The organism is Paraferrimonas haliotis, from assembly GCF_002282895.1.
GTDB classification, from domain to species: domain Bacteria; phylum Pseudomonadota; class Gammaproteobacteria; order Enterobacterales; family Shewanellaceae; genus Paraferrimonas; species Paraferrimonas haliotis.
In genome coordinates this window covers 230085-287755 of the sequence record NZ_NRRB01000002.1, presented here as the reverse complement: position 1 = coordinate 287755, position 57671 = coordinate 230085, and the positions used below count along the sequence as shown (strand labels likewise).

Genomic DNA, 57671 nt, shown 5'->3' with positions numbered 1-57671 from the left:
TCTATTTGTCCAGCTTCATCGTGTTTATGATTGGCACTTATTCGACCTTAGACTCCATGTTGAGCTTTTGGGTGACCGCCGCCTTTGTGTGTTTTTATTGGCTGCTGGACGCGGACTCGGCTCGGCAACGTTTGCTGCGCTATGCCCTATTTGGGGTCTTTTGTGCAGCCGCCTTTATGACGAAAGGCTTTGTTGCTTTGGCCTTGCCAGTGGTGGCGCTGTTTCCATTTATGGCCATTCAAGGTCGATTATTAGAGCTGATTAAATACGGTGGCGTGGCGGTGTTGTCGGCTGCGGTTGTCAGTTTGCCTTGGGCAATTGCGATCCACATTCAACAACCGGATTATTGGAATTACTTCTTCTGGGAAGAGCACATTCGACGCTTTGCCGCAGATAACGCTCAGCATAAAGAACCGTTTTGGTTTTATATCCCCTGGCTGTTATTGGGCGCTCTGCCGTGGACAGGAGCCGTGGTTGCCGCCATTAAAGGCAAACCTTGGCAACAGCATAAGGGTTTTTGTTGGTATTTATTGCTGTGGGCGCTGATGCCGTTTTTGTTGTTCTCTTATGCTAAGGGCAAACTGCCTACCTACATCTTACCTTGCTTTGCACCATTATCGGTATTGCTGGCCATGGGGCTTAAACGCTACATCGATATGGGGGGTAAAGCGCTGCGCTGGGCTGGATGGTTGAACATGACGTTTGCGGGTCTTCTACTACTGGCGTTGCTGTTAGCCATGGTTGGGCTGCTGGGCAAAGAGCCTTTATACGGCTTATCTGAGATCCCTAAAATGGTGCTGGGCGTGTTGGTTTTTGGTAGCTGGGCGGTGTTGGGCTTTAGCCTGGCTAGGCAGCCCGAATCTAAGCCTCTAACGAAATTAGGCCTGATGCCGGTGATGTTCATGCTATTGGTGCCGTTTCTTGGACCACAATCGGTATTTGATCGCAAAGCACCGGGACATTTTATAGAGGCGGTGAAGCCCTACCTAAACGACGATACCTCAATCATTTCGCAAGAGGTTGGGTTAGCAGGTTCGCTGGCTTGGCATCTTAATAAAGGCGATATTACCCTCTGGGGTAAAACCGGTGAAGTGAAGTACGGCTTAAAGCAGTTAGACTCGCAACACCGACTGATTGGCCACGATGATATTGCGGCAACCATAGCCGAGCGACGTCAGAGTGCCGATGTGGCAGTCTTCATGCGCCGCAAGCAAATGCCAGAGTTGGATGAGCTGCCAGCACCGGATGAAATGCGCGTTCAAGGACGCTACATTTTTTACTTATACCGTAAGGTGAACGGCTGATGGTAAGCCTGTGGCTGGTGTTGTCCATTGCCTGTACCTGTTTGGGCCAAGTGGCTCAAAAGTTAGCGGTACAGCGTATTCAACAGTTAGCGCCGGACGCCCGTTGGGGGCAAAAATTGTTACAGCCGTGGCTGGTGGCCGCCATTGCTTTGTTAGGCCTGGGCGCTGTGTTTTGGTTGTTGGTGCTGCAAAGCTGGCCGGTGGGCATAGCCTATCCATTTTTAGCCCTTAATTTTATCGTTATGCTGGTTATCGCTAAGTGTTTTTTTAAAGAAGATGTGACGTCGAGACGCTGGCTAGGCGCTCTATTGATTACAGCCGGCGTTGCCTGCATGGGGTTAAGTTTATGAGCCTCGCCACAGCTTCCATGATTCGTGGTTACCTGTATGCAGCCATGAGTATTGCATTAGTTACCTTGGCCCAGTTGAGCATGAAATATGGCATGAGCCAATTGCCGATGGACTGGCAATGGCTGGCCCAATTAGGCCACTATCGTGATCATTTAAACGCGATGCTTTGGGTGGTTTTGGGCCTGAGTGCCTATGTTGGTTCCATGGCTGCCTGGCTGGGTGTATTGGCCAATATGAGCCTGTCGCGCGCCTATCCGTTATTAGCACTGAGTTATGTGAGCGTATTTGTCATCAGTTGCTGGATGGAGGTGTTCGATAACCATTTCGATTGGCTGCCTATGCTCGGTATTGGGCTCATTGTTGTTGGGGTTTACTTGACCAACAGTCAGCAAAAAGGGAGCTAGGCTCCCTTTTTTTGTTGAGCTATTTTCGATTAAGTCTAACAAGCGCCAGTAACATCAGCAGCCAATAAAAAGCTCCGCCGTCATCATTGCCAAGGTTTTGGCTGGGCTCAGTTGTACTGCTCGAAACGGTGACCTCGGTTTGCGCCTGTTGGCTGTTGCCGAGCCCATCGGTTACCGTCAGCGTTACCGTGAAGCTGCCGTCGCTTTGATAAGAGTGCTGGCCACTGGCTTGAACGGCATTAAAGCCATCGCCAAAATCCCACACATAACTGTATTGGCCATCGCCACCACTCACTTGCGCTGAAAAGCTTAAAGTGCGCTCGTTAACCGAAGTTTCAATAGATACCGCCAGCGGCATTATTGGCTGAACCTGTCGGGTCAGTTGTAGCTGATTGCCGTCTGCATCGGTAATGGTGGCGGTCACTTGATAATTGGCTGCTGCGGCGTAGGTATGGCTGACTTGTAAGCCGCTGCCACTGTTGCCGTCGCCAAAGTCCCAAATCACCTGATACGGCGCTTGCCCGCCATTAACATCGACACTGGCAGTTAGCATCATGCCATCAAGCACAGCGGATAGTTGTCCCGCTAGTTGATCGCCCGTCGACGTCGCTGAGCGGGTAATATTGACACTGGCGCGCTCGCTGGTGTTCACCTGCGAGGTCAACTCAATTTGCAGTCCAAGCTTGGGCAGCTGCAAGCCGGATTGCGGCTGACTAGGGAAACTGTAATCTAAGCTGTCATCAAAACGAGGGATGGCGGCTAGGTTGGTATCGAGCACATAGGGCAGTTGCGGATACAAACTAAATGCAGCGTCTTGTATTTGAACCGACGAGCCTAAATTACGGCCGTTTCGACGAATTGGGGTTTGATCCGCATCCACCACACCCAGAAAACCAAAACCAGGGTGCTCGTCAACGTTATTGTTGGAATAGGCTTCGTTTCGATACCAAATAAGCAAGCCGGGAGAGTAATTACGCCCTCCTAATTGCTCGTCGTTTCCTAAATGGCTTCTCAGTTCCACTAAGTAACGATGCGCTTCGCCGGGTTTGTCACTGTTACTGCGATAAAAGCCAGAAAGCGCGGTTTGAGTTACGATTTCAGCGCCATCTTCAAAGACGATGGTGCCATTATTAGTGATGCGAATGTCATCGATGACCATGCCGTCTTCATAAACAAAGCTGTCGGTTTGATAGCGCCACTGCAGTTGTACCGTTTGCCCGGCATACTCGTTTAAATCCGCCGATACTTCTACCCAGCCAAGGTCGCCTTGAGCCCCCGCAATTTGTGCTGAGTTGCCTGAAAAGTACGGGCCAAGTTGTGCATAGTAAGGGTTGTTGGTGCGAGATGCCGATGTGCTTATTGGGCGTCCGTTTACCAACAATTGCACAACGTCATAGTCTTCTTCAATTTTCCACCAAGCCATGAAGGTGAGGCGGCTATTGCCGAGTGCCGGTATGGCCACCTGCGGTAAGGTTAACCGATTGTCTATTTGGTCTCCTGTGGTGGAGTAGTATTGGTAATCACCAGTAAATGGTGCGCTAAACGGTATGGGCTCTTTTGGCAACTCAATGGTTAACAAATCAACATTACCGCTCTTGTCATTGGCATGGTTGATGTCTAGCGCGGTGGCTTGGCTGCCTAACTGGTCAAAATCAACCCTTTGTTCGGTTACCCAGCGTCCTCCCATTTGTTGTTGTAAAAATCGACGCGCATAGGGGCTCATGCTAGCGGGTTTACTTTGTGACGGGTTGCCGACGTAGGAACCAGCAGACATGAGTGACCAAAACCCAACCGGTTCGCCCTGTGCCGAGCCTGCCAAGTCGTATTCATCCGGAAGTCCCATGTCGTGGCCAAATTCGTGGGCACACACACCGATTCCGGCATCGATTGGCTGGATCGTGTAATACAAAATGGAGTAGCCCGAGTCGCCAATGGCCACCGGTCGGTTATTGCCATCGAGCACCGCGAATCGGTGTGACCAAATGGCGTTGCTGCCCAACACGCCACCGCCGGTTTCTTCGCCGATGCTGGAATGGAAAATCATTAAGTGGTCAATGATCTTATCGCCGTCTCTATCAAATTCGCTGAGATCAGACTGGCCGCTTTCATAAAGCTTGGTTACGGCTTCGATGGCCAATTCTCCAGCCGCTTTGTCATCGTCATTATTGTCGGGATCGTTCTCACCGTAATACTGAGCATTATTCTGCGCGGTAAACCAGCCAAAAGCGGTGCCGTTAAAGTTCATGCGATTGCCCGACTCTTGCTGATAATACTGATGAACACTTTCGAGGGTTTGACCGTTAGGACCTCTAAAACCGTTGGGGTTAAACAGCAGGTTCTGGTAGTGAACGACGGGGTAGCTGGCATAAAACATGTCGCTATCTTGAGCCGATAGGCGGTTGGCATCGTGGGGTAAATCGGGGAAGTCGATCATAATAGCCAACACGTTTTTGTTGGTGACGCTATCGGCATTCATCAGTGTTGCTTGAGCCGGTGCTCGGTTAGCACTGGAGAGGTTGCGGTTGTGCGGTTGTGCTAGCGCCGCCAACATCTCTTTGTGAGGGTTTGCAAACTGCGCTTTGGCAGCAAACTTATCGACGGCAGCACTGACTTCACTGGGTTGACTGTCACTACTGAGCTCACCATTTTTTCGCAGCCAATATTCGATGCGCTCCTTGTTCAACAAGCCAGGATCCGCTTTTGATAAAGGTATTGGGCTGGCCCAAGCGGAACCACCAAAGGTTAGGCTTGCAAGTGTAAGAGTTAGGAGAAGAAAGCGCATCATTCAAACCTCATTACCAAAACGGCGTTTGGTTTCTTATCGACATGCTAATAAGAACGGATATTTTAGAGTTTTTGTTCACTCTATAGTTAAAGGCCCAACAAACTAGAAAGTTATCTAAGTGTATAAGGCATGTTTAATAAAGCCAGTAATAATATAAAATGGGCGCTCGTTCTAATACCTTAGTCGCAACTTTGATGAGGCACAAAAAAAGCTGCTCAATGGCAGCTTATTTTTTGAAGGAGAGTGCCCTAACGGCAATCCGTTAGTCGTCGAAGCTTTCCACATCGATTCCCAGCTTTTCCATAATGGCTTTGGCGTCTTCTGGCACCGTATCGGGCTTTTCTTTGCTAAGATCATTATCGTTTGGCAAGGGTTGTCCAGTGTACGCGTGCAGAAAGGCTTCACACAAAAGCTCACTGTTCGTGGCGTGGCGTAAATTAGCAATCTGTCGACGAGTGCGTTCGTCGGTTAGAATTTTGAGTACCTTAATTGGAATCGATACTGTGATTTTTTTTACTTGCTCGCTTTTTTTACCGTGTTCGGCGTATGGGCTAATGTAATTACCATCCCACTCTGTCATGTTACCACCCGCAAATTAGCTTCAGTTTTGAATGTGTGCGCGGATGCAAGGTTGCGATGGCACAAACACTCTTATCAATACTTGGTTAGTTAGACGTCTAAGCATCTTGACGCCTATTATGTCATAGGTTACTTTAGCCGTCTAGACATCTCAGATAATCATCTGACTGGAATTTTGGAGTAGCAATGACAAAGTATCATCCGGGGACTATAGCAGTTCGAGAGGGCATTGAAGACGACACTCATCACGGAGCGGTTGTACCACCCATTTACTTGTCCACGAATTATACCTTCGAGGATTACCATACTCCGAGAGATTTCGATTACAGTCGCAGTGGAAACCCAACCCGAAACATACTCGCCAATGCATTAACCAAACTCGAACAAGGGGCTGGTGGTGTGGTCACGTCAACCGGAATGGCGGCCATTAATGTGGTGTTGCAACTGCTGTCACCCGGTGACCGGTTAGTAGTTCCCCATGATTGCTACGGTGGTTCGTTTCGGCTGTTTACCAATTTGGCTCGAAAAGGGTACTTTGAGCTGGACGTGGTGGATCAAACTGACGCCCAAGCATTAGCACAGTGTTTCGCCCGCAAGCCAACCATGGTGTGGCTGGAAACGCCTTCAAACCCGTTACTTCGAGTCGTGGACATCGCAGCGGTGGCGCAACAATGTCAGGCGAGCAACTCGTTATTGGTGGTGGACAATACGTTTCTATCGCCGGTGCTGCAAAAACCACTAACCCTAGGTGCAGATATTGTCATTCACTCCACAACCAAATTTATCAACGGCCACAGTGATGTGGTTGGGGGGGCTGTGGTTGCCAAAACCGACGAGCTGGCAGAGCAACTCGATTGGTGGGCTAATACCATTGGCGCTACCGGCTCAGCATTTGATAGCTATTTAACCCTGCGAGGCCTGCGCACCTTAGAAGCGCGGGTTAACCAGCATCAAGCCAATGCGCTCAAAGTCGCGGCACTACTAGACGCTCACCCGGCAGTGGATAAAACCTATTTCCCTGGATTTGAGTACCATTCGGAGCATCACATAGCCAAGCGCCAGCAACAAGGCTTTGGCTCTATGATAAGCTTTGAGTTAAAAGGCGATGACCAGCATGTTGGTAAGTTATTAAGCGCCCTTACGCTGTTCTCTGTGGCGGAAAGCTTAGGCGGCGTTGAAAGCTTGGTTGCGGTGCCCGCGACCATGACCCACAGAGCCATGGAGCCTGAAGCGCGCGCCGAGGCCGGCCTTAAAGACACCTTAATTCGATTGTCTGTGGGCATTGAAAATGGCGATGATTTGGTTGCTGACTTACAGCAAGCTTTAGATGCGTTAGTGTAAGAGAGGTAGTGTAGTGAGCATTCGTCATCTTCATAAATTTGGTGGCTCCAGTTTAGCTGACGCCGATTGTTACAAACGGGTGGCCCACATTCTGTTGACCCATGGACAGAGTGACGATTTGATTGTGGTGTCGGCGGCGGGCAAAACCACCAACCGCTTATATGAGTTACTCGATGGTCTCGATAATCACTTTGGTTGGCAACAGCAACTGGAATTATTGCATCAATACCAGCAACGTCTGATTGAACAATCGCTGCAAGATGAGTTGCAAAAGCAGTTGTTAATTCAGTTGCGTGAAGACATTAGGGTGCTGCACCGCCTGCTGAGTCTTGAAGACTTAAATGACTACCAACAGAGCCAGATCATTGCCTTTGGTGAGTTGTGGTCATCCCGCTTATTAGCCGCTCTTTTGGCGCAATCGGGTGTTGCTGCTACCGCTTTAGATGCTCGCCAAGTGCTGCTTGCCGATGAAGAAGCCACCCCACAGGTTCGTGAAACAGAGTCATCCAAGGCGTTACAGCAATTTATTGGTGAGCACCCTCAGCATCGGATAGTGATTACCGGATTTATTTGCGCCAATGAGCGAGGCCAAACCTTGCTGTTCGGTCGAAATGGTTCCGATTACAGTGCCACCTTAATTACGCGCTTAGCGAATGCTGATAGAGTCACTATTTGGACCGACGTTGAAGGGGTGTTTAACGCCGATCCTAACCGCATCAGTGACGCAAAATTATTGCGTTCTATGAGTTTACTGGAAGCCAATCGCCTTGCTGGTTTAGGCAGTCCAGTGTTGCACTCTCGCTGTTTACAGCCATTGCAAGGAACCAATATTTCCTTGGCGGTGCGCTCAAGCTACGCCCCACATACCGACTTCACGTTAATTTCTCCTAACTCGCAGTCCGCCAGTCAGCCAGTCGTAACGGCATTGGCTAAAGTTGAACGCATTGTGTGTCGTTGCGACAGTGATTTCTTATCGTTGCTCAGTCAACTGGACGCGCAAGACCTACCGCCATTAGCCCATTGGCGCGACTACAATGGTGTGATAGAGCTGGCTTACACAACCGAGCAGGCGCCGGCGGCGGTGGGTTTGCTTAAGCGCTTAGCTCCTGATTGTGGCTTAACTCAAATAACCCGCAAGCAAGGGTTTGGGTTGGTGGCGCTAGTAAGCAGCGCTGTGCAAGATTACCGGCAAGGGTTCGCACGGTTGCTTAATCGCGCTGCTAAGCCCTTGTATCAAGACGCGCACAGCTTGGTTACTTTGGTGCGCGAAGATCAAGTGTCAGCCCTGGCAGCGCAGGTTCATCGGCGTTGCGCTGGCCCCAGAAAGCGCTTTGGCATTGTGCTCATGGGTACCGGCAATATTGGCCAAGCGTGGTTAACCTTATTCGCCAAAGCACGGACAAGGCTTCAACGTGAGCTGGAAGCAGAAATTCAACTGGTGGGTGTGGTCAGTTCTTCTCGAGCTATCATCGATGGCACAGGCATTAATGCTGAGCAATGGCAACTGCGTCATCAAAAGGGCTTACCTTGGAGTTACGAGCCGTTATTAGAGCAACTGTCGCAATTACCTTACGATGAGGTGATTGCTTTAGACGTATCCGCCAGTTCCAGTTTGACCTTGCGTTATCCGGACTTTTTCAACCACGGAATCCATTTGGTAAGCGCCAATAAACTAGCCGGCTCTGGTCCTTTGCCGTTTTATCGTCACTTAAAACAGCAAATAGCCGATCGCCGTTTGTTCTGGCGCTATAACGCATCGGTGGGTGCGGGATTACCCATACAATATGCGATAAACGACTTGCGCCACAGTGGCGACAAAGTGCAGCAAGTAGGCGGTATTTTCTCCGGCACCTTGTGTTGGTTGTTTGAGCACTTTGATGGCTCAACGCCTTTCTCACAATTGGTGCTTAACGCTAAAGAGTTGGGCATAACTGAGCCAGACCCTCGTGATGATTTGTCTGGGCGAGACATGCAACGAAAATTGCTGATATTGGCGCGAGAAATGGGCTTGGAGCTGGAGCTTGACGACATTGAACTACAATCGTTAGTGCCGGAAAGCCTTGCGGATTTAAGTCTCGATGAGTTTCTAGAACGCATTGACGAGCTCGACGCCCCCATGCAACAGGCGCTAACTACTGCTAAAGAGCAGGGTTTGTGCATTCGCTACGTCGCCAGTTTGACTCAATCGGAAACGCGCTTACAAGCCGGTGTCGGACTTCAGCAGGTGGGCCTAGAGCATGCTTACGCTAATTTGACCCCAGGCGATAACGTTTTTGTGGTCACCAGTGAGTTTTACCAAGACAACCCGCTGATTATTCGTGGCCCGGGGGCTGGGCGAGAGGTTACTGCGGCGGCAGTGCAAACCGATCTGGCGCAGATTTGCAGAGATTTATTAGCTGATTGAGAAATTTTAAGTTGACTATCTGAAGCGCTTCTTTATTATTTGGGTGTATAGACGTCTAAACGTTTAAACATCCAAATTAATTAAGGCGGCTTAGCAGAGCGGCCGTTATTGAGGACATCAAATGGGATTTCATCACGCGCAACAGTTGCATTCATTGAATGAGAGTTTATCTCAGCTGCAAGACATCAATGTTTCATTTGAGTTCTTTCCGCCTAATACCCCCACCATGGAAGAAACCTTGTGGAATTCCATTAAACGTTTGGCGCCGCTGAAGCCAAAGTTTGTGTCGGTCACCTACGGTGCCAACTCAGGGGTGCGCGATAAAACTCATGCGGTGATAGACAAAATCCACGCGGAAACCGATTTGGTTGCGGCGCCTCACTTAACGCTTGTTGACGCCTCCGACCAAGAGTTGCGCGAATTAGCGAGAGATTATTGGAATAAAGGGGTTAAACAAATCGTAGCGTTGCGGGGCGACTTGCCTGAAGGCAGCCCTAAGCCAACCCGCTTTGCCGTAGACTTGGTGAAATTGCTGCGAGAAGAAGGGGATTTCGATATTTCGGTGGCGGCCTATCCAGAGGTGCATCCAGATGCGCCCAATGCACAGGCGGATTTGGTGAACCTAAAGCGTAAAATTGACGCCGGAGCCAACCGTGCCATCACCCAATTTTTCTTCGACGTAGAGTCGTATTTACGATTTCGCGACCGTTGTGTGGCGGCGGGCATTGACGTAGAAATCATTCCTGGGATCTTGCCGGTAACCAACTTTAACCAGCTGAAAAAGTTTGCCGGAATGACCAACGTCAGTGTTCCTAATTATCTCTATGGTCAGTTTGAAGGGTTGGAAAACGATCCTGAAACTCGAAAAATTGTCGGGGCGAATGTGGCCATCGACATGGTTAAGGTGCTCTCTCGCGAGGGCGTAAAAGACTTTCATTTTTACACTTTAAATCGTGCCGAACTGAGCTACGCGATTTGTCATACCTTGGGGGTTCGTCCAACACTGGGATAACCTCAGCTAAGCCGTTATAATTGGGCGTAATATTATTCTTTTGGATAACGAACCGTGAAACCCATTCTAACGGCTATTTTACTTCTGTTAACTGTATCGGCGTGTCAGCCCAGCGTACAAGTCGAACAGCAACCGGCGCAACTGCAACTGCGGTTATTGGAAACATCAGACATTCACACCAATCTGATGGACTACAACTACTATCAAGACCAAACCGATCCCACCATTGGCTTGACCCGAGTGGCCAGTTTAATCGCCGCGCAACGCACGCAAAACACCTTGTTGTTTGATAACGGCGATTTACTGCAAGGCAGCCCCATGGGCGACTACATGGCCAGTAAAGATCCGAGTCAGTGGACAACCCACCCCGCCTATAAAGCGATGAATAGCCTGGGTTATGACGCCGGCAATTTGGGTAATCACGAGTTTAATTATGGCCTTGAGTTTCTAAAGCAAGCCATTGCCGGTGCTCAATTTCCCTATGTGAATGCTAATGTGTTTGATGCCCAAAACAACGAACACATGTTTTCACCAACTGTGGTGTTAGAACGCCAGTTTGTTGATAGCAATGGTCAAAAGCGACCATTTAAAGTAGGCGTCATTGGCTTGGTGCCACCGCAAATCATGGTGTGGGACAAACAGCACTTAACTGGAAAAGTGGTGGCCAAAGACATGGTGGAAATGGCCAAAAAGTACGTGGGTGAACTTCGCAAACAATCGGTGGATGCCATTGTTATTATCGCCCATAGCGGCTTAGGCGACCCAAAAACCATTAACCTTGCCAATCAAGAAAATGCCGCCATCGCACTGGCTCACATTGACGGTGTGGATGCGCTACTGCTTGGGCACAGCCACAGTGTTTTTCCATCGCAAGCGTTTGCCAACATTGACGGTGTCGACATTGACCGAGGAACCATTAATCAAGTACCCGCGGTGATGCCGGGGCGTTGGGGCGATCATTTAGGTCAAATCGATATCGAATTTGATTGGGATGTGGCTCAGCAAAAGTGGCTTCGGCAGCAAAGCCAGTCATCGTCATTCCCGATTTACGACTCACAGTCCAGACAATCCATTGCTAAAGCCGACAGCAAGCTGCAACAGCGAATAGCCACGGAGCATCAGGCCACCATTGCCTACATGCAGCAGCCCATCGGGGTGACTACTCAGCCGCTCAATAGCTTTTTGAGTTTGCTGCAAGACGATCCCTCGGTACAAATTGTGGCGCAGGCGCAACGGGCTTATATGATGCAGAACATGCCGGTTGAGTTGGCGGGTTTGCCTGTAGTGTCGGTGGCGTCACCACTGAAAGCCGGCGGTCGCCACTCTACGCCGGGTGATGCTCAGCAATATGTGGCAATGAACGCCGGCGAGCTCAGCTACCGCAACGGTGCCGATTTGTACTTGTACGCCAATACCTTGGTTGCCCTGAAAGCCAGTGGCGCACAGCTTAAAGACTGGTTAGAGTGTTCCGCCAATCAGTTTAATCAAATTGACGTGAGTTCAACTGAGCCGCAATCACTCATTAACTGGAATAATCACCGCACCTATAACTTTGATGTGATTGAAGGGTTGAGCTATCAAATTGACGTCACTCAACCCAGCCGTTTTGATGGCAACTGTAAGTTGGTGAACGACAAGGCTGAGCGCATCAGTCAACTAAGCTACCAAGACAGTCAAGGCAAGACCCTGACCGGTAATGACCTCATGCAAAAACAATTCTTGGTGATTACCAATAACTTTAGAGCCTTTGGCGATAAATTCGCAGGAGCGAATGCCGAGCAAGTGGTGTTTGAATCCGGCTATGAAACCCGACAGCTGCTGATTGACTACATTCGCGAGCAATCTCGCTTCAACCCGGCATCTGGTGAGTTTGACGCCTGGGTTGAAGTAAAACCAGATAACAATTGGTCGCTTAAGCCTATTCGCTCCAAGGCGCCATTGGATATTCGTTTTGTTACTCAAGACTCACAAGATGCCAAGACCTACATCGAGCACTTCAGTCGTTGGCCCATGACCAAGGTGGGCTTAGATGAGCTGGGATTTGCCGAGTATCGAGTGGACTTGAGCGCTCGTTAAGCGAGTGGTCAAAAGGCATTAAAAAAAGAGCTCCCAAGGGAGCTCTTTTTTGTGCTAACAGCGAAGATGGCTATTGCTTAGGCGTCTTTCTTGCGAGGCTTACGTTTACCTTCGCCTTTGCCTTTGTTGACTTCAAAGGAGACGCGTTTTTGACCGCGATGGCCGTCTTTTTTGGGCTTGCCGCCGCGATGGTTGTGGCCACCTTTGTTGCCACGGTAGTTGCCGCGACCGCCGCCACCATTGCCGCTTTCTTTACGCGCCGTTTTGGCAGCGTCTGAATTAGCCGGCTGAATGTTCAGCTTTTGACCGCAAACACGTACTTTGCGCAGGTGCTCAAGTACGTCTTTTGGCATGCCGTCAGGCAGGTCAACGGTGGAAACGCCATCGTACATTTCAATTTGTCCAATGTAACGGGAATCGATATCCGCTTCGTTGGCAATGGCGCCTACAATGTTACCCACACCCACACCGTGCTCACGGCCTACGTGAATTTGATAACGGATCATGGACACGTCTGGCATGTCTTTCAAAGATACTGCATCACCCACATCGTCCGGTGCCGGGCGATCGCCGCCACGACGCTTCTTATCTTGACCGTCACGACCAGCACGCTCTTTGCGCTCGCCGCGCTCTGGACGACTGGCTAAAGGCTCAATTTCCAGAGGACGGGCTTTTTGCACTTGCTTAAGCAAAGCCGCCGCTAAGGTGTCAGTGTTCACTTCAAGCTGTTGGCACAGCTTAGCTACCGCCGCATCCATGAAGTCCAAGCCACCGTCGTTAATGATTTGCGCCACTTGGCTACCTAAGCGATCCAAACGACGTTCAGACACGGTTTCAGGGCTCGGGATCGGCATCGGCGCAATGCGGCTTTTGGTGGCACGCTCAATGGTGCGCAGCATGCGCATTTCGCGACCGGTAACGAACAAAATGGCATTACCGGAACGTCCGGCACGACCGGTACGGCCGATACGGTGAACGTAGGCTTCGGTGTCGTAGGGAATGTCGTAGTTAATCACGTGTTCAATGCGATCCACGTCCAAGCCACGAGCGGCCACGTCGGTGGCAATAAGAATGTCTAAACGGCCTTTTTTCAAAGCATCAACCGCACGCTCACGGGAAGCTTGGTTCATGTCACCGTGCAAGGCGTCTGCGGCATAACCGCGAGCTTCCAGTTTCTCAGCCAGTTCAACGGCGGAGTTACGGGTACGCACAAAAATAATGATGCCGTCGGTTTGTTCAACTTCTAGAACGCGGCTTAACGCTTCCAGCTTGTTGTTTTGAGCAACCTGCACAAAGCGCTGCTCAATGCGCTCAACCGTGGTGTGGCTAGCGGCAATGGCAATGGATTCTGGGTTGTTCAAATGCTTGTTGGCCACACGGCGAATGGCATCGGGCATGGTGGCCGAGAACAAGGCCAATTGGCGCTCTTCTGGGGTATGGTCCAAAATCCATTCGATGTCGTCAATAAAGCCCATTTTCAACATTTCATCAGCTTCATCCAGCACTACTGAGCGCAGCTTTTCAAGCTTTAAGGTGCCACGACGCATGTGGTCCATAACTCGACCTGGAGTACCCACAATCACCTGAGGTCCACGGCTTAGCTGGCGCAGTTGCTGGTGCATGCTTTGACCGCCGTAAATCGGCATTACATGGAAGCCTTTTAAGAACTTGGCGTAGCTTTGGAAGGCTTCAGCCACCTGTACCGCAAGCTCACGGGTTGGTGCTAATACCAAAATTTGCGGTGCGTTTAACTTGGCATCGACTCGGGTTAACAGTGGCAACGCAAATGCGCCGGTTTTACCGGTACCGGTTTGTGCTTGCCCAAGCAAGTCTTTGCCTTGTTGTAGAGGGGTAATACTCGCCGATTGAATGGGAGTAGGGGTTTCGTAACCAAGCTGTTCAAGCGCTTGTAAGATAGGATCGGCTAAGCCGAGGTCACGAAAAGTAACTTCAGTGGAGGACATTAAATTTTATCGCCTTTTAATAGCACCTATAAGTGCTGCACGGGTGGGCGGAAAAACCAACCCCTTGTCGATCCTCCGCAGTAAAGCCGGACAGTATAGCAGAACAATAACCCGTTGTGTTGGATTTCTTCAGTCTAACCATAAGTTTAGTAGTTGCCAGCTGGTGGCGGTGGCTAAGTTGAAGTAGTCCAAATTGAAACGCTCAACCGTATCGTATTGAGTGTGCCAGTCGGAATGCTGGTTACCACCCACGAATATCCAAGGTCGATTGTAGGGCTTAAACGCGTGTTGATCAGAAGAGCGACTGTAATCGATGCGTTGCAGTTGGCGTCTATCTTGCGGGTGCCCAATGCGATAACAGCCGTAAGAGCGAGCTTGCAGTTGCTGTAATTGTTGCTTCACCTGAGGGTGGTTTGATGGGCTCACTACCAGTTTACGATAGCCGTCATTGCGTCCAAGCATGTCGAGATTAAGCACTAAATCAATGCTTAAGTCTTGGGTTGTTTGAGCGAAATGCTTAGCCCCAAGAAGACCGCTTTCTTCACCGTCGCTGGCAACAAAAATCAGATGGCGGCTGCGCTTTGGAGTTTGTGCCGCTTGCTCAGCAAGTGCCAACATAGCGGCGACACCCGAGGCGTTATCATCGGCGCCATAAAACGTCTTGAAACCGCGCTGACCTAAATGATCGTAATGAGCTATTACGACCACATAGCGGCTGGTTGTTTCGGTGGCGGGCAAATAGCCAACGAGGTTTTGTAGGGTTTTATCAACAAACGGGCCTGATTCAATAAAGGGTTGGCGATAACTGCCTAGCCATGGCTCAACACCGGTTTGTTTTAAGCGCTTTTCAATGTAACCAGCCGCTTTGTGAGAACCGTCGGTATCGGGTTCGCGTCCCGACATCTCTATGTCGCTCAATTGGGTGGCATCTTCCAATAGTTGCTGAGTGTCTAACCAAGCCGGAACCGCCGCCAATTGGCAGTTGTTGTGAGCGCAGCCGCTCAAACTGACCAGCCCTATTATTAAGGCCCAAAGTGTCACTTGTTTCAGCACGGTTAAATATTCTCAATGAAAAGGTTACACTCAGTAGCATAGCCTGAATTTTCACCGGTAACTACACGGACGCGACTATGAAAAAGGGAATAAAAATTTTATTGGCCGCAGCAATGGTTGCGCTGTTAGTAGCCACCGCCATTGCCTATCGACTGTTGTCGAGCAGTTTACCCACCTTATCAGGTAACCTTAGCTTCGACGCACTGTCGCAACCGGTTTCCATTAGTCGAGACGAAAATGGCTTGGTCAATATAGATGCTAAAAATCGTGATGATGCCATGGCTGCGTTAGGGTTTGTGCATGCCCAAGAGCGCTTTTTCCAAATGGACTTGTCTCGTCGCAGCGCCAGTGGTCGCTTGTCTGAGCTGTTTGGGGAGCGAGCCCTTGAATACGATAAATCTCGCCGAATTCATTTGCTAGAAACGGTGGCGCAGCGCCGTTTAGCCAGTTTGCCTACAGACCATCAACGCATGCTGTCGGCTTACGTTGCAGGGGTCAACAAAGGCCTGCAAACGTTAAAGAGTAAGCCGTTTGAATATTGGTTATTGGGCACAGAGCCGCAACCTTGGCAAGCTAAAGACAGTTTGCTAGTGGTGTACGCCATGTTTTTTGATCTTAACGACGAGCGCGCCAATTACGACGATAGCCGCAGTTTATTGGCTAACTATGGATCGGCAACGTTGCTAAATTACTTATCACCTAAAGGCACCGATTGGGACAGTGCATTGGATGGCAGCAGCTTTTCATCGGCAACCGTACCAGGCGATGATGTGATTGATTTGTCGCAATCGGTTGCTGCAGCGGGGTTAGCTTATTTACCTCAGCAAGATGAGGTAGGCAGTAACAGTTGGGCGGTATCGGGCGCTCATACACAATCCGGTGCAGCCATGTTGGCCAATGACATGCACCTAGGGCTGCGCTTGCCTAATACCTGGTTTCGAGCGCAACTTAACTACAACCGTTTACAAGCGCCGCGAATGATGGTGGGCGCCACTTTCCCGGGTGTGCCGGCGGTGGTGGTGGGCAGTAATGGCCAAGTGGCTTGGGGATTCACTAATGCTTATGGCGACTGGCATGACCGCATTCAGTTGGATATTAACGATGGCTACTATTCTACGCTTGAAGGCCCTAAAGCCGTTGAGCTGGTTCAGAGTGAAATTCAAGTCAAAGGCAAAAAGCCGGTGAGCTTTGTGGTGCAAAAAACGCACTGGGGACCTATTGTCGACAATGCCGATGGCAGCAAAAGCGCGTTGCACTGGCTGGCGCACTATGAAGAGTCGCTCAATCTTGAATTAGCACAAATGGACGCCGCTTCATCATTAAGCGATGCCATTAACGTGTGTCAGGTGTCAGGGGTTCCGCCGTTAAATTGTTTGATTGCCGACAATCAAGGTGACATTGGCTGGACCATTGCTGGAAAGATGCCGATTCGAAGTTCTCAGGACACGAGTATGACGGTACCTTGGCAGCAAGCCGATAAACTATGGCTTGGCTGGCTGTCGCCGCAAGATTATCCAAAGAAGCTCAGTCCTAAATCCAGCAAGCTGTGGACCGCTAACGCCCGCATGATAGGTGGATTGGGCTATGAAATGATTGGTGATGGCGGTTATGCAAACGGCGCCCGTGGTAAGCAAATTCAAAAGATATTAGACAGTAAAGACCAATTCACGGAAGCCGAGCTGTTGGCCATCGCCTTAGATGATCGCGCTTTATTTTTAGAGCGCTGGAAAAACTACTTAACCATATTGCTAAAAAAACAGGATTCGTTGACCAACCAACAGGCCACCGTGCTGTTGATGTTGGACGATTGGACCGGTCGCGCCAAACGCTACGATTCAGCCTATACCTTGGTGCGCCAATTTCATCGTCGTTATCGACAAACTTTATACCAGTCGGTGCAAGACTGGCTCGCTGTCCAGCATCAGTTAACCTTAGACGATGGCGTATTGAACCGACTTCGCCAAAAAGAGCAAGCCATGTGGCAGTTGGCCAATCATAAACCTAGCAATTGGCTTCCCCAGGAGTTTGCCTCATGGGATGAGTGGATGCTGGCCATTCTTGATGAAGCGGCGGCGGATCTCATTGAGCAACACGGCCATTTGCAGGCGGCGACCTGGGGCGAGCATAACCGCTTAGCGGTTGAGCACCCCATGGCCAGCGTTATTCCAAGCTGGGCACCAGAGCCTCTGCGACGCTTGGTAGCCGCACCTTCGCAAACCATGGCGGGTGATTCCGACATGCCTAGAGTGCAAGGCCGTCGCTTTGGTGCGTCGCAACGGCTAATTGTAACGCCCGGCAGAGAGCACGAAGGCATTTTTCATATGCCCGGTGGCCAAGCAGGGCATCCGTTATCGCCGTATTACTTGAAAGGACACCAAGATTGGGTGCAAGGGCGCGCCTCACCGCTATTGGCGGGTGAAAGCCGCTGGCAGCTGCAGTTAATCCCAAGCGCGCCTTAATCGCCTTATCATTGCGGGCGGGTTACTTTTTACCGCCCTGCTTTTTCGGCCCGTGCTCATGCTTGTGCTTATGTTCATGCTTGTGGTCGTGAGGCTTTTTGCCTTTTTTGCCTTTCTTGCCTTTTTCACTCTTGCCTTTGGGCTTCTTAGGCTGTTTGTGTTTGTGATCGTGCTTTTTACACTTGTTACCACCACCGCATTGATCTCCAGCAACAAAGCTGTCTAATACCACCGCACCAAACTGGTCACCAAGGGCGAGTGGCACAGAGCAAGAAACATGAATATCCAGCAGCTGCTCATAGTCACCACTTACCAGCTTAATTTCAGCTTGCGCGGGCAAACGGCCTTTTTCGGTGGCATTAATGGTGAAGTAGCCACCAGGATTTACCGAAGCGTTGAGAATCTCCATTTCCGTTTCGCTTTTACCCGCCTTACCGCTTTTACCTCGAGAACTGAAGGCCATTACCTCGATGTTACTGCCGTTAGGGACCATGCCGTCACAGCTAAACTTATCATCTTGATGATGTTGCGATGCGTCGCAACTGCCGCCCACGTAGCGGAAAGTAAGTGCTTTAGGGCGACATTCGCACACTTCAATAGAGTCTTGCGGCGTCGACAAGCCAGAAGCTATCCATACAAACGAGGCCGGGTCGGGCAGAGCGTCATCGTTGGAAGAATAGTCGCCTGCGGGCATGGTAGCCGATTCAATTTCTACTTCGATGTATGAAACGCCTGCAGGAATGCGAACACTCTTAATGTAATCATCCCACTCTAGGCCTTTGTTGCTTTGTAAAATGTCGACGTCGTAAATGGCGTCTGCTGGGTCATCACCGACTTTAATAGCTATCACTGACGGTCTATCAGAACCACTTTGACTGCCTTCAACGCTGGAAATGAACATAGAAAGATCGGCGTAGCGATCGTTATTACTGGCAGTGAAGTCATAGCGAACGGGAACGGTTCGCCCGAGCGAGCCGCCACGCTGCCACCACGCAGCGTCGTGGCCATCCACCAGTTGTACGTTGGAATCGCTGCCATCGCTGTAGATAAGCAATATACCGGCGCCGTTGCGACCATCATCGCCATAACATTTAACCGGATCATCGGCGTTCCAGCGGATCCTAAAGTCATCAAGTCCGCTTAAATGAATGACGTTATTACCTTGGGTAATTAGATTCTCATCTGTTAAGTCATAACGCATAACGGCACTGTAGCCATTATAAAAGGAACGAACTGGGGTGACGTCGGCACCACTGTCGTCAGCAACATGCTCGCCAATGGGACGGTCAGTGGTGTACTCGGTGGCAACCGCCTGCCCTTCTTTTCGCACATTAATGCTGTAGTCATACTCCGGGGTGGCGTTACCCTCGTAGCAGGTAAAGCCTTGCCAATACAGTAAAACTCGCTCTACGGTTTCACCTTGGTTAAGCATAATCTCAATGGTGCCTTCACTGCCGGGGTAGGTATCTGAGTGCAAACCGGTACCAGCAATGCGAATTTTGTTACCGGCCGCCAGCGCGGCTTGAATGTCGGGGTCATCGGGAACTTGCAGACGTTCGTTACCGTCGGCGTTCGCGGGTTTACTAAAAAGCGTGATGCAAAAACTCAACGCTACCAAGGCAGCGAACACTTGAGAACCATGTCGTTGTTGTTGTGTCATATTGTGCTCCTTCGCTCGTAACTGAGCTTTCGGAATGAGTTGTGACTCGTTAAGGCTAGTAAGTATAGTTAAACCTGCACAGTTTGAGGGGTTTTTTAAAGTGGGGGTAAAACGGTAAAAAAAATAGCCAGCTAAAGTGCTGGCTATTCGTTTTTTTCGACTGGCGTTAATTAAGCAGCGGCTTTAAGAACTGCGCCGTGTAGGAGGTTTTACACTGCGCCACTTGCTCTGGAGTGCCGGTCACTAAGATTTCGCCGCCGCCAGAGCCTCCTTCTGGGCCTAAGTCCACAATCCAGTCGGCGGTTTTAATGACGTCTAGGTTATGCTCAATCACAACAATGGTGTTGCCGTGATCCCGCAAACGATGCAGCACGTCTAAAAGCATTTGAATGTCTTTAAAGTGCAAGCCGGTGGTGGGCTCATCAAGAATGTACAAGGTTTTGCCGGTATCGCGCTTGGACAGCTCTTTAGCCAGCTTAACCCGCTGCGCTTCACCGCCGGATAAAGTGGTGGCGCTTTGTCCTAAGCGAATGTAGCTCAACCCCACATCCATTAAGGTTTGCAGTTTACGGGCAATGGCGGGTACTGCATCAAAGAAGCTGCGGGCCTCTTCAACCGTCATGTCTAACACCTGATGAATGCTCTTACCTTTATAAAGTACCTCTAAGGTTTCGCGGTTATAGCGCTTGCCTTTACAGGAATCGCAGGGCACGTAAACGTCGGGCAAAAAGTGCATTTCGACCTTAATCACGCCATCGCCCTGACACGCCTCGCAACGACCGCCTTTTACGTTAAACGAGAAGCGGCCCGGTTTGTAACCGCGACTGCGGCTTTCTTGGGTGGCGGCAAACAATTCCCGAATCGGTGTAAAAATGCCGGTGTAAGTGGCGGGATTCGAGCGCGGTGTGCGACCAATGGGGCTTTGGTCTATGTCCACCACCTTGTCGCACAATTCCATGCCGGTGACCTTGGTATAAGGCGCCGGCTCATCGTTCACCGCTTTGTTTAAGGCGCGGTGGGCAATTTTATAGAAGGTGTCATTAATTAAGGTGGACTTGCCCGAGCCGGACACGCCGGTAACACAGGTCATCAGCCCCACCGGAATGGATAAATCGACGTTCTTAAGGTTGTTACCGCTGGCGCCGAACAGCTGAATTTGCTGCTTAGGATCGTTAGCGGTACGCTTAGTTGGTACCGCAATGGATTTCTTGCCCGACAAATACTGGCCAGTAAGTGATTGCTTACTTTTTAGAATATCGTCAAGACTGCCACTGGCCACTACTTCGCCGCCATGAACGCCGGCACCTGGGCCAATATCAATGATGTGATCCGCTAAACGAATGGCGTCTTCATCGTGCTCTACGACCAGCACGGTATTGCCCAAATCCCGCAGGTGAATCAAGGTTTTGAGCAGGCGCTCGTTGTCGCGCTGATGCAAACCAATAGACGGCTCATCCAGCACGTACATAACCCCTACTAGGCCTGCACCAATTTGCGATGCCAAGCGGATGCGTTGCGCTTCGCCGCCCGATAAGGTTTCGGCGCTGCGGGAAAGGGTGAGGTAATTCAGACCCACGTTCACCAAGAAGCCTAAGCGATCGCCAATCTCTTTTAGAATTTTAGCGGCAATTTGGGCACGTTGACCGGTTAGCTCAAGGCCTTCGAAATAATCGAACGCTTGACCGATGGACCACTGACTAACGTCGGGTAAATTCACATCGTTAATAAAAACGTTGCGGGCCTCTTCACGCAAACGACTGCCGCCACAGCTTTTACAGGACTGAGTGGAAACATACTTAATCAGCTCTTCCCGCACCGAATTGGACTCGGTTTCACGGTAGCGTCGTTCCATGTTGTTAAGAATGCCCTCGAAAGGGTGATTGCGAGTCACCACATCACCGCGGTCATTCATGTAGCGGAAATTGATTTTGTCGCGACCGCTGCCGTAAAGAATCACCTTCTTAGCTTTGGCCGACAGGCTCGAGTAGGGCGCTTCAATGTCAAATTTATAATGCTCGGCTAACGAGCTCAACATTTGATGATAGTAAAAATTACGTCGATCCCAGCCGCGAATGGCACCACCGGCCAAGCTGAGTTCGTCGTTGGTGACCACCCGTTGTTCGTCAAAAAACTGCTGCACACCAAGACCGTCGCAGGTTTGACAGGCCCCAGCCGGGTTGTTGAACGAGAAAATTCTTGGCTCGAGCTCGGTCATGGAGTATCCGCAATGCGGGCAGGCAAAATTGGCCGAGAACACCAATGGCTCGGCATCTTCTACACCCATTTCCACCACATGCACCACACCGCCGGCAAGCTCAAGCGCCGTTTCAATGGATTCGGCTAAGCGTTGTTTGATGTTAGGGCGCACTTTAAAGCGATCCACCACCACTTCAATGGTGTGCTTCACGTGCAGGTCGAGCTCCGGTGGATCCGAGAGATCATACACTTCGCCGTCGATGCGGGCGCGGATGTAGCCTTGAGCCGAAAGGCTGTCCAGCAGCTTGACGTGCTCACCTTTGCGAGCTTTTACCACAGGCGCTAGCAGCATTTGTCGGCTTTCATTGGGCAGCTCGAGCACTTTGTCCACCATTTGGCTAACGGTTTGCGCCGCCAACGGTTGCTTATGGGTCGGGCAACGAGGCTCGCCCACGCGGGCAAACAGCAAACGCAGATAGTCGTGAATTTCGGTAATGGTGCCCACGGTGGAGCGGGGGTTATGGCTGGTGGACTTTTGCTCAATGGAAATGGCCGGGCTTAGGCCTTCAATGTGATCCACATCGGGCTTTTCCATTAGGCTTAAGAATTGTCGAGCGTAGGCGGATAACGACTCTACATAGCGACGCTGGCCTTCGGCGTATAAAGTGTCGAACGCCAGCGAGCTTTTGCCGGAGCCAGATAGGCCGGTAATCACAATCAGCTTATCTCGGGGGATTGTGAGATTTATGTTCTTTAGGTTGTGGGTGCGAGCACCGCGTACGTCTATCTTATCCATCGAACCTCTTATCCATCGAATCTTTTATGTTTCGAATCTTTTATGCTACGAGCTTAGGCAATAAACCGTAAAACATTCAGTATCGCACGAACTGGCTTTTTGGATCACTATTATTCTGGTAACTTTCCACATACAAACGATAAAAATCCTGTTAGGTTGTGCTCAATCTAGCAATGCAAATTTTCTATGGGGTAGTAATTCATGTCGGCGAACGGACTGTCGGGTCTGGAGCGCAAAGTTGCGTTTTCTCTAGCCAGTGTCTTTGGGTTGCGAATGATGGGCTTATTTATGATTTTGCCTGTGTTCGCGCTGTACGGAACCTATTTAGAAGGCATTTCGCCTTTGTGGGTAGGGATTGCCATTGGCGCTTACGGCTTAACCCAAGCCTTATTGCAAATTCCCATGGGCATTTTGTCGGACAAAATTGGCCGCAAGCCGGTGATTCTAATGGGGCTGGCGGTGTTTGCGCTCGGCAGCATTATTGCTGCCAATGCCGATACCATTTATGGCGTGGTGTTAGGCCGAGCCATGCAAGGCATGGGCGCCATTGCCTCGGCGGTTCTGGCGTTAGCGGCGGATTTAACCCGCGACCAGCAACGCACTAAGGTAATGGCCATTATTGGCGCTTGCATTGGCTTGTCGTTTGCGCTGTCGTTAATTATAGGTCCTATCGTGGCGGCGCAGGTGGGCTTGAGCGGCTTGTTTTACCTAACGGCGGCCTTTGCGCTGGTGGGCATAGCCGTGGTGGGCTTGTTGATTCCAAGTCCCATTGGCAAAGCACCCAGTGGCGACACTACGCCGGCACCGGCGCGCCTGCTGAAAATGCTAAAAGACCCGCAGTTGCTGCGCCTGGATGTGGGCATTTTGATATTGCACCTAGTACTGACGGCGGTGTTTGTGGCGCTGCCACTGGACTTGGTGGATGCGGGGTTGGCTAAAGAGCGCCATTGGCAGCTGTATTTCCCAGCTTTTGTGGGAGCGTTTTTGCTGATGGTGCCGCTGATTATCTACAGCGTTAAGCGCAACGCCATGAAAGCGACCTTCCAGTTTGCGCTGACCATGATGGTGGCGGCCTTGTTGCTCATGGGCTATTTGCCTCATAGCTTGTGGGCGTTGGCGGCGGCGTTGCTGATGTTCTTTATTGGCTTTAACTTCTTAGAAGCCAGCTTACCCAGCTTAATTTCCAAGTTTTGCCCAACCGGCGAGAAAGGCTCGGCCATGGGAGTGTATTCGACCAGCCAATTCTTGGGCGCGTTTTTAGGGGGCTTGCTTGGCGGCGGAGCCTACCAAATGGTAGGAGCCAGCGGAGTGTTTTTTGGGGGAGCACTGTTACTGATTGTTTGGTTAGTGCTGACCATGGGCATGCAAACGCCTAAACTGTTAAAGACCTTTACCTTAACCGCCAATGTGACTGACAAAGCTCAGGCGCAGGCACTGTTAACCGAGCTCAACGGCCTTAACGGGGTGGTTGAAGCCATCGTAGTTTTAGAAGAAAATGCGGCTTATTTAAAGGTTGATGATCAATTCGATTTAAGCCAAGCAAGAGCTGTGTTAGGCTCTACCGATTAGTAAAATAAACTGGAGTAAACAATGGCCAGTCGCGGCGTCAATAAAGTAATTATTGTAGGAAATTTGGGTGGCGATCCCGAAGTCAGATACATGCCTAACGGCAATGCAGTTGCTAACTTTACCGTAGCAACCAGCGAGTCTTGGAAAGATCAACAAGGTCAACAGCAAGAGCGTACTGAGTGGCATCGCATTGTGATGTACCGTCGTTTAGCGGAAATTGCCGGCGAGTACCTTAAAAAAGGCTCAAAAGTCTATCTAGAAGGTCGCTTGCAAACCCGTAAGTGGCAAGACCAAAACGGTCAAGATAAGTACACCACAGAAATTGTGACCAACGAAATGCAAATGCTGGATAGCCGTGGCCAAGGCGGTCAGGGCGGTCAAGGTCAAGGCGGTGGCTACGGCGCACCGGCGCAAAATCAAGGCGGCAGTCAAGGTGGCTTCCAACAAGGTGGCGGCGCACCAGCGCAACCGCGCCAGCCTGCACCCGCTCAGCCAGCAGCACCTCAGCAAAACTTCGGCGGCCAGCAGGGCGGTCAAGGCAATCAAGGTGGCTTTGGTGGCAATCAGCAACAACAGCGCCCAGCTCAGCAGCCTCAGCAACAGCAGCAAAATCACACCCCAGATTTGGATGATGGCTGGGACGACGACATCCCGTTCTAATTGACGGTTTTAGTCAGATTTAGCTAATGAAAACCCAGCGTAAAAGCTGGGTTTTTTGTTTTTTACACTTCGAATTTAAAATTTATTGAACTATCTTTAGGGGAACTTTAATCTATACTACCTTCAAGGAACTGCCGTAGATTCAAATGGAAACCCCGCCCCCCGTTAGCTCCATAGGCTCAACTCCATTGGCTGGAGGCGGAGGTGTCTTTGCCTGCACCTCGATTGATGGTGGTACTCCAGTTTGTGAGTGGATAAGGTTCTAAATAAAATTTAGGCACTAAGTCATGTTTGAGTTGCCCAATTAAGCATGACTTAATATATAACCTTAAGGAGCAATAATGAGTTTGATTGTTCATGGTATAGAACACCCACTGGAAAAGTCTAACTTCAAATTATTTTTTAAAAATACGATTTTTGTAGTGGTAGCTAACTATTATTTTTATATTATTATGATGGTTATTTATGGTTTTGCAGCCGCACAGCCATTCCATTACCAATACCCAATATTGCACGCAATAGAGTCAATTTTGCTGATATTTTTTCTAGCTGTCTTAAATATTGGTGTAGTTTTGGGAGCGGCAGCAAAGCTGCTTAGCATAAACTCAAAGGTACTTTATTTTTTTCCGCCTTTGTACTGTCTTTATATAAAGCTAGGTGCCTCGCCTGATGTTATATCACGGCTAATGTTTACTTTAAGCAACGTTGAAGTACTTGCTAATACGGTGATATTGTTTTTCGTAACGTATTTGGCAGATAAATTATTGGTTCGTATATACCTAAAATTAGGTTAAAGCTGAATCGGCCAGATTATCCAAGACGCTTTTTTTGCAATTAAAGTGGTTTCGATCCATCTCAGCGGGATGCTCTTTATTTCATCATAATTGAGCATCGTTCCCCTCATACATTACTATGCTAAAAACAGCCAAAGAGTTTATTTATTAGCCCATGATTTTGTATACGATTCTTATAGTTACATTTCTAATCTTCTCTACCTGGTACCACGGTTGGTGGATTTCACGACTCACCAAAGAAGAAGTGGACACTGGCATTTCAAAAAGCGTGGGAGTTTAAGTTATCCACGATTAAAAGTACGACAGTGATTCCTTCTAGTCCGGTATTAGCAGGTTTTAACTTGAAATGGATGTTGGGATTAGTGTTCATGCTCATTGGGTGGATGGCTAGCTAAATCGAAGCCGTTAATCTAACTCACCCAAGAGCCATGCGATAAAAACTAACCCTGCACACAAAAACATGAATTCCCACATACATAACCCCTTTGCTGAAAGGCTTCATTACGACGGTTTTGAAGCCTTGTTTGTATTCACCAAATTAGAGCCAGCAATGTGGGTAAAGTTTAACTAAAACATTATATTTGTGATATCTGTTTGGTACCCCTTCCTTAGCTTGATTCCTCCACCCTAACCCCATAAAAAGTAGCAAACAGCAAAGGCACCACCACCAAGGTCAGCACGGTGGCAAAGCCTAACCCTGCCATGATGGTTACTGCCATGGAGCCAAAGAAGGGATCGCTTACCAATGGGCTTAACCCCAGTATGGTGGTCAGCGCCGCCATGCTTACGGGTTTTACTCGGCTCATGGCGCTGTCGATAACGGCATTGTAAGGCAATTTGCCGGCGCTTAAATCGCTGTTAATTTGGTCCATTAACACAATGCCGTTCTTTAAAATCATGCCACTGAGACTGAGCAAGCCCAGCAACGCGGTAAAGCTAAAGGGCAGGCCGGTTAGCAGCAAGCCGTAGCTCACCCCAATGATGGACAGCGGCACTGTTAGCCAAATCACCAAAGGTTTTCTAAACGAGTTAAATAAAAACACCGTGATGATGAACATCAGCAAATAGCCCAATGGCATGGCGGCGCCCAGCGCTTCTTGAGCGTCGGCTTCCGCTTCGTATTCACCACCCCAGCTAAGTTCGTAGCCTTCGGGCATGGGGTAAGCTTCTACCAAAGGTTGCAAGCGGTTAAACAGCACCGCTGGGGTTTCGTCGCTGAGAATGTCGTGATCCGCCATCACCGAAATTTCTCGCTTGCGATCGCGCCGCTTAATAATGGAGTCTTCCCAGTCTAAGTTAACCGCGTCTACCACCTGCTCAATGGGTACATAGCGTTGCAGTACTGGGCTGAAGAGTTGCAATTGTGACAAGGTATCCATGTCATTGCGCTGGTGCTCGGCCAGCCGAGCCACAATGGGCAGAGTCACGGTGCCGTCTCTGATAACGCCAATGTTAGCGCCACCATAGGCCATACTCAGCAGTGACGACACTTCCTGTTTAGATATACCTAAGCGGCGAGCTTTGGACTCGTTCACTTGCGGTATCAAAATCTTACTGCGATCGCGCCAGTTATTGCGCACGTTACGGGCGCCGCTGTCAGAGGCCATGATGACTTCTAAGTCTGCGGCGATGTCGCGCAAGGTGTTGATGTTGGGGCCGGTTACTCGAGCTTCAATTTTTGCGGCGGGTGATGGACCGTACTCCACCACTTGCATGCGATAATCGGCGTTTGGAAAACGCAATGGCAGCTCTTTATCCAGAGTAGCGATAATGTCAAACATACCTTCTAAGTCTTGGCTGCGAACCAACAATTGAGCGTAGGAGCTGTAGGCAAATTCAGGCTGATAGGTCAGTGAATAGCGCTGCCAACCTTGACCAACAGTGGTGGCGACATATTCCACCTTATCTAAGCTGCTAACGTACTGCTCAATGTTGTGGCTAACCGCTGTGGTTTGGCGGATGTCGGTGCCTTCCGGCAGCCAAATGTTAACGTAGAAAATGGGGGTGTTAGACACTGGGAAAAACTGCTGTTTAACCGAGCCAAAGCCTACAATAGCTGAGGCTAACAGTCCTACCAACGCGACAATCGCCAGCTTACGATAGCGCAGGGCTAGCACCAGCGTGCCTTTAAATAAGCTAAAGATGACGCCTCGATACAGCTCGTCATCGTTGACTTTCTGTGTGTTGTTTTTCAGAAATTTTTCCGCTAAAAACGGGGTTAAGGTCAGGGCGGTTACCCAACTTAAAAACAGCGAAAAACACAGCACCCAAAACAGCGAGCCCATAAACTCACCGGTGGCATCTTGTGACAGCCCAATAGGCGCAAATGCGGTAATGGCAATCACGGTAGCACCCAATAACGGCCATTGGGTTTGCTTAACAATGGCGGCGGCCGCGGCGCGCTTAGACAGGCCTTTTTTAAGCCCCACCAAGATGCCTTCCACCACTACAATGGCGTTATCGACCAACATTCCCAGTGCAATAATCAAGGCCCCAAGGCTGATGCGATGCAGCTCAATTTGGTTGTAGTCCATCAAAATGAAGGTACCAAAAACGGTGAGCAGCAGCACGGCGCCAATCAGCAAACCGCTGCGAAGCCCCATGGCAAACAGCAGTACGATGATCACAATGCCCACCGCTTGAGCCAAACTGACAATAAAGCCATCTACCGAGTTGGAGACTTCCTGTGCCTGGTCGTAAAACACTTGTACCTGCATGCCGGCCGGGGTCTGGTTATCCAGTTCGGCTAAGCGCTGATGAATGGCGTCACCAATTTTGACCACGTTAACCCCAGCGGCAAAGGCAACGCCGATGTTAAGCGCTGGCTGGCCGTTAAAGCGCACTATGTTTTGTGGGGTTTCGGCAATACCGCGGCTTATGTGGGCAATGTCTTTTAGGCGAATCAGTTTGCCGGTATCGCGACCATGGATAATCAGGTTTTCCAGCTGTTCAACCGTGGTCAGCTCGCCACTCGGACGAATGCGCAGCCGCTCTCCTGCCAGCATCACTTGGCCAGCAGCCGTTACCGCGTTTTGCGTTTGAATCAGCCCCATTACGGTATTGGCATCAAGGTTTAACGCGGTTAAGCGCTCGTTAGACAGCTCCACAAACATTTGTTCTTGTTGCTGGCCGCTAATATCCACTTTGCCAACGCCATCCACCAACTCCAGCTCGCGGGATAAAAAGTCGGCGTAGCGCTTAAGCTCTGGGTAGGAGTAATCCTTGCCGGTGAGCACCAGCGACATGCCAAACACGTCGCCAAAGTCATCCAAAATGGATATGTCCGTGACTCCTTGGGCAAGGCTTGGGCGCAGGTCGTTGATTTTACGGCGCATTTCATCCCAAATTTGCGGCAATTCATCGGGGCCGTATTCCATGCCCATACTCACCATAATTTGCGCTTGTCCGGCGGAGGTGGTGGAGCTAATGAAATTCACGTACGGCAATTGGCGAATGGCTTTTTCCAGCGGGTAGGTAAGCTCTTCTTCAACTTCCAGCGGTGTAGCACCAGGGTAGTTGGCGACGATCATCGCTTCTTTAATGGTAAACGCTGGATCTTCGAGGCGCCCCAAGTTACTGAACGAGGTAATTCCGCCCACAATCAAAATCAGGATAACCATCCAGCTGATCACGCGGTTATTAATGGAGTAATTGGCAATGTTCATTTACTGGGCTGCCTCGTTAATTAGGGTAAAGTCCCGTTGCTGCGTCAATTTAGACAGCTGATTGGTGATGATGCGATCACCCGGCTGCAGCCCAGCGCTAATTTGCGCGCCGGCTTGGGTAATGGCGCTTACCGTAACGGCTTGCTGGTGCAGCGCGCCTTGCTGATAAAGCCACACGCTAAAATCGCCGTGTTGCTCGTTGGCCACGAGGGCGTTGCTGGGAATCAGGTAGCTGGCGTTTGCCGTGGTGGCTTGCGGACTTAGTTGCACCTGCATCGAGGTGCCGGGCAGCAATGAAGGCTGCGGCTCATTAAGCTCAAGGCGCAGCAAATAGCTGCCGCGGGCGTTGGTGGGTTGCTCGGACCACAAAAGCACCTTAGCGGGGAAGCTTGTAGTGGCGCCTTCGGCGGTGACTTGTGCGCTTTGGCCCAGCGTGGGAGCAATGCTGGCTAATTGCGATTCGCTGAGGCTTAGGTCAATCTGAGTGCGGTCAATTCGATACAGAGCCAATACAGTTTCCCCGGCGTTGACGTTTTCCCCTTGTTCTTTATTAACACTGGCGATAACGCCGTTAAAAGGCGCAATCAGTTGGCGTTGCTCTAGACGTCGGTTGAGCAGTTTCAGCTGAGTATCCAGCAGTTGATAACGGCTGTTAATGTCGTCAAATTCGCTATCCGCCATCATTGCACTTTGTTGCAGTGAGCGCGCACGCTGAAGTTGCTGCTTAGCTAACTGGTGTTGCACTTTGAGCTCGGTAAGCTCTTGGGTTATTCGAATAACGTCTTGCTGAGCCAGCACTTGCCCCTGTTGGACGGTGTCGCCCGGGTTTACCTTGAGCGCCGTTAAACTGCCTTCGTTTAAAAAAGCCAGCGGCGTGTGCTCGGCGGTAATGGTGACACCAATATAAGCCTGTGGCGAATGAACGATAGGTTTGCCTACAGTGAAGCTGGTGAGCTGCAAAGGCGGCACAGAGCTAGGGGCTTTGGTGTCGAAACAGCCGCTTAGCAAACTTAAGCTAAGCAGCATGGTAATGTGAGTTTTCATTAAATACCTCGCTCCCGTGTCCATGGGCGAACTTTTTGTCCCTCTGATAACTGTTGCACGCCGCTGCTAACGACCCAGTCGCCGTTCTTAAGCCCGGTCACGGTATTAGTGACGGTATCTAGGGTCACGTGGCGACGACTGATGGTTTGCGTTTGGCTATCGAACAGCCACACTTCTCCGTGTTGTTCAGCATTATTTTGCTCAAGGCTAATCCAGGCACCATGAGGTATCGGCGACACCTGTGTGGCGCTGTCGTTCCAATAAATTTGCAGCTCTCCGCTGTGGCCGGGTTTCAAAGCAAGGTCGGTATCGATGGCTAAGGTCACCTGATAGGTGTTGGTGTCCACATCCGGCTCGCTGGCCACTTTAACCAGATGAGCGGGCATTGGATGCTTGGGTTGAGTATCACTGACAAAGGCTAACTCAGGCTGTTGACCGCGCAGGCGGCTGGCAATGGTGACGGGCACCCAGCTAGAGATTTGCTGGTGATGATTATCAACTAAGGTAAACAAAGGTTGATAAGGGCCTAACACCTGATGGGTAGAGGCATGACGTAAGGTGATGACGCCGCTAAAGGGGGCGTAAATTTTGCTGTAGCTCAAATCGGTTTGCGCTTGTTCAACCGCGGCTTGCGCTTGTTGATAAGCGCTTTCGGCTTGGTCAAAGGCGTCTTTGCTAACCAGCTGTTGCGTAAATAATTGCTGAGCACGGGCAAAGCTTGCTTTCGCTTGGTCGCGCTGAATGCGAGTGGCCTCGAGATTCAGCTCAAAATCGGTAGGATCGAGTTGTGCCAGTAGCTGGCCTTTCTCCACAGTTTGCCCCATTTCAACGATTATGGATTGCAGCTCTCCGCCGACTCTAAATGACAAGGGCGTTGGCGTGGTCGTGGTTACTTCAGCCACTAATTGCTGATAGGGCGTACTGGAGTTGAATTGAACTTGGGTGAGCTTAACCGGCTTGGAGGACGGGTCAGCCAGCGTCTGTGACTGAGATTGTCCGCAACCCAGCAATGCCGCACTCAGTGTGCTAATTAGGATGAGATAGGTAGGTTTCACAAAGAAATTACTCTTATTGTACATTCGTGCAGTATAATCGCGACTATCTCAATAAATCAATATATTTTACATTTGTATAGTAAAAATCTGATCAAGATGGTGTTATCATCTGGGGCGAAATTGATTGTGGGGATAACATGGCGCAACGAAAGCAAGGGCGACGCAGTGCTCAAGAAGCAGAGCAAACCAAGCTGGACATATTAACCAGTGCCGCCGTACTGTTTTGTGAGAAAGGCTATAATCAGGTGTCCATTCGCGACATCAGTGAGAAGGCGGGCGTTACCCACAGCCTAATTCGTCACTATTTTGGTCCTAAAGAGCAAGTGTGGCGAGCCATTATTGATGAAATTCATAGCTTCGTGAATGGCTATGGAAAAGCACTGGAAGACGCTATCTCGCCTTCTCTAACTAATAATCAGCGTTTGTATCGATACTTATGCCATTTCATGGCGTTTATGTTGATGAAGCCGCAGTTGTGCCAGATCATGCTCGACTACATTCATCATCCTCAAAACGAAGGTGAGGGCGAGCAAGCCTACTCTGCTCATATTCTCGAATTAGTGGATAAAGCGTTTACTGACATGCCGGATTTGATTACAGAGTTGGCCGATAACCCTGGTCAGTTAATGTGGCGTTTTCTAATACATTCTGGTGGCGCGGTAGCCTTTAGGCCGTTTATGGGCTCAGCCTGGCCGCAGATGAGCGATGAGCAGGCTTTACTTGAGCATTGGAAACTCTACGAGCAGGATGTTGCTCAGCAATTTGATATTACAGAAGAACAACGTTTACCCGCTTTAACTCTGGCTCAGCTCGTGCCCGAGGTGGCCGGCTTCACCGACTGCGATAAGTTCTTCGTTAGGTAATCAATGAATACCCGTAGGCGCTTGAATTGGCGGTTATGCTGCGGGTAATACAAATACAACCCAGGGTAATCATACCAATGGCTTTTTAGCACAGGTAACAGTGTCCCTTTTGCAAAATGCGGCGCCACCAAAGGTGCGAGCATGCGGCCAATGCCTAAATGTTGTAAGGCGCCATCAATCACTAAATCGGTGTCGTTCACAATAATGGCAGGGCTTAGCTCTAAGCTCACCTCTTGGCCCTCTTGCATCAATTTAAAGGCCACCAATTGATTGGAAGCGATGTAACGATACTGCACCACTTTGTGTTGAGCCAGTTCCTCTAGCGTCTGTGGCATTCCGTGTTTAGCGATATACTCGGGGCTGGCAAAAACCGCTTCGGTAAGATTGCCGGTAAGAGGCTTAGCCACCATGCCCAGTGATACTCGATCACCAAAGCGAATACCAAAATCAAAGCCCTCTTCAACAATGTCGATGGTGGCGTCGTTAAGAGAGATCTCCAATTGAATTTGTGGATACAGCCGACAAAACTCGGCAAACAGTCGCCCAAAAATCATTTGATGAGCCAATCTTGGCAAGCTAATGCGCACGCTACCGGAAGGCTCGCTGTCAAGATCTTGCACGCGGGCAATGGCGTGTTCTAGCTGCTGGGTATGGGGCTTACTGGATTGATACAACAGCTGTCCCGCTTCGGTGAGCACCAGCTTATTGCTGCTGCGATCGAACAAACTTAAGCCTATGTTTTTCTCTAACAGTCGCAATGATTTGCTCAGTGATGGCGGTGCCATGCTGAGGGCGCGGGCGGCTTTGGCAAGGCTGCCCTGTTCAACAACGGTATAAAAAGCTTTAAGTTGAGCGAAGCTGGTGGACATGAGTTAGCCTTTAGCTAATTAAAGAATAGCCAAATTGTATCTATTAACTAATAGTTAGGCTAGGCATAATGCAGTCATTGAATAGAGAATGAACAGTAACTGGTGAAATTGTTATGTCTAAAGTGGTTGTTATTTCGGGTCACCCGAATCTAGAAAGCTCAAACTGTAATACTCAAATTTTAGCGTCACTTGAGCAGAATATTAGCGATATTGAAGTGCGTCGTCTCGACCAAATCGCGCCAAATTACCAGTTTGATGTCGCCGCTGAACAACAAGCCTTGCTAAGCGCCGATGTGGTGGTTCTGCAATTCCCATTTTACTGGTACTCGGTGCCGGCAGTGCTTAAAAAGTGGATTGATGATGTGTTTGCCTACGATTTTGCCTATGGCTCTAGGGGCGACAAGCTTCAAGGCAAGCAGTTGTTTTTATCCTTTACCATTGGTGGTCCCGAAGAGTCGTATCAGCCATTAGGTTACAATCATTTCTCCATTGATGAGTTGATTAAGCCGTTGCAGCAAACCGCTTATTTAGCGGGCATGACCTTCCACAAGCCGGTTTATACTCATCGCATGGTGTACATTCCTGGGGTTTATAACACCTTAGAAGAAGTGGAGAGTCGCGCCAATGAACACAGTGAGCGTTTGATTGCTGCCATCAACGAGGTTACTCAATCGCCACAAGCAAAAGTGAGCGAATTCGCTAAGCAGTGGTTTGCCATGATGGATGCCTTGCCTGAGTCTACCGACACTTTTGAAGCCTTGCTGGCGGATGACTTTAGCATGCTCATGCCCGAAGGCGAATTCTCTGGCGCCAGCGGCTTTAGAGATTGGTACCAGCTCGCTCGAGCCAGCTTTATGCCGGGCGCACAGCATACTCTAGAGCAAATTGGTGAGGTCACCGAGCAAGATGGTCGCTATCAGGTGCAATTGCGCGTTCGAGCTGTGGGTGAAACGCCCCAAGGCGAAGCCATTAACCTGTTGGTTAATGAAGATTGGCAGTTCAGCCTATCAGCCGATGGCCACGTTAAGCTGAACCGTTACCAAGTTGACGTGCTTAATTAATCAAAAGCGATAGCGGTAGCCCAGTTGATAGTTGACTTGATTGAGGCTTTGCCAGTCTCGATAGGCAAAGTTGATTTCAATAGCGGAATGATTGCCTAATAAAATTTGATTGTTCCAGTTCAGCTGATGCTGGCCGCTGCCTTCAAAATCAGCGAATCGATAGCTGGTTTCCATTTGCCAGCGAGGGTTCATCGGGATGATAAGCCCTGTTTCTGCCGAAGCTCCTCCACCATCGTTATCTCGGCGGGGCTTGGTGTTGGTTTCTCGCTTAGCTTTGTAGCTTGCATAGCCTATTGAGCCGAACCAGTGGCTGTCATCAACAAACGGCAGAGTAATGCCTAAGCCATAATAACCTTGGCTTAATGTGGTGGACGTGCGGGTGGTTTTATCATAGTTAACTTGTACAAACAGCTTTTGCTGAAACTGCCATTTGCCATCCAGATAAACACCCAACAGCTTTTTGTGTTCGCTGTTGTTGTACAGGCCGCCAAAATAGCTTTGCATGCCATTTTTTGGAACTTCGGTGAATTGATTGCCGAGGCTGAGGTGAGATTGCACTTGAGCGGGCTGGGTTTGTGCCAATACCAAGCTGGGTAAGGTCGCCAACACAGCCATTGCTAAGGCCGATTTATTGTTATTTATAATCATGCAGTTAGGCCAATCCGTTGCTAAGGCTAAGCAGCTTACTACAAACCATGCTAAAGCTTAGTGATCGACAACAAATTAACGTGATGCTGTTGTTACCTCATTAATGCGTTGCTACGGCTTTATGCTTGGGCAAGTTCGGGGTTTCTAGCAGTTGCTCAAAATCCTGTGGGGGCAGCGGTTTGCTGTAAAAGTATCCCTGGACAATATTGACCTGCTTTTGTTGTAAATAATGCACGTGCCAATCGTTTTCAACCCCTTCGGCAACGATGTCTAATCGCAGGCTTTGCGCCATGGCAATAATCGCTGACACTAAGCCCGAGTTTGGCGAGGCATCGATAATTTCCGCAATAAAGCTTTTATCAATTTTCAGTACGTTGATCGGATACTGCTTCAAATAATTGAGTGACGAATAGCCGGTGCCAAAATCATCGATGGCAATGCGCACACCCATGGATTGCAATTCTCGGAACAGGCGAATGGTACGCTTAGCGTCGCCAACCAATACGCTCTCGGTGATTTCAATCTCAATGCAATGAGCCGGCAACCCGGTGAACTGTAATATGTGCCTAAAGCGCTCTAAAAACTTAGGGTGTTGTAGTTGCAGCGACGACACGTTTACCGACAGTTTCTCTAAGTCAAAACCGGCTCGCCGCCAAGCGGCAAATTGCTTACAGGCGCTGAGCAGCACAAAATCACCCAGCTCAACAATGACACCGAGTTTTTCTACATGCTCAATAAATTGGTCTGGATAAATAATGCCATTTTTGGGGTGATACCAGCGCACTAGAGCTTCTGCGCCAATGATTCGATTGTTCTTAAGATCAACAAAGGGCTGATAATGAACACTGAATTGCTGTTGCTTGATGGCGCGATGAATGTCGCTTTCAAGCTTGAGCAACCGAATTTCTTTGGCTTCCATTTCGGGGGCGAAAAATTGTACTTTGGCGTTGTTGCTCTGTTTGGCGGCGTACATAGCGGAATCGGCATGCTTCATAAGCGACTCGCTGTCCACCCCATCTTGCGGAGCCATGGAAATGCCAATGCTGGCGGTCATGGTGACTTGATGACCGTTTAGGTCAAAGGGCTCGTTAAACACAGCTCGCACACGAGTTACAATGGCACTGACGCACTGAGCATCGCGAATTCTGTCGATTATTACCGTAAACTCATCCCCTCCTAAGCGACTGATTTGGACCTTGGCGTTGCGGTCCACCGACCACGATATGTAGTCGCTGCTGCGAATAATGGCGGCCAGTCTTTCTGAGAGTTGGCGCAACAGTTCATCACCTGCGGAGTGGCCCAGCGAGTCGTTAATGCGCTTAAAGTTATCCAGATCAATGAACAACAGCGCGATTTGGCGGTTTTCTTGGCGAGCCAAGCGCACCAAACGGTTAAGCTGTTCGTTAAAGTGGCGACGGTTGGGCAGGTTAGTTAAGGTGTCTCGATAGGCTAAATCGATGGCTTTTTCTTCTTGGATTTGTAGGTCATTGGCCATGTTGTTAAAGGCATTGGCCAAGCGTCCAATCTCGTCATCGGAGTCCAATTTTACACGGTAGTTTAAATTGCCATCACCAAACACTCGGGCGGCGTCGGTTAACTGTTTCACTGGTCGGCTAATGCGCATGGCGAGTAACCAACTTACCAAAATCCCCAGCCCTAGGGTGATGGTACTGCTGATGATGGTGATATTGCGAATGGGGCCTATGCTGGTTTCAGCAGGATCGGCGGCGTGAATTAAGACAATATCGGTATCCGGCTGACTTAATGGCAAAAACAATAAGTAATATTTATTACCATGAATGTTGACGAAACTGACGGGATAGCCGCTGTTGGTTTTTAGAGCAGGCATGCCTTGGGTTCGAATTTGGGCCACAATGTGCACCAAAGGTAAGGCGTTGTTTTCCAGTCGCGTTACTCGGTCGTTTTGCAAAAAGAAGGTGCTAACGCCAGTGACTTGCTCCATGGTCTTCATATGCTCGGGGGTGGCCATTTGATAGCCACTAATGACCGCGCCCACGGTGGTGTCGGATACTTTGCTCGGCACCACTGAAACCTGATAAATTCGGCCTTCGAAATTCCAGTAGCCGGTATAATTGACGCCTCTAAGCGCAGCGTTAACGCCGGGCAGCAAGGATAAATCATCTCCCACACTTTGCGCGTTTTGATTATCAAACAGCAGCTCTGCTTCACTGTTAATTATTAATAGTAAGGGCGCATAAGATGAGCGGGTGAGCTTTAGCGGGTTAATGGTCGGTAAGGCGTTATTACGATAGCTTTCTACCAGCACACCACGAAGGTAACTTGAATTTGCTGTGAGTTGGGCGATGGAGGTCAGCAGCTGTTGTCGTTGGTGCTCGTAGCGCTCGGTAGCCACCACGGCACGGTCCATAGTCGCAACCGCTTGCTCTTCTACAAGTCGGTCTACCATGGTACTTACGGCAATATTCACCAGCACAATGAATGCCGCCACCACCATGACAATTGAGCTGAATATTTTGTACTTTAACGGCACTCGCGTCCCTTTGCTGACTATATCGATTAATCCTTAATCGTCACAAAAACGGCTAAATAGAGTGACAGCGATAGCGCTAAGCTAACACAGTTTGTCGAATGGGGGTATGGCTAATCCACTTTTTGCCATGCCTCGATACTGCATACCTTGCCAGCCTTGCAGACCGCCTGTGTGAAGAGCGACCACGGTTTGATTGTCGTACATGCCTTGCTCAATATCACTGAACAAACCTAATAACATTTTGCTGGTGTAAATTGGGTCAATGGCAATGTTGGTCTGTTGATGCCAGTCTTCGATAAAGGCGAGCTGCTCGTCGCTGACCTTGGCAAAGCCCTTGCAATGATAATCGGTTTGCAATCGATAACCGCCAGTTTTGGCATTCATTTGAGTGAGAAGATCATCGATGTTTTGGGTTAAATAACCGCCGTTTTTAATGGCGCAATAGCCGACGCAGTTAACCGGAGTTAGCCGGTTCTTTTGCACCCCGTAAACTAGGCCAGCTAAAGTACCGCCACTGCCCACGGCAGTAACCAAGCTGTCGAAATGCCCGAGTTGCTGGCGAAGCTCGCTAACCACTTCAGCAACGCCAGGCAGCGCATATTGACTGCTGCCGCCTTCTGGCACGACTAACGCGTCGGGATATCGTTGCTGCCAGGTTTGCTGATATTCGGCTAAATGCCGTTGTCGATAGTGTTGCCGCGATACAAAATGAAGCTTCATGCCCAGTTTTTGCAGTTGCAATAAGGTTGGATTATTCGGGTCGTATTCACCTCTTATAATGCCAACCGAATACAACCCGTTGGCTTTGGTAATGGCGGCGACGGCGTGCAAATGATTTGAAAAAGCACCGCCAAAACTGACGATCCCCTGGTTTCCTTGTTGAGCGGCATGGCGTAAATGGTATTTCAATTTTCGATATTTATTTCCGGATACCCAGTTGTGAATTAAATCGTCCCGTTTTAACCATAGGCTAACATTGTGGGAATTCAGCGCTGGATGGGTTATTCTGGTGAGCAAAGAAGGTTGAGATAGCTCAAAAAAACAATCATTATTAAGCAATTGGGCACTCATTTTAGTACGAAATAATAATCACAAGATAATAACACATAACAATTTATTGGGAGTTTGTGACAGCTTATGGATAAAGCTTTGTTGCAGAAGTTAAAGTTTTGGGAGCGCTCTGGTCCGACTCAACAAGCCGGTTTGTTTTTGAGTGACGATCATTTAACTGGGTACCTCGCGCCTACAACCGACGCCCCTCAAATCGTTGAGCAGGTACAGGTGGTGGATCAAGATTTTCAGCCAGCGTTCGCCGCACTTCGAGAGCGAATGGGTAAAGTTGAAGCGGCATTGGTTTTAGCACCGCCGCATTATGAAGTGGTTACGGTGGAGCGCCCTAATGTACCCAATGATGAGCTGCATCAATCGCTATTGTGGTTAATCAAAGATCTGGTACAACTGGATGTCAGTGATATTCATTATGACTACTTTATTCCCCCAGAAACCGTATCCAACAAAATCAATGTGGTGGTGGTAAGTCGTTCTTGGCTGCAACGGCTGCTGCTCGATGCCAAAGCACAATCCATCACCATAAGTCATATTTTGGTAGAAGAGATAGCCTTAAGTAACCTGTTCAGTGGCGACGAAACGGCCAAGCTCTTACTCAGTCAGCATACTGGTCACGAGCTTCTACTGACTGTCATTAAACAAGGTGAGCTGTACATGCAACGCAGACTGCGTGGTTTTGAACAGCAATTGCAGATCAGTGGAGAGACGGTCGCGGCCGAAACAGCACAACGGTTAACCTTAGAAATTCAACGTTCAATGGATTTCTTCGAAGCACAAAGTCGACTGTCTGCCGTGAGCAGCATAGAGCTGTTATTAGACGATAATGGTGACGTGTTACAACCCTTGCTCAGTCAGAATTTTTCTCAGCCCGTTAAGCAAGTCGCAAACGACAATGTGTCTCAGGCTATGGCTAAGATGGCGCTCATGGAACTGCAACGGGAGGGGTTGTCATGAAATCCCGTATTAACTTAGTTACTCCAGACCTTTTTCCAAAACCACTCAGGCTCAGTTTTGACCGCATGATACTTGCTGCGATAGCCAGTGTGTTCTTGCTGGTGTTGATATACGTATTGGTTAATTGGCAGGTACTCAAAGCGCAAGAAGAGCGCAAAATGGCTCAGCTTAAATTCGAGCAAGTGCAGCAACGTCATGCACAACTTAAAGAGCAGCTGGTAGCGCACAAGCCTTCTGAAAAACTGGTGGAGTTAGTCAATCGAAAAGAACGCCAATTAGAGCTACAGCAATTGCTCATTCGAGAATTAAGCGATCGTTCGGCGCTTGCCAGTCAAGGTTTTTCTGGATTACTTACGGATTTGGCCTCGGTACACCGAAAAGATTTATGGCTCACTGAAATCTATGCCAGCGAAGGTCATTTTCGCTTTGAAGGGGTGGCAAGCAGTGGTCAAAGTCTGCCGTTGTGGATAGACCAGCTCAGCAGTGCCAGTAGCTTGCAGGGCGTGGGTTTTTCCAGTATTTCGATGGAATCAAAAGATCATAGAGGGCTAGTATTCGAGTTAACCAGTGTTGACAAGGAGGCTGGCCAATGAGCATCGTTAATGAATACCGACAAAAGTTCGATGGCTTAAGCCAGCGCGAACGAGGGCTCATTGGCTTAAGCGTTGCGGTGCTAATTTTTGCCATTGGTTTGTCGGCCATCGATACCCAAACCACCAAGCTGTTTGACGAGCAAAAACGCATCGACAGTGCCTTGAATGAAACCGCGTTGCTTGAGCAACAATCGCAAGCCTTTGAGTTGCGCCTTAACCAAAACCCAAACACGCCATTTGAAAACAAGCTTAAATCCATTGAAGCCAAATCTCAGGCGTTAGAGGAGCAACTGCAATCCGAAATGATTGACATGGTTGAGCCACAGTACATGCCTGAGCTATTGGCCAGCGTTCTCAGCAAGGCTAAAGGGGTAAAACTGACGGCGCTGCAAACTCTACCGCCAACGTCGATACTTGATGCCACCAGCTTAACGGCGTCGGCGGAAACCGACGAGGCCTCTGAACCAGCGCCTGGTGCGGCATTGGATTTATATTCCCACGGCATCAAATTGACGTTAGTTGGCGATTATTTTTCCTTGTTGAAGTTTCTCTCTGAAGTGGAAGCTTTGCCGGAAAATTTGTATTGGTACGGGTTGAACTACCGAGTGCTGAGCCATCCAAAAGCAGAGATGGAAATAGAAGTATACAGTGTTAGCTTGGATAAGGAGTTTATTCGTGTTGCCAATTAAATCATTACTTAAACTCACGGCCATCGCGATATTGATGCTCTCCTTTGAAGCGGCGAGTGCCACGCTAAAAGACCCAACCAAGCCGGCGTTTGGTTATGGTCAGTCATCGCACTCGAGTACGGTACGCAGCCAGTCACTAACGTTAAACGCTATTGTAGAAGTGGGCTCGCAGCGAGTGGCCATTATTAATAACAAATCGTATAAGCTGGGCCAGCAAGTGGGCTCGGCAAGAATTAATCGCATTAATAAAAATCAAGTCAGCTTGGATAATGGTCGGGTATTGACCTTATTTACAGCAGTCGTCGATAACTAGGGAATTGGGGAAGCAAATAATATGACACTGGTGAAATCCACTGCGCCGCTGTTGATGGTGTTTTTATTGGGATGCCAAACAACGGATCGGCCTAACCCTGAAGCCTCAAAAGAAGCCATTAATCAAGCTCAGCAACAACAGCAAACCGCTGCAGCGCCACCGCCAAGCTTACCCTCCAGTCTTGAAAAAGAATTGGCAGGTGAAAGTGTATTGAATCGTTTAGGTGGCAGCGTTGCCAGTGAACGTCGTTTCGATGTTTCTGCTAACGACTTGGATGCGCGCATATTTTTCCCAAGCTTGGTTCAAGGAACACCACTGAGTGTAGCCGTGCACCCGCAAGTAAGTGGCACGATCTCATTGTCCTTAAAAGGCGTCACTTTGTCTGAAGCACTGCAGGTGGTTCAAGACATGTACGGCTATGAAGTGAATGTCGATGGCCGTATTTTGCGAGTGTTCCCAGCCGGTATGCGTACCGAAACCTTTGCTTTGAACTATTTGTACATGCAGCGCGACGGCACCAGTATGACCAGCATTAATTCGGGTCGAATCAGTGACGAGCGGGATAATAATAACTCCAATTCAAACAATAACTCGGACAGCTCTAATAGCAGCAATTCCAGTAACGACGATAACCAAAACAATAAGACTAACGGCACCTTTATTAAAAGCCGCACCCAAACCGATTTTTGGGCCGAGCTGCAAGGTACGCTAGAGTCCATTATCGGCTCCACCAGTGACGGCCGTCAGGTGGTGGTGACACCTCAGGCGGGATTGGTAACCATCCGCGCTTATCCAAACGAGCTGCGCCAGGTGAGAGAGTTTATTAAAACCGCCGAATCGCACCTGCAAAGACAAGTGATTTTGGAGGCGAAAGTCATTGAGGTGACGTTATCCGATGGCTATCAACAAGGCATTCATTGGGAAAAATTGGCCATTAGCAGTGGCGGTAGTGCCAACTTTGTGGTGTCGAATACCCAGGGTGAAATTGGTGATCAAATATCACAGGCTTTAGGTGGGGTTACCAGCCTGACGTTCAGCGGCAATGACTTTGCCGGCATGATCAGCTTGCTCGATACTCAAGGCGATGTGGACGTACTGTCGAGCCCTCGTGTTACTGCCGCTAATAACCAAAAAGCGGTGATTAAAGTGGGTACCGATGAGTATTTCGTAACCGATGTATCATCAACTACGGTCACCGGAACCAGCCCAATTACCACACCGTCGGTTGAGCTGACTCCGTTTTTCAGCGGCATCGCGTTAGACGTTACGCCACAAATTGACAACGAAGGTAACGTGTTGCTGCACGTGCATCCGTCGGTGGTGGACATTAAGGAGCAAAATAAAGAAATTAACGTGGCGGATAGCAAGTTAAACCTGCCATTAGCCCAAAGTGAAATTCGCGAGTCGGATACCATCATTAAAGCGGCGTCTGGAGACGTTGTGGTGATTGGTGGATTGATGAAGTCTGAAAACGTAGAGCTTAAATCGAAAATTCCTTTGCTAGGTGACATTCCGTTTATGGGTGAGCTATTTACCAATCGATCTCAACAAATTAAAAAGACCGAGCTGGTGATATTGCTGAAACCTGTGGTTGTGGGCGTGGATACCTGGAAAAACGAGCTGGAGCGCTCAAAACAGCTATTGGATCGTTGGTATCCAGAAGAGGGTTAAGCATCGATGTACTTGCAGCATTTCGGCCTCAGTAAGGCGCCGTTTTCGCTAACGCCGAATACCAGCTTCTTTTTTGGGCTGGCACCGCATGTTGAAGCCTTGCAGGTTTTGCATACGGCGCTAACCGGCGGTGAAGGATTCATAAAAGTGGTGGGTGAAGTGGGCACGGGTAAAACCTTAATTTGCCGCAAGCTGCTCAATGATATGTCGCACCAATTCGCCTGTGTTTACTTACCTAATCCGTATTTGTCGCCACAAGAGTTGCGTTGGGCGGTGGCTTGTGAGTTGGGGCTTGAGTACACCTCAAGCGTTGATCAGCAACAACTGATTCAACTGATTCAATCCAAGCTACTAAGCCTTGCAGAGCAGAATAAGCGAGCCATTATTGTGGTGGATGAAGCGCAAGCTTTGCCCGACGAAAGTTTAGAAGCTCTGCGGTTATTCACTAACTTAGAAACCGAGACCAGCAAATTGGTGCAGGTGGTGCTCTTTGGTCAGCCTGAGCTGGATCTTCGCCTAAAACAAGATAAGTTTCGGCAACTACGACAACGAATCGGCTTTTCTTACCAGTTGCGCGCGCTATCGCGTGCCGAGGTGGCCGGCTACGTTGAACATCGATTAAAGGTGGCCGGTTGGCGTGGTGATAAAGTGTTCGACGATGGCCGTATCGGGACTTTGTTTAAGGCGTCGCGAGGCATTCCTAGGTTGGTCAACGTACTGTGTCATAAAGCCATGATGTTGGCTTATGGCAGTGGCACTCAACGGGTCTCCGCTAAACAGTTACAAATGGTGATAGATGACACCGAAGATGCGCAATTGTCTCACTGGTCTCTGCGGTTAGCGCTTCCGGCTATGGCGTTGTTGATCGCGGCGGGTTACTTGGCCTGGCAGGAGCTGATGTTATGAGTGTCATTAACCAAATGCTCAAAGAGTTGGATCAACGCCGTGCTGAGGAATCTGGCATTGCCATGACACCGTATCAACCGGCGACGCCTTGGTTTCGCTCTAAAAGTTTATGGTCGGGCTTGGTGATTGGCGGGGCGTTAGTGGGCACGGCGTTTGCGGTGTTATTAATGCCTAAGCTCACGATTAGTTGGGAGCCAACACAGCCTGCAGTATCGACGGCTGTAGAGCCGACTAAGGCAAAGTCGTCGTCGCTTAAAACCATGCTCAATGAAGCAGGTGAAGCCGAAGCAGCGACAGCACACCAAAACGAGCAGGAGACTGATGTCTCGGTTACAGCACAAGTTGAGCCGATTCAGTCAAAGCCTGTTTCTTTGGAGGTGGCCGATTCTAAGCCTGAGCCCGAGCCTAAATCTCAAGAAGAGGCGGTTGAAGTTGTTGCCATAGCCGAGCCTGCTAAACAAAAACAAACCCAGACAATCGCGGCAGTGGTCACTGCAAAGCCCACTTTTCAGCTGACAGAGGTTAAGCTTACCCCTGAACAACGCGCCAGTAAGTCACTTGCCAGCGCACGCCAATGGAAGCAACAAGGTGAGCTTGAAAAAGCCAGTGAAGAATATTCTAAGTCGTTGCTATTACAGCCGCATCAGCATCAGGTTCGTAACGAATTGGCAGCCTTGTTGTTTGGCATTGCTGATACGCGTCGAGCCATGGAAGTTTTACAAGAAGGCTTGCTGCAATTCCCTGAACAAAAACAGTTTGGCATTCTACAAGCCAGAATATTGCAGCAAAATGAACAGCCTAGCCAAGCTTTGCAGCGCTTAGTCTCACTGAATTTGAAGGCCACTGAAAGTCACACAAAAGGCTTGATTTTAATGAGTGAATTAGCGCAAACCGCGCAGAATCATGATGTGGCCGCTTACAGCTTCGATGCGCTGACACAGTTGCAACCAAGCGTGGCTAAATGGTGGATTGGCAAAGGGTACGCCTTGGATTCTCAAGGGCAATCACAACCCGCCTTAAGTGCTTACAAAAGTGCCTTGCTCGCCACGGAATTATCGGCGGATGCGCGGCAATATCTTTTAAACCGAATTAACCAGTTAGGAGGTTGATTTGCAGCCTAAACTGAAAATGCGATTGGGCGATTTGCTCGTTCAAGAACACATCATCACAGAAGCCCAACTGAATGCTGCGTTAGTACAGCAGCAGAAAACTGGTGACAAATTGGGGCGCACGCTGATTGCTTCGGGTTGTATTAGCGAGCACCAACTGCTTACGTTTTTAGCGCAGCAATTGAAAGTACCTTTTATTGATATTACTCGCAGAAACATCGACCAAAATACCTTGCGACTTATTCCTGAGGTACAAGCCAGGCGTTATCGCGCCTTGCCTTTAGAGGTTCACCCTGACCACGTATTGGTGGCCATGTCCGACCCTGCTGACCTACAAGCCATCGATAATCTCGAGCGTTTACTGGAGCCGAAAAAGCTTGGTATTGCGGTGGTTCCTGAACACCAATTGTTAGATGCTTTCGATAATTTGTATCGCCGCACCGATGAAATTGCTTCGATGGCGGAGCAGCTCGATGAAGAATACGCCGCCGATGACAGTTTTAGTTTGGGGCAGCTGACCAGCGAAGATAGCGACAGTGAAACCACTGTAGTTAAACTGTTGCAATCGATTTTTGCTGATGCCGTGCAAATGCGTGCGTCCGATATTCACATCGAGCCCGCGGAAAACGCGTTAAGAATTCGACAACGTATCGATGGTCACCTTAATGAAACCTTGCTTCCGGAGGTTAAAATTGCATCAGCACTGGTGCTGCGTCTTAAGTTAATGGCGGGTCTCGACATTTCAGAAAAGCGTTTGCCGCAGGATGGTCGTTTTCATATTGAAGTGAACAAGCACAAAATTGACGTGCGTTTATCAACCATGCCGGTTTCCCATGGCGAGTCGGTGGTGATGCGTTTGTTAGATCAATCAGTTGGCCTGCTGACATTAGAAGAAACAGGCATGCCTACCGACATGATCGCCAGACTGCGACGCCACATTCAGCGACCGAATGGCATGCTGCTGGTCACCGGTCCTACCGGATCCGGTAAAACGACCACCTTGTATGGGGTATTGTCAGAGTTAAATTCGGCTCAACGTAAAATTATTACCGTTGAAGATCCGGTGGAGTATCAAATTCCCCGCATCAATCAAGTTCAGGTTAATTATAAAATCGGCCTAGACTTTTCTAAGGTGTTGCGAACTTCATTACGACAAGATCCCGACATCATTATGGTAGGGGAAATGCGGGATAAAGAGACCGTTGATATTGGCCTTCGAGGCGCCTTAACAGGGCACTTTGTCTTGTCGACCTTACACACCAACGATGCCATTACTTCCGCATTAAGGCTGTTGGATATGGGGGCGGCGGCGTATTTGGTGGCCAGTGCCTTGCGGGTGATTATTGCGCAACGGCTGGTGCGTAAAGTGTGCTTTAGTTGCGGCCACGAGCACACCCTAACCACCAGTGAACGTACCTGGCTGCAAAGCGTAACGGGACAAGCTGAGGTCACGGGTAACTATCGCAAAGGACCCGGTTGCCAAGTGTGTGCCGGTACCGGCTATCGCGGTCGAATAGGCGTGTTTGAAATTTTGGAATTAGACGATGCCATGATGGACGCAATGCGCATTGGCGATCCTCAGGCCTTCTCAGAAGCTGCTCACAACAGTCCCAGTTTTGTTCCTTTGGCTAAATCGGCGTTGGACTTCTTAGCTCAAGGGCTCACTACGGTGGAAGAGGTTGCGCGCTTAGTTGAGGACGTCGATGGGCAGCATCACCCCGCCATAGAGCCAGCCGCGGTTGCGGTTAGTCAAGGAGTGAGTTAATGCCAGAGTTTCACTATCGAGGTCGTGACAATCAAGGGGCGTTGGTCAATGGAGAGATCGAAGCCAACTCGGAAGCTGCGGCGGCCGATATGCTGTTAAGACGCTCCATCATTCCCTTGGAAGTGAGTAAGAAAAAGCAGCAGCAAAGCGTTAGTTTAAGCGATTTGTTGGTGAAGAAAGTGAGTCTCGACGAGTTACTGATTTTTACCCGGCAAATGTATTCTCTGACCAAGTCAGGCATTCCGATTCTTCGAGCCATAAGAGGGCTGGCTGACAATTCTCATTCACCGCAAATGAAAGCGGCATTGGAAAGCATTCATGAGCAGTTAACTGCGGGTAAACCGTTATCGGCGGCCATGAACAAACACTCAGATGTGTTTAATAACCTTTATGTGTCCATGGTTCATGTGGGTGAAAATACCGGTAAGCTAGACGAGGTGTTCTTACAGCTTTCCAGTTATATTGAGCGTGAACAAGAAACTCGACGACAAATCAAATCCGCCACCCGTTATCCGATTTTAGTGGTGGTGGCGATAGCCATAGCTTTGGTGATCTTGAATATTTTCGTGATTCCAAAGTTTGCCGAGATGTTCTCTAAATTTGGTGCAGAATTACCGCTGCCTACGCGAATTCTAATCGGTACCTCCGATTTCTTCGTCAGCTTTTGGCCGTTAATGCTGCTCAGCGTTGTGCTCGGGGTATTTGGAGTTCGCTATTGGCTGAAAACCGAAAAAGGCCGCTATAAATGGGATTATCGAAAAATAAGAATGCCCATTGTTGGTAGCATTATTGAACGTTCAACCTTATCGCGCTTTTGTCGCAGTTTCGCCATGATGTTGCGCGCCGGGCTGCCCATGACTCAGTCACTCAGTTTGGTGGCCGATGCGGTGGATAACGCTTATATGCATGACCGCATTGTCGGTATTCGGCGCCAAATTGAAGGGGGCGACTCGGTGCTGCGCTCCGCTAATCAAAGTGAGCTATTTACACCCTTGGTATTGCAGATGATTGCCGTCGGCGAGGAAACCGGCAACATCGACGGCTTGCTCGATGATGCGGCAGGTTTTTACGAGCGGGAAACCGACTTCGACTTGCAAAATCTAACCGCGAAAATTGAACCTATCTTAATCGGTTTTGTGGCCATTATTGTGTTGATACTAGCATTGGGCATTTACTTGCCAATGTGGGACATGCTGCAAGCGGTAAAAGGGGGTTAAGTGCAACGGCAACAAAAAGCAGATCTTGAACTCCTTAGCAGCGGTAAGTTAATCGTCACCGTCATGATTGTGATGGTGGTGATGGCTGTTATTGGTTGGCGCTTTGCTCCTATGTCCACCAGTCTTGATCAAACCCATTTAGAACAAGAGCAAGTGCGTTGGATTACCGTTACTAACATGCTGCGATCACAATGGATGACTCAAGGGCGACCGCAACAGATAACCGCTGAACTTCATGGCAGCAATCAATCGATAACGGTTGCCATGTCAGCGTCGGGGTGGCCAACGCCCACTCATAGAACGGAATCTGGTTGCCAAGCACTATGGCGAGCAATTCAAGGGACGGCCCGCGACGATCAGTTTGCTAACGGTAATTTGCGAGCTGGCTTTGATCGAAGTAGTAAGGTGTGTCGCTATCGGGTATCCGATGGCAGCGCCATGAGTTACCAAGTGGAAACTGGCAGACTGCTGGTCATTGAGCCAAAAGATTGACGATTGACCAATAACAAGCTTGTAACTTTCGTTGTAATGTCTTTAAATGGCTCTAATAGTGAACAATCACAACGAATAACAACGAAAGCGTACGTAAATTTTAAAGGGAAGCAACTTATGTATAAATCCAGAAACCAAGGTTTCACGGTGATCGAATTGGTCATAGTGATCGTCATATTAGGCTTGTTGGCGGCAACCGCCATTCCACGATTTTTAAATGTTACCGAAGAAGCTGAAGACGCCAGTGCCGAAGGCATGGCGGGTGGCCTAGCAACCGCGGTCAGTTTTGTTCGTTCACAATGGGAAGTTGACGGTCGTCGCAACGACGAGGTCACCTTAGACGGTACGCGCATCGGCTTAGATACTCGCTTTGGCTTTCCAACGGGTACTGAGGCCAATACCGATGCCAGTGCCATGGACGTAAACTCGTGCCAGGCGGTGTTCGATCGCGTGCTGCAAAATGCCCCACGTAACGTCGTCCAAGGTGAATCTGCCAAGGGTGAGCGCATTTATATTACAGTACAAGAAAACGGCGGTGGCTCGGTAACGGGTCTTGATGGAACCGCGGTAACCGTAGATTTGTGTCGCTACCATTTAGTGAACAGCTTGACCTTAAGCGAAGCGACCGGCATTCCGGCTCCGCAAAACCCAGGTACGACAACGGGTAAAGGCTTCACCTACAACCCAGGATCGGGTCAGGTATTAGTCTTTAAGAATTAACATCGATTCATTCTAAGCAATGTGTAGTACTTGGAGAGCGTTATGAAGCGAGCAGCGGGTTTTACTTTAATTGAACTGGTGGTGGTGATCATTATTTTAGGGATACTGGCGGTTACCGCGGCCCCTAAATTCATTAACCTGCAATCCGATGCTCGGGTTTCTACGCTCGAAGGGTTAGAAGGCGCATTTAAGGGAGCCAATGCGCTGGTTTTTTCTAAGGCCGCCATTGCCGGTAAAGAGCAAGACAGTGATACCACTCTCGATATCGGTGGGGCTACCGACCCGAAAATTCGTTTTGGTTATTTGCAAGGTGACGAAGCCAGTATAAAAGAAGCCTTGCAAATCGAACTAGCCACCTCGGGTGGTGCCACACTCGCCGATTGGTATTTCGTTGCCGACTCACCCAGTGCCGGTATCGTTACTATTTATCAAAGCGGCTCGCCCTACAGTGCCACGGATGATTGTCATATTGAGTACACGCCAGCGGCGAGCGCCGGCGCACTGCCTACCTATAACGTTGAATCTGACGATTGCTAACCCCCCATCAAGCCCGCGTGCTGTGCGGGCTCTTTGCAACTGAATAATTACTCTATTTATGTGATTAATCTCTCGAAAATCACACTTGTCACACATTCAAGATAATACCTATTTCCTAGTATACGCTCCGGGTCAGATGATTACACTTTCGGCCTGAATCTTTAGCGAGCTTAACGGAACCAAGCAAGCGTTCGTTTGAATATTGGTTAAAGGATTTTACTTTTTCTGAGAGAGTGAAATGATGAAGAAACAGCAAGGTTTTACGTTAATCGAGCTAGTGGTGGTTATTATTATTCTTGGAATTCTGTCGGTTGTGGCGGCTCCTAAGTTTATTAACCTTCAAAAAGATGCCCGCAGCGCTACGTTGCATGGCTTAAAAGGTTCGCTGGAAGGCGCAAATGCACTGGTGTTCTCTAAAGCCGCTATCGCCGGATTAGATACCAATCCTGGCACCACGGTTGATATTGGTAGCGCCAATCCACCAGCGATTCGTTACGGTTACTTGCAATCCGATATTGGCTCTTTACAAGAAGCCATGGACATCGATTTGGCCATTGCAGGTACTGGTATTGATTCTGAGTGGCAGTACGTACAGTTAACCCACAAAGTGGGTGCCGATACCGTTCGTATTCACCAAAAGGGTGCGCCAGATAACGGGGGCGAATGCTATTTAGAGTACACGCCAGCACAAACACTCGGTGGTCAGCCGCTTATTGAAGTGAAAGATAAAGACTGCTAATTGAGCTGTTGTTAGTGACTAAAACCGCACTTAATCCGTGCGGTTTTTTGTTTGCGGTTTGTTGTATCTGGTGGGGGGCTTTGTTAGCTTAACAAAAAAGCGCCTTTTGTAAGCGAGCATAGCATGAAACAACAAAACAAAGGATTTACCCTAATTGAGATGGTGGTGGTTATTGTTGTGCTTGGGGTGCTGGTAGCGGTGGCGACCCCTAAATTCATTAACCTAAAGCGCGATGCCCACGTCACCTCGCTGCAAACCATTGAAGGCTCTTTGCAAAGTGCTAATGCATTGATTTTCACTAAGGCTGTGTTGCAAGGTGCAGAAAAAGTAGGCCGCGCTAATCCCCGTCGCCGCGATTTAGGCCAGGTCCAACTTGACGACACTACGGTTGTGCAAACCAACTTTGGTTATCTCAGTAACAGCGGTCGCAATGACAACCGCAGCATTGCCAATTTAGAAACCATTTTGAACGTCGATAGCATCACCCGCCTGAGAAATAACCGCACAGTAGCCGCCAGCGGATTTGGTATGGATGCAAAAAATCGCAACGAATTTCATTTCTTTCCGGCAGGATTTAACCGCACCCAATTATGCCGCCTAGAATATGAATCTGCCCAAGCTCCTGGCGAGCAGCCGCAATATCGAGTTATCACCGACGACTGTTAGTAAAGCCCTTATTGCAACTGAAAATTTCTTCGTTTGAATAAATAGTTAACACTTGTTGCTAATTGGTGAAAATAAAGGTTGTCAGCATTAACAAGCCTTGATAATGTTCCATTGAAAGTGCGCAATAACGATCAAGCCGCTGCCTGCATGGCGGATTGATTGAAAACAATAAAGAGAGATGTAATTTTATGAAACAAGCAAAAGGTTTTACCCTAATTGAATTAGTGGTTGTTATCATTATCCTTGGTATTTTGGCTGTAACCGCCGCGCCAAAATTTATTAATCTTCAAACGGATGCTCGTATTTCTACCCTTAACGGTCTTAAAGGTGCCATTCAAGGCGCTAACGGCCTAGTGTTTGCTAAAGCGGCAATTGGCGGTGATGAGCAAAAAGCGTCAACGGATTGGGGAACGGGTGAAGGTGTTGATATCGGTACCGGTACCAATGCAGCAACGGCTTTTGGCTACCTACAAGCTGATGAAGACGAATTAACGAATGCGGTTGATGCCGATTTCAGTGACGAGTGGACCGTTAGCGCACCAGCAGCGGCAACACCGCCTGCCTCGATTATTCTTACTCAAGTGGGCTCGCCAGACGACGGTACAACCACAACTACGGCGGATATGTGTCGCTTGATCTACAGCGAAGCGGCCAATACTCAAACGCTACCAGTGTACGAATTAGAAACAGACGGTTGCTAAAATGCGACAGTGCTGAATAAGCTCGTAAAAGGCGATAAGCGCAAGCTTCATCGCCTTTTTTATTAACCTTATAAAAAACAGCATATTACCTATAAATTCCCGTTTTACGCTGTAGCGCTTGGCTGTTACTATGGATAACAAGAATACAACAAGCGTCATTGGGAGATACGCCACCTGTGACCGAGCACGCGCAATCAACGAGTCGCCATCAAAGCGGTTATACCCTGGTGGAGCTAGTGACCGTATTAATCATCATTGCCATTCTTGCGGTGGTGGTGTTTCCGCGTCTCATTGCCACTGACAGCTTCTCAAGCTATAGCCTGCGCGATGAGTTTATTGCAGAGCTTAGAAAAACTCAGCTACTGGCGCTTAATAATGTGGATCGTTGTTATCGGGTCGTCGTCACGCCGAGTCATTATCAACAACAAACCTTTGGCGTTAATTGCAGTGGCAACGTGATCAGGCAAGAGCCCGTGCAAACCTTACCGCGAAGAACTCACCTTGAATTCAGCGGCAGTGACCGTTTTTTTATTCAGTTTGATCACGATGGACGAGCGAATTTGGCATGCAACGGCAATTGTATCGATGTTATCGCAGAAGAAACCCTTACGATTGCCATCGCTAGCGAGGGGTATATCTATGCAAACTAGAGGTCGCTCTCAGGCAGGATTTACCCTATTAGAACTGGTTATCGGCATTTTGGTAAGTGCCATCGCCATTACCTTGCTGACCTCGACCTTGTACCCTCAAGCAGACAAAGCTGGTGAAACCTTGCAGCGCATGCGCTCAGCTGAGCTTGCCCATTCAATACTTAACGAAATTTGGGGTAAACGTTTCGATGAAAACTCGGGCGTTAATGGCGGCGTTCCAGCCTGTGGCTCTGCTGATGGCGTACCTTGTGCCGATGACCCAACCGGTCCTTCCAGCAAAAACAGAAACGACTTCGATAACGTCAGTGATTATCATGGCTTAACCATTAACAGTTTAATGCTGAACTCCAGTCAACGCTATGTGGACCGCTACCCAAACTTCTTAATGAGCGTATCGGTGGGTTATCGTGACAGCAGCACCAAAGCGCAAAAACTGATCACAGTAACCGTTACCACACCTGATGGTGAAGACATTGTTTATCAAGCGATTAGGAGTAATTACTAATGGCTAAGCATGGAGGCTTTACCCTAGTCGAGTTGATCACCGTGGTTATATTGCTCGGGATTTTGAGCGTGGGTGTAACCAGTTTTATTACCTATGGCAGTCGCATATTTGCTGACTCCACCGCCACCGATCAAATCATCAGTCAAAGTCGCTTTGCCATTGAACGTATGACTCGAGAGATTCGTTCGGCGCTGCCAAATAGCGTGCGAACGGACTCTGGCAGTGATTATCAATGCATTGAGTTCATTCCTATTCAAGCCAGCGCCAGTTACATTGACATTCCGACGTTTCCAGAGACTGCTCGCAATAGCGCAACGGTGTTTAACCCTACTCCCAACGTTAGCGGCTCAGGGTTTACCATGTTGGTCTACCCGCTTCAGCCCAGCGATGCTTACGTGGATAATAGCCAGTCCATCGCTAAGGCTTTTGCCGTGAATAGCGTCAGTCCAGGCCCAAGTGATGATACCAAAGTCGTTCGATTTCAACGCACCGTACTGTTTCTCGAATCCTCTCCCAGTAAGCGTTTTTATTTGGTGACAGGCGCGGTCAGTTATTGTTTTGAAGGCGATGGTCGATTGCGCCGCTATTCCGGCTACCGCTGGGACAACGCGCTTCAACCGGGGCCCAGTTTAATGGGTACTGGGGTACTTATGAGCGAGGGTATCGTTAATGATCTAAATGACGATCCGCCGATTGAGCTGACCCCTTCGACCTTGGTCAACAACGCTATGGTGCATCTACAACCGGAGTATCAATTGGGCAGCGCCAGCCTTCGCTATCAACATCAGGTGCAGGTGATCAATGTTCCCTAAATCTCAACGTGGTGCTTCACTCATTTTAGCGATTTTCATCATTACGGTGATGGCGGTGCTTGCGGCCGCGTTGTTACGGGTTAATCAAGATTCGGCCGAAGCGCTAACGCTAGAAGTATGGGGCGCGCGTGCATTGGCCAGTGCCAACAGTGGCGCCGACAGAGCGCTGTCACAGTTGTTTCCTATAAGCGGCGCGGTGCCAGTTTGCGCCAATGTCAGTACTAGTTGGAACTTAGATACGGATGTGGGCAGTGTAGGATTTAATGGGTGCAGCGTTACCATAGGCTGTAGCCAACTAAGCCAAAGTCCACAGCAGGAATTTAGAATACAGTCGACTGCAGTGTGTGAATCTGGAAATTGTAATGGCGATGCCGGGAGCTGTTTAAGGGTCAGTCGCTCGGTGGAAGTAGGAGCGCGTTATGAGCCGTAACTTATCATGGACTCTCGCCACTTCTGCGTGGCTAGGGCTAACAAACTTGGCCCATGCCGATGCCTTTGACGACATTTATACCAACCAGTTCCCTGATGTTATTCAAGGCCATCAGCAATCCCTAGATACCAGTTGCACCGCTGGAACAGACAGCGAGTTCAAAACCGCGAGCAACCCTAGTGTCATTGGCTTGCTAAGCCCAACCATTAAGTTTTGTAAAGACAAGCATGAAGATACCTTTACCTGTGTTAATGAGGACGGCAGCCCCGCAAGTTGCGCTATAGAAAATGCTTCAGTACCTATGTTATCCCTGCCCAGTTTTCAATATCAAAATGGCGGCAGCGATGTCAGTGATTGTGACGATCCTATCGTTGCGACCGACCTAAAAAAAGTAAAGATCAAAGACTGTTCGCTAGAATTTCCTGCTAACGACTACCGTATGGAGGAATTAAAGGTCGAAAATAACGCCACGGTTGAGCTGGCGGCAGGTGATTACTGGATTGAAAAGCTAGAAATAGACGGATCTACACTGGTTTTAAGTGGCGATGTACGAATTTTTACCAGCGACGAAGGTAACGGTGAGGCTAAATTTGAAGATGCCCAAATCAATGCCTCTGGTGGTTTTCAATTACTGTTGGTCAGCTACGAAAAAGTCAAAATAAAGAACGCGCAGTTTAACGGGTTTGTTTATGCCGATGGTGACATAAAAGTTGAGCAGACGAGCCAAGTTAATGGGCGTTTAACAGCCAAAAAAGTCGAACTAAAAGACAGTTCACAGGTGACGAATGCAGATGTGCCGACACTAGATCAATGTGAATTGGTCTTTCCAACACCAGTGAATGGCTACAGTGCTGGCCATCAAGCTAATCTAGGTAATCATCGCGGTGCAGTGATTGGCACTATCGCCGGAGCGCTGGGCTATGACAGCGCATCGCAAATCAATGCCGGCAATCAGGGGTGTGATGGCGGTGCTTGTATCGAATCCAGTCTTGCCTCGGCCATGACGGATGTGGTGGATCCGTTCCCACTGGATTCCAGCGGAGACTCGTACAACTTAGGATTCGACCAATCGCTTACGCTGTCGGAGCCGGATGCGCTTTATAACGTGATTAATATGAACAATAAAGCACAGCTAAATCTTGATGCAGCTGGGGTTAAAATTAAACAGCTTAACGTAGGTAGCGGTCGTTCTGGTAATCCCTACAGCGTGAAATTAGCGCCCGGAGAATATTGGATAGAAAGCTTAAGCTTGGGCTTTGATACACAAATTCAAATCACCGGCGACAGCGTGTTGCACGTGGGTTCATTATCTCTACCAAGCGGCGGCTTTATTAATACTACAGGTGCCAACATCAGTGGTGATTCGTCTCAGCTCACTATTATGTCGTATGGCAGCATTGTTATGGGTAACACCTCCACCATTGCCGCGAATATTTATCAAACCGCCTCGGGCAGTTTAACCATGAATTCGGCCTCATTTCTATTTGGTAAAGTAACCTCTCCCAGTGTTTCACTTGGGTTCAATTCTGTCATTAATGGCAATCAAAGTGGCTGCGCGCTGCCCAATCCAGAGCCGGACCCTTTGCAGTGTTACAGCGACGACTTTAATCGTTCAGACTTAGGCGATGACTGGATTGCAAAAGTCTTGGGAAGCAGTGATATTCCATCGATTCAAGATAATCAGCGGCTGAGAATTACCGCTGATAAGCGCCGCCAAGCGGCGGCCTTGACCTATCAAAAATTATTCCCAGCCGAAGGCAATAAAGTGGTGTTAGAGTTTGATTACAACGCTTGGTCGCCTAACGGTGGACAAGGCGCTGATGGCGTCGCTGTGGTGTTATCTGACTCAACCATCACTCCGCAGCCGGGCAGTTACGGCGGTTCGCTGGGGTACGCGCAACGCAACGACGGCACTCCAGGGTTTGCAGGCGGTTGGATTGGTATTGGATTGGATGAATACGGCAACTACAGTAACCCCAATGAAGGGCGAGTTGGCGGTACCGGATTTGAGCGACAAGCGGTAGCTATTCGAGGCTCGGAACAAGCGGATTTTGTCTTCTTAGCGGGCACTGGTGGCGGCCTTAATCCGCCGGTAGATCAACGTCAAACCAACACGCCAGGACCAAATCACAAGTACCGAATTACGCTCGATTCGCAAATACCCGGAAAGCATCTCATTGAAGTAGAGCGTGACAGCGGCGCTGGTTATGAGGTGCTAATACCCAGTTTCGATGCCTACGAAGTTAACCCGGCTCAAGGTGATATTCCCGAGAAGTTCTATCTATCACTGACCGGCTCAACCGGTGGTGCTTTCAACAACCATGAAATCGATAATTTTAAGGTGTGCTCCATTAAGTCGGAGCCTGTGGGACAGCTTATCGACCATTTTGAATTTGATTACAGTCAATCACCGTTAACCTGTAAAGCCGAAACCATGACCGTTCGAGCGTGCGCCAATAGCGATTGCAGTGAGCTGATTACTGGGGAAGTTCGAGCCAATTTGTCGCCGGCAGCCATTACCGATGGTGCTTGGCTGCCTTCTAACACGCTTATTTTTAGTGGTGGTAGTACCACGGTGGATTTGCGCTTAAATACGTCTTCGCCCACCACCATTGGGGTGTCAGGGTCGATCCCTAGCACTCGACCTGGCAGTGATACCTTGTGCCGACGTGGCAGCAGTGGCTTAAATTCCGCCAATTGTACCCTTTCGTTTGCCAACGCCGGCTTTGAATTTGATGTGCCGGATAACCCAGCCAACAAACCCATAGAAAATGTGCTTATTCGAGCGGTAAAAAAAGACGATAGCAGCCAGGCGTGTGTGCCCCTATTCCAAGACACCACTAAGAGCATCGATTTTTGGAGTCAATACATCGACCCTGCCGATACTGGTCGTCCGGAAAGCTGGCCGGTGGCGGTTCAGCAACAAAATGTGGGCGGCAATGCCGCTCAAGCCACGCCGGTGTCGTTGGACTTTAATAGCAACGGCGAAGCCTTGATGCGAGTGGACTATGCCGATGCCGGTAAAGTGGAATTGAATGCCCGCTACCTTGGCAGTGATGATGAGCAAGGCTTGGTGCTCGAAGGAGCCGACCAGTTTGTAAGTTATCCCGTTGGTTTGTGCGTAAGCACACAGGCCAATTGTGCCAGCGGTGACAGCAGTTGTTCGGTGTTTAAGCGGGCTGGTGAAGGCTTTGAATTGTCGATTCAGGCCAAAGCATGGCTTGACAATGATGACGCCGATCTATGCAACAATCCGAATACGCCAAATTACGCCCATGCAGGCATAGAGCTCGGGGCGCAATTAATCGCGCCAAGTGCAGGTCGCAATACCGAAGTATCGCTGAAAACTTACGACCATCTTGCGGCCAAGCAGGGGCTTACCAAGGTAACGCAAACCAGCAGTGAAGTCGGCGTGTTTCAGTTCACCGCCACACCGCCGTCAAGCTATCTTGGAGTTGCAGCACCCATTGCCAAAGGCGTGAGTGATAGCAGCGGCCGCTTTGTGCCCAGTCAGTACGCCATTAGTGGCCAAAGCATTATTGCCGGTTGCAGCGCTGGCGGATTTAGTTATATGGCACAACCCTTTACCGCGCAGTGGCAAGTAGAGGCACAAAATATTGGTGGCCAAAGAACTCAGAATTATTTTGGTGATTTTGCTAAAGCTTCTTCACAGCTGGTTGCGGCGAACGCCTTGAGTGGTAACCCGTTAAATGACCGATTGACTCAGATTAATGGCCTCAATTGGGCGTTAGGCCAAGCTCAAGTCAACGCCAGCAGCGCTTTAGCAAGAGCGGCTGCCCCCACTGTTGATGGCCCCTATCAGCAACTTAGAGTTGGTGTGCAAATTAATGACAACGACGGCGGTTACGGCTTGGTTGCCGATCCAGATATGGCGGCTTCCATTGTTGGTAATTGCTCAAGTGCCAATTGTGATGCCAAGCTGATTGATCTAATTGATGTGCGCTTAGGTCGCCTTACCTTAGAAAATACCTTTGGCCCAGAAAGCGCCCA

46 protein-coding genes (2 of these 46 cut by a window edge) are annotated in these 57671 nt (G+C 49.3%); 33 read left to right on the top strand and 13 right to left on the bottom strand.

Annotation, left to right across the window (positions count from 1 at the left end):
- The 3 genes in view from arnT to arnF are tightly spaced (each overlapping or abutting the next) and all read left to right on the top strand, a layout consistent with a single transcriptional unit that may run on beyond the window.
- Positions 1-1304, top strand: partial view of a lipid IV(A) 4-amino-4-deoxy-L-arabinosyltransferase gene (gene arnT, locus CLC91_RS05185; RefSeq protein ID WP_095500094.1) — the 3' portion only. The gene continues 358 nt to the left of window position 1, outside the view; 1304 of the gene's 1662 nt are visible here — the last part of the coding sequence; its start codon lies beyond the left edge, outside the window; its stop codon occupies positions 1302-1304.
- Entirely contained in the window at positions 1304-1654 is a 351-nt protein-coding gene (locus CLC91_RS05180) for an EamA family transporter (protein WP_095500093.1), read from the top strand. The genes arnT and CLC91_RS05180 overlap by 1 nt, the downstream gene beginning before the upstream one ends.
- Entirely contained in the window at positions 1651-2058 is a 408-nt protein-coding gene (arnF, locus tag CLC91_RS05175; protein WP_095500092.1) for a 4-amino-4-deoxy-L-arabinose-phosphoundecaprenol flippase subunit ArnF, read from the top strand. The genes CLC91_RS05180 and arnF overlap by 4 nt, the downstream gene beginning before the upstream one ends.
- A 19-nt stretch (positions 2059-2077) precedes the next feature.
- Here arnF and CLC91_RS05170 read toward each other — a convergent pair whose 3' ends face one another.
- Positions 2078-4843 (bottom strand): immune inhibitor A domain-containing protein, encoded by a 2766-nt coding sequence (locus tag CLC91_RS05170; RefSeq protein ID WP_095500091.1) that lies wholly within the window; start codon positions 4841-4843, stop codon positions 2078-2080.
- 262 nt (positions 4844-5105) lie between these two features.
- On the bottom strand, positions 5106-5423 hold the full coding sequence (gene metJ, locus CLC91_RS05165) for a met regulon transcriptional regulator MetJ (RefSeq protein ID WP_095497863.1): 318 nt from the start codon (positions 5421-5423) through the stop codon (positions 5106-5108).
- 185 nt (positions 5424-5608) lie between these two features.
- Here metJ and metB point away from each other — a divergent pair, with 185 nt between their 5' ends.
- The 4 genes from metB to CLC91_RS05145 all read left to right on the top strand — a co-directional run bounded on the left by metB (position 5609) and on the right by CLC91_RS05145 (position 12255).
- Entirely contained in the window at positions 5609-6763 is a 1155-nt protein-coding gene (metB, locus tag CLC91_RS05160) for a cystathionine gamma-synthase (RefSeq protein ID WP_095500090.1), read from the top strand.
- Between the two features lie 13 nt (positions 6764-6776).
- A complete protein-coding gene (locus CLC91_RS05155; protein WP_095500089.1) occupies positions 6777-9167 on the top strand; it encodes a bifunctional aspartate kinase/homoserine dehydrogenase II in 2391 nt (796 codons plus the stop codon).
- A gap of 121 nt (positions 9168-9288) precedes the next feature.
- On the top strand, positions 9289-10179 hold the full coding sequence (gene metF / locus CLC91_RS05150; protein WP_095497866.1) for a methylenetetrahydrofolate reductase: 891 nt from the start codon (positions 9289-9291) through the stop codon (positions 10177-10179).
- A 54-nt stretch (positions 10180-10233) separates the two neighbouring features.
- The gene (locus tag CLC91_RS05145) at positions 10234-12255 is read left to right on the top strand and encodes a bifunctional 2',3'-cyclic-nucleotide 2'-phosphodiesterase/3'-nucleotidase (protein WP_095500088.1); all 2022 of its coding nucleotides are present in this window, start codon (positions 10234-10236) and stop codon (positions 12253-12255) included.
- A gap of 77 nt (positions 12256-12332) precedes the next feature.
- On the opposite strand, the gene CLC91_RS05140 is transcribed toward CLC91_RS05145, so the two are convergent.
- Positions 12333-14219: a DEAD/DEAH box helicase gene (locus CLC91_RS05140; RefSeq protein ID WP_095497868.1), complete on the bottom strand. Its 1887-nt coding sequence runs from the start codon at positions 14217-14219 to the stop codon at positions 12333-12335.
- A 129-nt stretch (positions 14220-14348) separates the two neighbouring features.
- A complete protein-coding gene (locus tag CLC91_RS05135; protein ID WP_095497869.1) occupies positions 14349-15272 on the bottom strand; it encodes a M28 family peptidase in 924 nt (307 codons plus the stop codon).
- A 77-nt stretch (positions 15273-15349) separates the two neighbouring features.
- Between CLC91_RS05135 and CLC91_RS05130 the strand changes: the two genes are divergently transcribed.
- Positions 15350-17731 carry a penicillin acylase family protein gene (locus tag CLC91_RS05130; RefSeq protein WP_095500087.1) on the top strand — a complete coding sequence of 794 codons (2382 nt, stop codon included), beginning with the start codon at positions 15350-15352 and terminating at the stop codon, positions 17729-17731.
- Between the two features lie 22 nt (positions 17732-17753).
- Here CLC91_RS05130 and CLC91_RS05125 read toward each other — a convergent pair whose 3' ends face one another.
- Positions 17754-19391 carry a DUF7467 domain-containing protein gene (locus CLC91_RS05125; RefSeq protein ID WP_095497871.1) on the bottom strand — a complete coding sequence of 546 codons (1638 nt, stop codon included), beginning with the start codon at positions 19389-19391 and terminating at the stop codon, positions 17754-17756.
- Positions 19392-19557: 166 nt separating this feature from the next.
- A complete protein-coding gene (uvrA, locus tag CLC91_RS05120; protein ID WP_095497872.1) occupies positions 19558-22383 on the bottom strand; it encodes an excinuclease ABC subunit UvrA in 2826 nt (941 codons plus the stop codon).
- 201 nt (positions 22384-22584) lie between these two features.
- Here uvrA and CLC91_RS05115 point away from each other — a divergent pair, with 201 nt between their 5' ends.
- From CLC91_RS05115 to CLC91_RS05105, 3 genes are all read left to right on the top strand, one after another.
- Entirely contained in the window at positions 22585-23952 is a 1368-nt protein-coding gene (locus CLC91_RS05115; RefSeq protein ID WP_095497873.1) for an MFS transporter, read from the top strand.
- A gap of 21 nt (positions 23953-23973) precedes the next feature.
- Positions 23974-24612, top strand: coding sequence for a single-stranded DNA-binding protein (gene ssb / locus CLC91_RS05110; RefSeq protein ID WP_095497874.1), 639 nt, complete (start codon positions 23974-23976; stop codon positions 24610-24612).
- A 341-nt stretch (positions 24613-24953) separates the two neighbouring features.
- A complete protein-coding gene (locus tag CLC91_RS05105) occupies positions 24954-25406 on the top strand; it encodes a hypothetical protein (RefSeq protein WP_095497875.1) in 453 nt (150 codons plus the stop codon).
- 608 nt (positions 25407-26014) lie between these two features.
- Here the strand turns inward: CLC91_RS05105 and CLC91_RS05100 are convergent.
- From CLC91_RS05100 to CLC91_RS05090, 3 genes are read right to left on the bottom strand one after another with little or no spacing between them, the layout of a single operon-like run.
- Positions 26015-29071, bottom strand: coding sequence for an efflux RND transporter permease subunit (locus tag CLC91_RS05100; RefSeq protein WP_095500086.1), 3057 nt, complete (start codon positions 29069-29071; stop codon positions 26015-26017).
- Complete coding sequence (locus CLC91_RS05095; RefSeq protein ID WP_158220702.1) at positions 29072-30115, bottom strand: efflux RND transporter periplasmic adaptor subunit; 1044 nt, start codon at positions 30113-30115, stop codon at positions 29072-29074.
- Positions 30115-31170 carry an efflux RND transporter periplasmic adaptor subunit gene (locus tag CLC91_RS05090; RefSeq protein WP_158220701.1) on the bottom strand — a complete coding sequence of 352 codons (1056 nt, stop codon included), beginning with the start codon at positions 31168-31170 and terminating at the stop codon, positions 30115-30117. The genes CLC91_RS05095 and CLC91_RS05090 overlap by 1 nt, the downstream gene beginning before the upstream one ends.
- Positions 31171-31307: 137 nt before the next feature.
- Here CLC91_RS05090 and CLC91_RS05085 point away from each other — a divergent pair, with 137 nt between their 5' ends.
- Entirely contained in the window at positions 31308-32033 is a 726-nt protein-coding gene (locus CLC91_RS05085) for a TetR/AcrR family transcriptional regulator (protein WP_095500083.1), read from the top strand.
- Here the strand turns inward: CLC91_RS05085 and CLC91_RS05080 are convergent.
- Positions 31976-32902 (bottom strand): LysR family transcriptional regulator, encoded by a 927-nt coding sequence (locus tag CLC91_RS05080; protein ID WP_095500082.1) that lies wholly within the window; start codon positions 32900-32902, stop codon positions 31976-31978. The genes CLC91_RS05085 and CLC91_RS05080 overlap by 58 nt on opposite strands.
- A 113-nt stretch (positions 32903-33015) precedes the next feature.
- Between CLC91_RS05080 and CLC91_RS05075 the strand changes: the two genes are divergently transcribed.
- Positions 33016-33963, top strand: coding sequence for an NAD(P)H-dependent oxidoreductase (locus tag CLC91_RS05075; RefSeq protein WP_095500081.1), 948 nt, complete (start codon positions 33016-33018; stop codon positions 33961-33963).
- Here CLC91_RS05075 and CLC91_RS05070 read toward each other — a convergent pair whose 3' ends face one another.
- The 3 genes from CLC91_RS05070 to CLC91_RS05060 form a co-directional block, all read right to left on the bottom strand.
- Complete coding sequence (locus CLC91_RS05070) at positions 33964-34611, bottom strand: hypothetical protein (protein ID WP_095500080.1); 648 nt, start codon at positions 34609-34611, stop codon at positions 33964-33966. It abuts the gene before it with no gap.
- Between the two features lie 100 nt (positions 34612-34711).
- Entirely contained in the window at positions 34712-37123 is a 2412-nt protein-coding gene (locus CLC91_RS05065) for a bifunctional diguanylate cyclase/phosphodiesterase (protein ID WP_095497883.1), read from the bottom strand.
- 81 nt (positions 37124-37204) lie between these two features.
- Positions 37205-38194: a 1-aminocyclopropane-1-carboxylate deaminase/D-cysteine desulfhydrase gene (locus tag CLC91_RS05060; protein ID WP_095497884.1), complete on the bottom strand. Its 990-nt coding sequence runs from the start codon at positions 38192-38194 to the stop codon at positions 37205-37207.
- 66 nt (positions 38195-38260) lie between these two features.
- Between CLC91_RS05060 and CLC91_RS05055 the strand changes: the two genes are divergently transcribed.
- The 20 genes from CLC91_RS05055 to CLC91_RS04960 all read left to right on the top strand — a co-directional run.
- The gene (locus tag CLC91_RS05055) at positions 38261-39145 is read left to right on the top strand and encodes a type II secretion system protein GspL (protein ID WP_095497885.1); all 885 of its coding nucleotides are present in this window, start codon (positions 38261-38263) and stop codon (positions 39143-39145) included.
- Entirely contained in the window at positions 39142-39738 is a 597-nt protein-coding gene (locus CLC91_RS05050; RefSeq protein WP_095497886.1) for a PilN domain-containing protein, read from the top strand. The genes CLC91_RS05055 and CLC91_RS05050 overlap by 4 nt, the downstream gene beginning before the upstream one ends.
- Entirely contained in the window at positions 39735-40427 is a 693-nt protein-coding gene (locus CLC91_RS05045) for a hypothetical protein (protein ID WP_095500079.1), read from the top strand. The genes CLC91_RS05050 and CLC91_RS05045 overlap by 4 nt, the downstream gene beginning before the upstream one ends.
- Complete coding sequence (locus CLC91_RS05040; protein WP_095500078.1) at positions 40414-40740, top strand: MSHA biogenesis protein MshK; 327 nt, start codon at positions 40414-40416, stop codon at positions 40738-40740. The genes CLC91_RS05045 and CLC91_RS05040 overlap by 14 nt, the downstream gene beginning before the upstream one ends.
- A 21-nt stretch (positions 40741-40761) precedes the next feature.
- Positions 40762-42411, top strand: a complete 1650-nt coding sequence (gene mshL / locus CLC91_RS05035) for a pilus (MSHA type) biogenesis protein MshL (RefSeq protein WP_095500077.1) — start codon at positions 40762-40764, stop codon at positions 42409-42411.
- A gap of 6 nt (positions 42412-42417) precedes the next feature.
- The gene (locus CLC91_RS05030; protein WP_095500076.1) at positions 42418-43317 is read left to right on the top strand and encodes an ExeA family protein; all 900 of its coding nucleotides are present in this window, start codon (positions 42418-42420) and stop codon (positions 43315-43317) included.
- On the top strand, positions 43314-44426 hold the full coding sequence (locus CLC91_RS05025) for a tetratricopeptide repeat protein (RefSeq protein ID WP_095497891.1): 1113 nt from the start codon (positions 43314-43316) through the stop codon (positions 44424-44426). Before CLC91_RS05030 ends, CLC91_RS05025 begins: the two co-directional genes overlap by 4 nt.
- Before the next feature lies 1 nt (position 44427).
- Positions 44428-46191, top strand: coding sequence for a GspE/PulE family protein (locus CLC91_RS05020; protein WP_095497892.1), 1764 nt, complete (start codon positions 44428-44430; stop codon positions 46189-46191).
- The gene (locus CLC91_RS05015) at positions 46191-47408 is read left to right on the top strand and encodes a type II secretion system F family protein (protein WP_095497893.1); all 1218 of its coding nucleotides are present in this window, start codon (positions 46191-46193) and stop codon (positions 47406-47408) included. The genes CLC91_RS05020 and CLC91_RS05015 overlap by 1 nt, the downstream gene beginning before the upstream one ends.
- On the top strand, positions 47409-47900 hold the full coding sequence (locus CLC91_RS05010) for a hypothetical protein (protein WP_095497894.1): 492 nt from the start codon (positions 47409-47411) through the stop codon (positions 47898-47900).
- Positions 47901-48017: 117 nt separating this feature from the next.
- Complete coding sequence (locus CLC91_RS05005) at positions 48018-48620, top strand: prepilin-type N-terminal cleavage/methylation domain-containing protein (RefSeq protein WP_095498141.1); 603 nt, start codon at positions 48018-48020, stop codon at positions 48618-48620.
- A 42-nt stretch (positions 48621-48662) separates the two neighbouring features.
- A complete protein-coding gene (locus CLC91_RS05000) occupies positions 48663-49157 on the top strand; it encodes a type II secretion system protein (RefSeq protein ID WP_095497895.1) in 495 nt (164 codons plus the stop codon).
- A gap of 238 nt (positions 49158-49395) precedes the next feature.
- Entirely contained in the window at positions 49396-49896 is a 501-nt protein-coding gene (locus CLC91_RS15170; protein WP_179287535.1) for a type II secretion system protein, read from the top strand.
- A gap of 123 nt (positions 49897-50019) precedes the next feature.
- Complete coding sequence (locus CLC91_RS04990; RefSeq protein WP_095497897.1) at positions 50020-50562, top strand: prepilin-type N-terminal cleavage/methylation domain-containing protein; 543 nt, start codon at positions 50020-50022, stop codon at positions 50560-50562.
- 188 nt (positions 50563-50750) lie between these two features.
- Positions 50751-51263: a type II secretion system protein gene (locus tag CLC91_RS04985; protein ID WP_095497898.1), complete on the top strand. Its 513-nt coding sequence runs from the start codon at positions 50751-50753 to the stop codon at positions 51261-51263.
- A 176-nt stretch (positions 51264-51439) separates the two neighbouring features.
- On the top strand, positions 51440-51913 hold the full coding sequence (locus CLC91_RS04980; protein ID WP_095497899.1) for a pilus assembly FimT family protein: 474 nt from the start codon (positions 51440-51442) through the stop codon (positions 51911-51913).
- Positions 51903-52418, top strand: coding sequence for a prepilin-type N-terminal cleavage/methylation domain-containing protein (locus CLC91_RS04975; protein ID WP_095497900.1), 516 nt, complete (start codon positions 51903-51905; stop codon positions 52416-52418). Before CLC91_RS04980 ends, CLC91_RS04975 begins: the two co-directional genes overlap by 11 nt.
- Positions 52418-53230 (top strand): PilW family protein, encoded by an 813-nt coding sequence (locus tag CLC91_RS04970; RefSeq protein WP_095497901.1) that lies wholly within the window; start codon positions 52418-52420, stop codon positions 53228-53230. Before CLC91_RS04975 ends, CLC91_RS04970 begins: the two co-directional genes overlap by 1 nt.
- Positions 53220-53660: an MSHA biogenesis protein MshP gene (locus CLC91_RS04965; RefSeq protein WP_095497902.1), complete on the top strand. Its 441-nt coding sequence runs from the start codon at positions 53220-53222 to the stop codon at positions 53658-53660. The genes CLC91_RS04970 and CLC91_RS04965 overlap by 11 nt, the downstream gene beginning before the upstream one ends.
- Positions 53650-57671 carry the 5' portion of a DUF6701 domain-containing protein gene (locus tag CLC91_RS04960; RefSeq protein WP_095500075.1) on the top strand. It continues 403 nt past the right edge of the window, so the window shows 4022 of its 4425 coding nt (coding positions 1-4022); it begins with the start codon at positions 53650-53652; the stop codon falls past the right edge of the window. Before CLC91_RS04965 ends, CLC91_RS04960 begins: the two co-directional genes overlap by 11 nt.

Bases quoted from the DNA above. Each gene is read 5' to 3' on its own strand.
- CLC91_RS05180 (WP_095500093.1), top strand. From the start codon at position 1,304: ATGGTAAGCCTGTGGCTGGTGTTGTCCATTGCCTGTACCTGTTTGGGC.
- arnF (WP_095500092.1), top strand. From the start codon at position 1,651: ATGAGCCTCGCCACAGCTTCCATGATTCGTGGTTACCTGTATGCAGCC.
- CLC91_RS05170 (WP_095500091.1), bottom strand. From the start codon at position 4,843: ATGATGCGCTTTCTTCTCCTAACTCTTACACTTGCAAGCCTAACCTTT.
- metJ (WP_095497863.1), bottom strand. From the start codon at position 5,423: ATGACAGAGTGGGATGGTAATTACATTAGCCCATACGCCGAACACGGT.
- metB (WP_095500090.1), top strand. From the start codon at position 5,609: ATGACAAAGTATCATCCGGGGACTATAGCAGTTCGAGAGGGCATTGAA.
- metF (WP_095497866.1), top strand. From the start codon at position 9,289: ATGGGATTTCATCACGCGCAACAGTTGCATTCATTGAATGAGAGTTTA.
- CLC91_RS05140 (WP_095497868.1), bottom strand. From the start codon at position 14,219: ATGTCCTCCACTGAAGTTACTTTTCGTGACCTCGGCTTAGCCGATCCT.
- CLC91_RS05130 (WP_095500087.1), top strand. From the start codon at position 15,350: ATGAAAAAGGGAATAAAAATTTTATTGGCCGCAGCAATGGTTGCGCTG.
- CLC91_RS05125 (WP_095497871.1), bottom strand. From the start codon at position 19,391: ATGACACAACAACAACGACATGGTTCTCAAGTGTTCGCTGCCTTGGTA.
- uvrA (WP_095497872.1), bottom strand. From the start codon at position 22,383: ATGGATAAGATAGACGTACGCGGTGCTCGCACCCACAACCTAAAGAAC.
- CLC91_RS05115 (WP_095497873.1), top strand. From the start codon at position 22,585: ATGTCGGCGAACGGACTGTCGGGTCTGGAGCGCAAAGTTGCGTTTTCT.
- ssb (WP_095497874.1), top strand. From the start codon at position 23,974: ATGGCCAGTCGCGGCGTCAATAAAGTAATTATTGTAGGAAATTTGGGT.
- CLC91_RS05105 (WP_095497875.1), top strand. From the start codon at position 24,954: ATGAGTTTGATTGTTCATGGTATAGAACACCCACTGGAAAAGTCTAAC.
- CLC91_RS05100 (WP_095500086.1), bottom strand. From the start codon at position 29,071: ATGAACATTGCCAATTACTCCATTAATAACCGCGTGATCAGCTGGATG.
- CLC91_RS05095 (WP_158220702.1), bottom strand. From the start codon at position 30,115: ATGAAAACTCACATTACCATGCTGCTTAGCTTAAGTTTGCTAAGCGGC.
- CLC91_RS05085 (WP_095500083.1), top strand. From the start codon at position 31,308: ATGGCGCAACGAAAGCAAGGGCGACGCAGTGCTCAAGAAGCAGAGCAA.
- CLC91_RS05080 (WP_095500082.1), bottom strand. From the start codon at position 32,902: ATGTCCACCAGCTTCGCTCAACTTAAAGCTTTTTATACCGTTGTTGAA.
- CLC91_RS05075 (WP_095500081.1), top strand. From the start codon at position 33,016: ATGTCTAAAGTGGTTGTTATTTCGGGTCACCCGAATCTAGAAAGCTCA.
- CLC91_RS05070 (WP_095500080.1), bottom strand. From the start codon at position 34,611: ATGATTATAAATAACAATAAATCGGCCTTAGCAATGGCTGTGTTGGCG.
- CLC91_RS05060 (WP_095497884.1), bottom strand. From the start codon at position 38,194: ATGAGTGCCCAATTGCTTAATAATGATTGTTTTTTTGAGCTATCTCAA.
- CLC91_RS05055 (WP_095497885.1), top strand. From the start codon at position 38,261: ATGGATAAAGCTTTGTTGCAGAAGTTAAAGTTTTGGGAGCGCTCTGGT.
- CLC91_RS05050 (WP_095497886.1), top strand. From the start codon at position 39,142: ATGAAATCCCGTATTAACTTAGTTACTCCAGACCTTTTTCCAAAACCA.
- CLC91_RS05045 (WP_095500079.1), top strand. From the start codon at position 39,735: ATGAGCATCGTTAATGAATACCGACAAAAGTTCGATGGCTTAAGCCAG.
- mshL (WP_095500077.1), top strand. From the start codon at position 40,762: ATGACACTGGTGAAATCCACTGCGCCGCTGTTGATGGTGTTTTTATTG.
- CLC91_RS05030 (WP_095500076.1), top strand. From the start codon at position 42,418: ATGTACTTGCAGCATTTCGGCCTCAGTAAGGCGCCGTTTTCGCTAACG.
- CLC91_RS05025 (WP_095497891.1), top strand. From the start codon at position 43,314: ATGAGTGTCATTAACCAAATGCTCAAAGAGTTGGATCAACGCCGTGCT.
- CLC91_RS05015 (WP_095497893.1), top strand. From the start codon at position 46,191: ATGCCAGAGTTTCACTATCGAGGTCGTGACAATCAAGGGGCGTTGGTC.
- CLC91_RS05005 (WP_095498141.1), top strand. From the start codon at position 48,018: ATGTATAAATCCAGAAACCAAGGTTTCACGGTGATCGAATTGGTCATA.
- CLC91_RS05000 (WP_095497895.1), top strand. From the start codon at position 48,663: ATGAAGCGAGCAGCGGGTTTTACTTTAATTGAACTGGTGGTGGTGATC.
- CLC91_RS15170 (WP_179287535.1), top strand. From the start codon at position 49,396: ATGATGAAGAAACAGCAAGGTTTTACGTTAATCGAGCTAGTGGTGGTT.
- CLC91_RS04990 (WP_095497897.1), top strand. From the start codon at position 50,020: ATGAAACAACAAAACAAAGGATTTACCCTAATTGAGATGGTGGTGGTT.
- CLC91_RS04985 (WP_095497898.1), top strand. From the start codon at position 50,751: ATGAAACAAGCAAAAGGTTTTACCCTAATTGAATTAGTGGTTGTTATC.
- CLC91_RS04975 (WP_095497900.1), top strand. From the start codon at position 51,903: ATGCAAACTAGAGGTCGCTCTCAGGCAGGATTTACCCTATTAGAACTG.
- CLC91_RS04970 (WP_095497901.1), top strand. From the start codon at position 52,418: ATGGCTAAGCATGGAGGCTTTACCCTAGTCGAGTTGATCACCGTGGTT.
- CLC91_RS04965 (WP_095497902.1), top strand. From the start codon at position 53,220: ATGTTCCCTAAATCTCAACGTGGTGCTTCACTCATTTTAGCGATTTTC.